The sequence below is a fragment of the Paenibacillus thiaminolyticus genome, from assembly GCF_007066085.1.
Classification (GTDB): Bacteria; Bacillota; Bacilli; order Paenibacillales; family Paenibacillaceae; genus Paenibacillus_B; species Paenibacillus_B thiaminolyticus.
In genome coordinates, this window is record NZ_CP041405.1 from 4,100,344 (window position 1) to 4,158,014 (window position 57,671).

Here is a 57,671-nt window from a genome sequence, read left to right on the forward strand (position 1 = left end):
AGGAGAATACTTTTCCCGGAGATGAACAATTTAAATCCTTCATGCATCAATAGGGAATTGATGCGCCGCAGCTTGAACCATGCCGCATGCAATCTTCCCCGCCAGCGATTCCAAGGAAGCCGCGACCCGATGCCGGCATCGGACACATAAAGCCACGCGCAGAGTAGGGGCAGCAGCATCATCACAGCCCCACCGAGCCAATACGTCAATGTCGTCTTCTTTACCGGGTAACCGAACACATTCAGGTTCCGATAATCCGCAAGAAGCTGGAAGGAATCGTAGAATGCAACCACGTTCATATATTTGAACATATTCAGGTAAGAATTCGGATGGATCACGGAATAGCATAGAAAGCTGATGCCTAACAATGCCGCTGTCGCCAGGTAGACTCCTCCGGCCCGGCGAAATAATAAGAACAAGGCGGCAAGCATCCAGGCAAATAACAGGTTCGCAGCTACCTTCAGTAACAGATAGAGGACAAGGAACTGCCCCACTGGTAACGCCTCGACTGCTCCCTGAAATGACGGCATGGATTGAATATAACGGTGAAGGTCCCCAAAGCCATAGAGATGTTCGCTTATCACCAAAATCGATCCCTGGTATAAGAGGGTCAGCAGTACGGTCAGCAGGCTCAGCACAACCCATTTCGCTCGCCACAGGTCAAGCAGACCGTTGCGCGTCGAACGGATGAGGCGGGTCAGCCCTTCTTCCTTCTCAACCTGGAACAAAATGATGCATAGCAGGAACAAGAGCGCGGCAAGGCACATATCCGTGGACTGCAGCCGCGTGCCTGAGGTGAGCCCCTCTTCCAGTCCCAACTGCAGCGGCAAGCCGCGGAGCGGATCGAAGTCATGCACCGTTTTCCCAATATTACGGTAGGAGTAAGTTCCCTCCCGATAGAAGATGGAGACCGACAGCATCTCTTCTGCTCGAGTGCCCATTTCTTCCATCGTCCGCAGATACTGGTCCATATGCTCGTATTGCTTTTTGATTCGTTCGATGAGATATAATTCTCGGCCAATCAGCTCCGGGTTGCCTGCATAAGGGCTTTGCCTATACTGCTTATACTCCTGAGGATGGGCCTGCTTGGCTTCATGGATGGCTTGCCCCCAGATCTCTTCGGCAATGGTTCCTTCTTGGGCAAATGTGCTGTATAAAGCCAATAAATCCGCTTGTCTGGCGGCTACTGCCAGCCCCTCATCGGTTGGCAAGCTTCGATATTGTTGCTCCAGGCGTTCATACTCATCTCTGTGCTGAATCAGAGCTATTTGCTCGCGGAACTGGGTATTATAGTAGAACAGTCCATTGCCGATCAGTAGCAGGACGGCCAGAAGGGCAAAGACTCGTCTATGCCATACCTTCAACAGCTCATATCCGATTAATGTCATGAGGAACTCCTTGCATCAATGGCATTCTCAAGGTTTAACGGAGCTTTGTCTCCAACAAAGGTTTTAACTTAGCTTGTCCTGACTCAATCTCTCGTTTGTCCAAATACAAGATGGAACTCTTATCTGACAGCTCGTTATAGGCAAACATATAGCGATCGTCACCTGGGACCATTTCAATATGTTTGGAAAAAGGAGATAGATCAACTTGATGAATCAGAGCGTTATCTTTGAAAATGGATAGCTGAACCGGGACGTCTGGAGCATACTCATGGACATAGCCGCCTATCGGCTGAATATATGTATATAACGAGTCTCTGTAAATATAAGAAATAATAGGTGGGTGATCTACCTTTACTTCTTCGATATGATTCCCTTCCAGGTCGGACGAGTATTTCTTGTGCGTCCGCTTGTCCAACGGATCGCCATAGAAATAAGAGAAGTAAAGCCTATTATTAGCGATGTTGCGTAAGCTGGATAACCCGCCATCTCCGCGATCCCACAATGTTGTCACTTGGCCGCTTTGAAGATCGTATCGTTGGGTTTCATAGCCTTTCTCGTTAAATACGAGCCAGTATAATTGCGTTCCATATGGAATGATATCGGTTATCTCATTCACTTGATCAGATGCGTGATAAATCAATTCGGGATCTTGCTTCAAATTATCAAGGCTCGCTTTGAAGACGTTCACTTCCAGGTCACTCTCTCTGTTCCCGTCTGTAGTCGAATAATAGAGATAGCCTCGATGAATGGCCAGCGATCTCGGTGCGGCTTCAAATGTTTTGATGACTTTTCGATTTTTTCCGTCCGGATCTAGCCTGACGAGCGTCCAAGTATTATCGAACCTCGAGCGTTTGCTTTCTCGATCCAAGTAGCTTTCTAATACATACAGATGTGTATCATAATATTGTAAAAACTGAGGCGGATTGGATGATGAAAATGGAACGAACGCGAAGCAGTTTTCTGTAGTCGGAATATCCATGCATTGATTGTCAGGACGATTATCCAGAAGAATGGGCTTTGTGCTCTCTTTGTCCATATAATAAATAAGTTGTTGATGAAGGAAGTAATATCCCTTATCTGATCGGGTTATCTTCAAACCATACCCTTGTTTATGGTACATAAAGGGATAGTCCCAATCCAAGTGATATTCATTGTCGTCTGGAAACGTCTTACTGGAACACCCTGATGCAAGGATCAGGCATAGTAGCAGGGTAAAGGAAATGTATTTCTTCATCACGGTATCCTTTCTCTAGATATTGCAGTTATGAGACGATAAAGAGATAATGCCTTGGGGAAAGTGATCCGTTCCCCTCCCCCAAGGCTAAATCGTTAATGTAGAATATTACTAGTAGTTAACCGACGTAGTATCTTCCCATGTAGCAGAACCTACTTCCGCCTTATGCTCTGCAGATGCGGATACTGACAATGCAGGCACGTATTGTGCTTTGGCGGTAGCCGAGACTCCGGGCTGTTTCTCATAAGCCGAAGCTGTTGAAGAGCGAGTCACGGTTGCATCTCCATGCTTGTAGTAGTAAGTTACTTTAACATGAGAGTAGCAATTGCTGCCTCCACATGAAGTTTGTCCTGAGGCGCTGTCGCTGTAAATTGTTACCCTGCCAGAAGTATCATTATTTCCGGCTTTACCAGTCGTATAGGACTTGGCATAAACCCCGCTAGCAAATAACATCGACGCTGCCAGCACAGTAGTTACAAGAGTTAAACACTTTCTGCGGTTAAGCTTCAAGAGAATCACTCCTAATCAGTTATTAGGTGATTTGCAAGTGATTTTCCCATGGTGTTCCTACCAGTATTCGGCCGAATTAGTAGTACTAATACCACCCGATACATATATTACCACATGATTGGTTTATATGTAATATATAAATTTAAGCGCTTTTCCTAGACCTCCTAAGTCACCTGGTGCCGCTGGAACACACGCCGGGTTACCCAGACAAGAACTCCAGTGACGGCGATGACGCAGCTTACCGTAGCCACGGGATAGAGGACAGGGAAATGGAATATATTGGCCGTTTCGAATTCAGTAAATAACCTTGTAACTCGGATGAATTGGCTGTAGCTGAATGTGGTCAGCCACTCGATAATGGCAAATCGAATGTTGAACACATCATACAGCACGTAAGGGACGCCGAGTATTCCGCCCGCAATGAATAGCGTCAGGAACGATGATTTACACAAGGAAGACACGAACATGACCGCAAGCGCGAATGCAATGCATCCGATGATATGCACTACGAACTGAATGACGTAGTACTGTCCGGCCGTCCATGAATATGGCGAGCTCCGGAACGAGTGAGAGTCCATATATCTGCTTATGCTATAGAGCGGAGTGTCGGCTCCATCCAGATTACCGAACAGCAGCGCAATCACACCGAGATTGAATAGTTGGAAGGCGGCGCTGCATATGAACGCATAGAGAATAGCGGCACAGCATTTGGCGGAGATGAGCTGCCCCTTCCCGTACCGGCTGCTTAAGAGAAGGCTGTCCATTCCGGTTGCATATTCCTCGGAGTATAGCGGAGCCAGGCCGATAAGAATCATCACCCCCATGAAGGCAACGCCGAATTGATCCATGATATAGAATATATTGGCCCAAGGCTTGTTGTAATAGACTTGTCCTGTAGGAGGCCCCTTGTGCGTCAGGAGCTGTTCGTGCAGAGCATGCTGCTTGTATTCGTAACTGCCGGGAGCGCTAAGACGAAGCTTGTCCCGAATCTCCGCAAGCTGCTTCGTATAATGCTCTTGTAACGTGGGCACATCCCAAATATCCTGCAGCAAGCCGTTGTCAACGAGAGGCAATCTTCTGTCTTCATGTTCTCTAAAAATCAGCTCTACCTTGGCTATATCTTGTTCCGTTATGACCCGTTCATACGGTTTATATTTGTGGGAGGCGTCTTTGTAATAATCAATATCGTACACGATAAAAAGGCCATAGACGAGCAGCAGGAGCAGGCTGACGACAAGCACGCTTTTACGCGAAAAAATTTTGATTAATTCATACTTCAACAAATGTCTCATGCTTCAAACTCCTCGTTAAAATAGTGCAAATACAAATCTTCCAGCCCCGGCGATTCCGGCTGCGCCGAGGAGAAAGGCTGGTCCTTTGCCAGAATTCGCACCTCAATACCGTCCGGCTGGCGAAGGAGGTTCCCGATTTTGTAGCGCAGCTTCAACTGAGGCAGCTGGCTCTCATCGATCTTCGCCTTCCAGACCCTGCCTGTGAGTTGTCCCAGCAGCGAAGCGAGCCGATCCTGTTTCAGCAGCTGCCCTTCCTTCATGAGCAGAACTTCCTTGGCGGCATATTCGATATCCGACACGATATGGGTCGACAAAATGACGATGCGGTCTCCCGACAGCTCGGACAAAATATTACGGAAGCGAATCCGCTCCTTCGGATCGAGTCCGGCGGTAGGCTCGTCCAGAATTAGCACCTTCGGGTCATTCAGCAGCGCCTGAGCGATGCCGAGCCGCTGCCGCATTCCGCCGGAGAAGGATTTGATCTTTCGCTTGGCCTGATCCGCCAAGCCGACCAACTGCAGCATCTCATCGACCTTGCCGACGTCATAACCTCGATCCATTCCTTTCAACGAAGCGATATACATCAGAAATTTCCGGGCCGTAAACTCCTTGTAGTATCCGCATTGCTGCGGCAGATAGCCCAGTATGTCGCGATAGGCTTCTCCCAGCGTACGAATATCGTGATTGTTCAAGCGAATGCTCCCAGAGGTCGGGCGCAGGATATCGGCGAGCATGCGAAGCAGCGTTGTCTTGCCCGCTCCATTGGGGCCCAGTAATCCGTATACGCCAGGGCTCAGTTCTGCCGTAAAATGCCGCACCGCCTGCTTGTCCTTGTATTGCTTCGATATGTTGTCAATCGTTAGCTCCATAATTCAGACTTCCCTCCACGATAAATGAATGGCGCCGGACAAGGTGCATGCCCTCCCGAATGAGGAGCAGGAGCGCTCCGGCATTGATGATAACGGTGATGCCGATGTTGATTCCCATCAAGTACGGCATGACATTCGAATTCGTCAGCACGATCATGCCCAGCGCCATCCAGACAGCGGTCAGAACCATGATGGCAGATGTGCCGCGGATGCGCATGGCGATCCATAGGGAAATGGAGGCGACGATGATGAACGGCGTGAACCAGCTCCATGTCAGACTCCACAACGAAAAGTCATCCCGTACCAAATAAAGCAGGCCGGACAAGCATGTGTTCCATACTAGGCTGTGCAGCAAAATGAACAGCAACCGCGACAGCATAATCTCTTGAACGGATATTTTGCAGGCCAGCTCGACTTCGAGCACTCCCTGCTCTCGGCCCTTGAATACTTCTATCAATCCGATAATAAACGGAAGCGGCGCTAATAGGATGACTGCAGCATAGGAAGACTGAGCAGCCGCAATCGTGAACCACAGCCCTGCTCCGAATAGAATAAGGCAGCCGAGCCAGTACAAGCGGCTGAACATTGCGATGTCTGCTCCCGCCCGGCGCATCAATTCGCCCCATCGCCGCTTCGCAGGCGGTACTGCTGCCGGTTTTACGGGGACATGTTTTCTTAATGCTTCGATTGTCCGCTCTACCTCATTGTCGGTCGGGAGCTCTACCCGATAGGGCTTCAGCAGGTTGCGGATAGCTTCGTAATCGGCGTCATGCAGCTGTTCCGTTGGCTTACCCTTGCTTCCTGTGGTCACTGCCCTCACCTCCGGCCAGCAGTATTTGTTTGAGCTTGGATATTCCCGCTTTGATACGATATTTGATCGTAGACTCGCTCGTGTCCGTCATCACCGCAATCTCTCGAATCTTCATATCATGATAGAAGTTCAGTATAATCGCGTCCCGCTGCTTCTCCGGCAAGGAGAGTACGGCCTGCTTCGCTTGCTCCTGCTGATAGTGGCAATGGAACAGATCCCATACATTGCTGTTCTCATCCGGCATGTCCACTTCCAATTCCGTATGCGCATGCCGATGCCGGTACTGCTTGCTGCGGTAATAGTCATAGCAGTGATTGACGGCGATTTTCAACAGCCAATGCCGGAACCTCCCCTTGTCACGGTAGTTGCCGAGCGATTGCATCATCTTGATAAATACTTCCTGGGTCAGATCGTAAGCGGTATGCCGATTCCCGATTTTTCGATACAGATAGGAGTAGACGTCCGAATAATGGCGCTTCACAAGCACTTCCATCGCAGCTTGACTCCCGCCTCGAATCTCTTCAATTAATTCCTCATCGGTAAGCACGGTGCTCACCCCCTCCTCTAACTGTAACGAAAAAAGTCGAAAAAAAGACGAAGGGCTTGCGATTATTTTTGTAAATGAGTTGAAAAACGAAAGAATGGACCGGGCTCCATTTAAACATCGCCCGGCACCTGAAACACAAGCAGAGGCATACGCCTGGCATGCCTCTCTCTCAATCTATGACACTCTAGCCACATGTCCAAAGTGGATAAGTCGGAGCGCTGCACTCGAATGGCGTATTGCAGAATCGGAGAGGTTAAGGCGCGGAGCTCCCCATCCTTGGCCTCTGGTTCGATGCCGCGCGGATGATCGTTCTCAAGGTACCGGGGATGGCACATGATCTCGGTTGTTCCCTCGTGCAAATGATGAATATGGTGCAGGAGCCGGGTCAGGCCGTCATCGGCATCATAAGTAGCCATGATGAGACGATCGGTACGCAAGGGCCGCCTGATCGGGTCGTTGGACCAAGGATGCAGCCGCATCGGGATGTTCCTCTGCTGGGCGAATGACTTCATAACGGCATATACTTGGGGAACTTCAAGATGTGTATGATGATGGGAATCCAGGTGGGTAGGCATAATTCCGGCGGTGACCAGCTTGTTGAACTGATGATTCAGCTCAACTTCAATCTCCGCCTCTCTCCAGACATGTCGCTGTCCCGAGAAGCTGCCGTCCCCTCCCGCAAGGGATGGAACGCACTCAGGGGGAGCGATGGCGGTTCCGCAGGTTAAGTTGAAATGCAGGCCCACCCCTAAGGACGGAGTACGCAGCGCCCACCCGACAGCCTGCTGGAATGCCGGCATATTTGCCATGAGTGAGCTGCTGGTCACGGTTCCGAAGGAATGGGCTTCCATAATTCCTGTGTTGACAGGCTCGGAGTATCCTTAATCATCGGCATTCATAACCAGATATTTAGCCAAGCTTGGCTCCCCTTCATACACGAGATGAACATGTCTTGTTGTACGTGGGGGCTCATCTAAGAGTGCGCAGCTCACGCTACGAATCCATGACTGCGAAGAACTGTTGGCTCATGTGCCGATATTGGCCTTCCCTGTCAGGGCGTTTCCTCCATGGCTACAGCGTATGCTTTCGCTCCAAGCGGCGAAGAAGCTTTCTCGTGATTAGGTACGAGACGACAACAGAGATCACCAAGGAAAGCGAGGATCTAGACTGAGGTGCCTCGATTGAGCCAAGGATCGGGGTAATGAACGCTTGGGTAAGGATGAGAACGACGATAAAGCTGAGAGTGGCATGCACAATCTTTTTCGACCGGTTCACGGTTATACCTCCTGCTATTTGAGTGAGATGTTTCTTGAAATGAACGATAATCATAATTATCGGAAAATATGAGAAAATGGTGAAGAGCAGGGAGGCGGGCAGGAAAATTATCGAACAAAAAACCGCCATTTCTCAAAAACGAGGAAATGGCGGCTCCAAGGATAACCGTGTCCAAGATTAACGGACTTTCGTGACCGGATAAGGGTGCGGAAGCTCGATGCCCGCGCGTTCGACGATCGCCCGAGCCGTGTCCTGCACGCGATCGAGAATCGCGTCCTCATCCAGGGTGACAATGCGGCGATCCTTCATAATCCATTGTCCGTTGCACATCGACGATTCGACGTTGCTGGAATGCATCGCGTAGACGAGGGTCGATACGGGATCATGCACCGGCAGCACGCCTGCGCTGCGCGGATTAATGATGATAAGGTCGGCCTTTTTGCCTGCCTCCAGCGATCCGATCTCATCATCCCACCCGAGACAGCGCGCTCCGTTGACCGTCGCCATCTCCAGCACCTGCACGGCCGGCAGCTTCGTCGGGGTCAGTGTGCGGCCTTTGTGAATAAGCGCGGTGAGGAGCATTTCATCGATCATGTCCATCCGGTTGTTGCATGGGGCGCCGTCCGTAGCGATGGATACGGTAATGCCGCGTTCCAGCATCTCCGGAATTCGGGCGAATCCGAGCACGCGCATTGCGGCCGCCGGGTTGTGCGATACCTTCACATCGTGCAGACGGAACAGATCGATCTCCCGATCCGTCATCCATACGGTGTGAACCGCCAGCATATTCGGGCCGAGCACGCCGAGATGAGCCAGATGCTCTACCGTCGTTCGGCCGCGCTGCTCCTCCACGAAGCGGATCTCCTCCGGAATCTCCGCCACGTGCATATGGATGCCCACACCATGGCGATCGGCCAATTCCTTCGTGCGCACAATCAGCTCGTCCGAGCAGTTGAAGATCGTGCGCAGGCCGAACCAGACGCGCAGGCGCCCGTCTGCCTTGCCGTGCCAGCGCTCGAACAGTTCTTCCTGCACGGCGAGCGAGTGCTCCGTCGACTCCTGCCATGGCTCCGGCAGCCCTTCCGGCATATCCATCGTCGCGCGGCAGAGCACGGCCCGAACGCCTGCCTCCTGCACCGCACGGGCGATGCCGTTCACTTCCTTGCCGCCCGCCTCCGCGAACGTGGTCACGCCCGAGCGGATGAGCTCCAGGCTGCAAGCCAGCGCGGACAGATACGCTTCTTCCTCGGTCATGCAGCTCTCATAAGGGAAGACGCGCTTGTACAGCCAGGTGAGCAGATCGACGTCGTCGGCAATGCCGCGGCCGAGCTGCTGCATCGTATGCACATGCGTATTGATAAGCCCCGGCATGACCGTCTTCCCGTTCAGCTCTACCACTTCCGCATCCGCCCGCACCTCGGACGGATCGACTGCGCCTATCGCCTTGATGCGATCGTTCTCAATCAGCACATCGCCGTTCTGGAAGACGCGGCGCTCTCCATCCATCGTCAATATCCAGCCGTTCTTCAACCATACTTGTCTCACCGGATAATCCCTCTCTTCGCTTCTGCAGATGTTTATCGTCATTGTCGAGCAATTCACTTCATTCCTTGTTTACGATACCAGTCTAACCGACTCGATGTCAATTAAATCACGAACATTGAATAAATTTAACAGAGTTAACGTTCGCTTTTTTGGAAATCAGAAGCGGTGCACAGCTTGTCGCATTTTTACAATCCTTGCTCAACGGAAGAAGCTATAATCGAAGCAATATCGCGGCACGATATGAAGAGGGAGCCTTCTCCCTGAGAGCAGAGGAGTGAGTGAATTGGAAGATTTGAAATACGAGTTCTATATTGGCGCCCCTGTCGACACGGTCTGGAATACATTAATGTCACCGGAAGGGACGCGCCAAATCTTTTTTGGCAGCGAACTTCGGTCTACGTTCCAGGTCGGGGATACGTACGAATACGTAGGACCGGGTAATGATGGCGATGAGACGGTCCACGTGTATGGCACCGTGCTGCAGTATGAGCCGAACAAGGTGTTCAGCGGAACGGAGCATCCGGGCCCGTCCTATAACAGCAACCACGCCGAACTGGAGACGAGAATCACCTTCACGCTGGAGACGGTTGGCCAGTGCACGAAGCTTACGCTTGTTAACGATCAATGGCCGGAGAACCATCCTTCCTATCAGAATGCCAAAGCCCATTGGTGGATGATTCTATCCAACGTCAAGACGTTGGCCGAGACGGGCAGAACGCTGGATCTCGGGTGGTAGTCACTGATACTGCATATAACATAAGAAAGAGCCTTACACCAGAAAAGAGCACCTGCATATCGCGGTGCTCTTTGGCATGGTTACAGTCCTCATGATAAATAGAGACAAGAGAGGAGTCTGTGCCACAACGAGATGATTTGTCTCCTGCTTTTCCGCCGTTCTTCATCTGGCTCCGTTCCTGGATTCAGGGAGAAGCAGGGCGAGCAGGCGCAGCGCTCCTCTAAGCCTGACCGGTCTCCGCGTCTTCCGCACGTAACGGTAATCGGTCAGTTCCACCCCTGCATCACGCCTCGCATAGGCAAAATCATCGTCCAACATCAGCCGGTACTCCCATACTCGCTTTTCCCAAGAAGGAATCCGCGCTGCCATGGAACTGTCTTCCACTGCCGGGTGAATATACGTCTCGACGATGCCTTCCGGCAGATCGTACAGCTTGCCGATCAGCATCCGCTTGAAGCTGTCATAGGTCTCCCCCGCCTCGACATGATACGGGTGCGAGAGCAGGTAATCGGGCAGAGCGACGCCAAGCGCATCGGCGAGCGCCACCACCTTCCGCAAGGTCTGTGGCGCCCCAGCGATTGAGGCAAGGAGCTGATCCCGCTCATCGATGCGCCGGAACAGCCGGAAGGGCAAGCCCCAACGGGAGCAGCGCCACAGCACATAAGGCAGGAAGCTTCTGCCCGTGGCCATTCCGTACAGGCTGCCCATATGATTGTCGACGTGGGAGATGTCAATGCCGGCCACGCGGACGGCCCTGTATTGGGCATTCAGCTCTCTCTTCACGTCCCGGGTGTTTGCATGGCGTTCGAACGCTTCGACGGTGGCGTGCAGATAGCCAGACCCATCATGCAGGGACGGCCCTCCGGTCAGACCGCTCCAGCGGTATCCGTCGAACTCGCTGGTCAGCGTGAGGTGCAGGCCGACGTTCCGTTGGCCGGTTCGCCTGGACCATTCCGCCGCTTCCGCGAAGGCGGGAGCAGGGGGCATTATCGTCGCGGAGGACACAGTGCGCTCTTCCAGCAGATGCATGATGGCCTGATTGGCTGCCGTGCTCTGTCCGAAGTCGTCGCAATTGAGGATGAGTCGGGTGCGAATATGGCGCTGAGTCATGATGAATGGCTCCTTCTTCAAGAATGGGGGTGATCATTCTGCTTCACGGCTAGGGATAAGAGAAAGGCGACGGCCAGAAGGGAGAACGGGACGATGCTGATCAATACCCGGAACGTCCCTTCCGGGTTCGGTCCCGGGTTGTCTCCGCTCACATAGCCGAAGAACAGGCCGACGACCCAGAACGAGAGGGCCGAGATGAGACCGCTGGAGCGGGTGATGAAGCCGCCGACTGCCGTATAGACGCCTTCGCGGCGCTGTCCCGTCTTCGCGTAATCCCGATCGATGATCTGGCTGCTCAGCACCGGCGGCGTGACGAGGAAGCCGGCCAAGCCGAATCCGACAATGATGCCGGCGGCGATACCGCTGGCCAGGCCGCTGCCGAACCAGAGCGGAATGACGGACAGCCCGTAGACGGCCAGTGCAAGCCGCCAGCCGCGGACGCCGCCCAGCCGGTTGACGATCCAGTACCAGACCGCGACGAGCGGGATGACGGAGACGAAGACGGATGCCAGCAGCAGGGATACCTGCGATTCGGGAATCGCCAACACATATTTTGCGTAGAAGGGGATCATGGAGCTGACGAGGCCATTTACGGTCTGGGCGAACGAGTTGGCGATGTTGAACATCCAGAATTCGCGATTCTTCAGCGTCTCGCGGAACGCTTCCTTCAACGGGAGCGGCGGCTCCTGCTGAATATTCATATTTTCCTTGACGGAACCCATGCACAGCAGCATGAATACGGCGAAGAGAAGGGCGTAGACCAGGGACATATAGCCGAAGCCCATCACGGCGAACAGAATCGGAGTCAGGGCGGAGCCGATTAGGATAGCGACGATCTGGAAGCCTTGCTGGATTGCGGAGGCCTTCGCCCGAAGGCGTTGCCCGCGGAACAGCTCCGGGAACAGCGCCCCATAGTTGACCCAGATGACGGTCGAGACCGCTTCGAAGAGGAGAAGCGCGACGAGGAACCAGAGGAACAGGCTGTTCTGGTGCTGCGCCAAACCTTGCGGCACGGCGAAGATCATGCAGAACGTCATCATGAACAGCGGGATCGAAGCCCAGATCCACGGCTTGCGCCGCCCGAAGCGCGTTCTGGTGCGATCGGACCAATGGCCGAACAGCGGCTGGTTGACGGCATCCCAGATTAAATAGATCGTGCGGGCCAGCGTAGCCAGCCCAACGCCGAGCCCCAGCTTCTCGACGTAATAGTAGCTGTAGAAGGCGCTGAAGGCTTGTGTCGGCACCATCATCGCGAACATGCCAAGCGCGTAGGACAGCGGGGAATTGAGCCACGTTCCGCGCATCAGAGGCTCCTCCGTTCTTGGGAACTGTCTGCCGTCTTATGGAACGTTCGCAGAAGCGCTCTCATACGGCGTTGAATGAATCCGCTACTTACGTATGTATGCAGCCGGAGCGCGAATTAGAATGAGATTAAGCCTGCCGGGCGGCAGCCGCCGGTCCGCACTTTCGCGGGCCGGCCTGCGAGCTCTTTCCCCGCTGTCACTGCTGCTGCAGCTTCGCAAATAACTGATCCACTTTGTCTTTATCCGGTACGAACTCCTGCGTCAACTTTCTGAGATCCTGTTCGTTCTCGAATTGATCCAGCTCTTTGCCGTACCAGCTCTGCAATTGTTCTCTGGTGATGAGGTAGCTCTGGCCCTCGAGCTCCAGGTGGACCTGGTCGACATTCTGTACCAAGGCGAACAAAAAGGTAGCGTTGAAAATGACGGTCTCTCGAATCTCACTTTCACTCATCGGAGAAGCTGCCTCATTGTACTGCACCGTGATACGGTAAGGCTTCTCGGCCGTGTTCAGCGAGAACTGCTTCAACCGGTCGCTCTGCGGCAGCATCCCCAGAATGCTGCCGATGGCGCTGTTATCGCCGACATAAGAATTTTTGTACTGGAAAATGTCTTTGTCTCCAGCGCCTGCGCTACGGCTGTTCGAGTCGCACCCCGCGAGCGTCAACAACAGGACAAATAAAAAAATAAAAGGTCTGCTCACTTTCATCGATGATCCTCCCTGTTCAGTCTGCCCTCGATTTCGAAGGATGGCGTCATTCGAATTCCTTGTTCGTCTTCAGCAAAGTCAGAATATCTTTGGACGTGTAGCCTTTGGCGATGATTAGCACAATAATTCGATTAATTATAAATAATACTATCATTAGAAAAAATAGTAAAGAAAATGAATATAACAAAAGCCGCTCCTTAACGAACAGCAGACAAATGATCGCGGTGTATGCCGCGATTCCTGCGGCAACTTGGCCAAAAATACGATTTATGTTGCCCGCGTATATATGTTGAATCATCCGATCCTCATATCCGAACTGTTTTAAGATGCCCATGTCTTTCTGCTGCACCTTTAAAAAGGAATGAAACGACAGCAGCACGTGCGAAGCGGTAATGATGAGAATAAGACTGGCCAGCGAGACGGACAACACAAGCGTATTGTTCATGGATTGGCTGAAATCGTCGAAAGCTTTGAACGTATAGTTGGTATTGTATCCCTTGTCATTCACGAGTTCGGCAATCTTCTCGACCTGCGACAAATCATCCACATAGATGTACATCTTCCTCAGCGCTTGAATGCCGAAGGGATTGTCCTCGTCGTATTGCGCGACGAATTCATCCCACGAGACGGAATACGCCGCCTCAATCATATCCTTGTACGTTGCGCTGCCGACATACACGCTGTCCAGTTGTTCGTCATTATATAGGGAGAAGGGGTTGTTCTCGGCCACGCCGGTGTGGTGCGTTACGGTAAAATCCGCGAAGCGGCTGCTGCTAAGGCCGTCTTCATGAATCTCAATTACGGGAATCCGCAAGGTGGCGGCGGGCCCGATATCGGTCTTGCCGCAGGTCACCGCCCGTTCCAGGCTGCAGTCCCCCAACAAGGCGGCGGCGTCCTCGTCCAGGCCGTAAATAAAGTGCGTGTCCCCCTTGCTGTCCTGAATCCCGAAATTAAACTGATATTCTTTGAACATGCGATACTTCGTCCCGGACGCCAGCGAAGAAATGTGATCGCGCAAAATAGGTTCATCGGCAAATTGCAAAGGCACAGCGTGCATGGCGTTCCCTCTGGCCGAAGTAATCTCGATCGTATGCGTATTATGGTTCGCAATAAAATCTTTTTCTACTTGCAAGTACTGGTTAATGAAAAATACGGACGCCGTTGATATTAACACGAGCGAGACGACAAAGAGTAAAATCGATATTTTCAGGTGCGAGCTGGATTTCTTCCGGATTAGACTAGAGATGTTTGCCGCTTTTTGTTTATCGTTTTTCATCATGCAATCTCCCATGCTCCAACGTAAGATTGATGCTGGCATCGATGAGCCGGTTGTTTTCATGACTGACGATGATGACTAATTTCCGATGAAACGCAGACACGATCGCTTCATAAATCGTTTTTTTATTGTGCAGATCCAGCTTGGAAGTCGGTTCATCCATCAAAATAATATCGGGATCGGAGATGAGGATGGAAGCCAGCTGCACTCGTTGTTTTTCTCCCCCCGAGAGCATCGATATTTTCCGGTCCGCCAGATCGAGGATATTGAACTGGGCCAACGTGCCCTCGGCAAGTGGAAGGAAGCCTGCGTCATCGCGGTTGCGCGCCCTATACTTAATATACATGTTCTCTCTTGCCGTCAGATTCGAGAAAAGCATTTCATCCTGAAACAGATATTCGATTCTTGTATTCGGCTGCATTTCCAGCCTGCCGGTATCCGCTTCAATATATCCCGCGATAATATTCAACAGGGTCGTCTTGCCGGAACCGCTCTCCCCTCTGATGATATAGATACGGCCAGCATGGAATTCGAAATCGATGCCGTCGAGCAGCACTTTATCGCCGAACTGCTTGGCTATGTTGATCAATCGAAGACTGCTCATCGGTCCCCCCCAGGCTTCAATGGGATGCGATCGATATGCCCTTGGCAGTAGACCGTAATCTGATGGTCCTCGATCGAAAAATCAATGATGTTGGTTGCGGTCCCAATGACTTGCTTCGTTGCTGTATCGATGGCGTCGAGAGCGAGGTTGGCATCGCTGTCGGGATAGATTTGAATCAGGATACCGCTCCCGGAATCGAAATAATTGAGGGGTTGCTTAACAAAACGTTCCTCATCGTTGTAAATATATTGGTGATCCGACACCAGGAGGCGGCCATTCAAGGCATATACTTCGCTTGCTTCCAGATTCTCCTGGACGAGCTGCGGCTTGCTTGACAAGTCAGTGACATCTAATGCATATAGGGAGTAAGCATTAATGGCTTCCTCATAGGTAGTGTAGAACAGATGCTGGCCGATGAGGACGCCCGAAGAAACGAGCCCTGTTACATTTGAAAAGTCGGACAGCGTATTGTCCGAGTTCAACTGCGCGATCGAGCGTTTCGATTCCATACCATTAGTGTCATAATAGCTCCGAATGAATAGATGCTTCCCGCCGTCCGTCGCCAGAGGGAACACGGCTTCGTTTTTCTCGTCTCCGAGGCGATGGAGCTCTGTAATCTCCTTCGGGTCGACCGACAGAATGACGAAGCCGTTCGTGAGGCTGTTGCCGGCGGTAAAGTAGCGGTTATGTGCCTCATTGAACTCATACTGGATGAAATTGACGATATTGGACTGCTGTTCAACGGTTTTGGCATCTACATTATAGGATAATAATTTCTGGGAATAACGGTTATACAGGTAGATGCAATTCTCCGTTGAACCGCACTCCGGCAGCGCGACCCTGGGCGGAGCGTCTGCTATCGTGCCGGGGCTGCCTTTGCCGCAGCCCGTGGCCAAGGAACAAAGAATGAACAGGAATGCGAGTGCGAACTTTTTCATTTCTCCCCCTCATCGGAATGGTTGTCGTCTATATTGAAAAATAAAGAATCGACAGATGCGTCTGCCGATTCTTTATTTAATTGTATCCGCTCTTTAATTATACGCCGGCGCTGATCTCGTACGTTTTCGGATCGCTAGAGAGCTTCACCTGTGCCTTGTTGGTCGTTACAATCGTTCCGCTCCGGTAATCTTTCTTCGGTCCGATGACGATGTTCGAGCGCCAATCCGAGGATTTGGAGCCGTTGGAGTTCTCCCAATATTTTTCCTTCGTAGATACCGACTGCCATGACGAGCCGCCGCCGGCGTTGGCTCCGTCAGCAGATACGCCCATGCTGATGGAGGCGGAACTTCTTAGTGACGCGGTGCTCTTCCAAGAGGCTCTTACTCTTTGCACTGTTTTGGAGCCGCTATAGACCGCTGATACTTGCCAATCCCATTGATACGTGTTGCCGGAGGATGTCGGCGACGTACTTCTCCATACATTCGACGTTAATTTGCCTTGACCTCCCGGAATCGTTAACGGTTTGGATTGGGAATCAGCGAAGGACACCCCGGAAAATAAGGACAAGCTAAGAACAGGTACGGACAATAGTGCCAATAATGATTTGTTTACTATCTTCTTAGTCACCAATGAGACCTCCATGAATAAAGTGATATATTTGAAAGCTGGCCAGCTAATCAAATCATACCGAAGCATGGATCGAACCTAAGCAATGATGAGATGGAATCGCTGCTGGAGTTAGGCAAGAGAGCATAAGTATCGGTTTATGCCGCACACGGAGTATGTCAGAATCGGAGCGTATGGAAGCTAAGACGCTTCCCTTATGTAATGTTTAAACTAGCGTCCATAATAACTTTTCTATGTATGCTGCGGCAGGACTGCATTCCGATGCAATGGCTTGCGGAATAAGAGTCCATTAAAGGGTAATAATGGAATAAATGCACACTACTAACACTAGCATCAAACTCTACTTTTGTAAAGATTTATTTTGATAGCATGATATAATACACGCATAATCATTCTGCCCGAGGTGAAGCGCATGACCGTAGAAGACATCATGAAGAAGCTGGAAGCGATGGGCTCGGAGCAGACGAAAAAAACGTTCCTCCGGCATGGGGCCCAGGAGCCGCTGTTCGGCGTCAAGGTGGGGGACCTGAAGAAGCTGGTCAAGGATGTGAAGAAGGATCAGGCGCTCGCCCGAGCGTTGTACGAGACGGGCAACAGCGATGCGATGTACCTGGCCGGACTGACGGTGAACCCGAAGACGATGGACAGGGAGACGCTGAAGGCTTGGGCGAAGCGGGCCAATTGGTATTTACTTGCAGAGTATACGGTAGCAGGCGTGGCGGCAGAAAGCCCGCATGCCCTTGCATTGGCCCGGGAATGGATGAAGTCGGATGACGAGATGATCGCCACTTGCGGCTGGAGCACGTATGCGAACTATATCTCGATTACGCAGGATGAAGACTTGGATCTGGAAGAGATCCGCCAGCTTCTGCAGCAGATCGCGGGCATGATTCATAGCGAGAAGAATCGGGTGCGCTATACGATGAACATGTTCGTGATCGTCATCGGCTCCTATGTCCGGCCTCTGCACGAGGAGGCAGTCCAGGTGGCCGAGGCGATCGGGAAGGTGCAGGTTCATATGGGGCAGACCGCATGCAAGGTGCCGGATGCCGTACCTTATATCGAGAAGACAGTTGCCGCTGGCAAGCTGGGGACCCGGAAGAAGACTTGTATTTGTTAAGGAGTGGACAGGATGGAAGCGACCGCACAGCAGGTGGCGGAATGGATGGTATCCGAGATTCAGGCGAAGGGAGTCGTCCATCAGAGCGATGTGATTGCGTATGTGCGCGCTCATTTCGGCGAAGCGTTCGTATTCGTGAATGAGAGGGGCAATGCGTCGCTGGACAAGGAAGTGAAGAAGGCATTCCGGAAGCTGCACCGCGGCCGGATTGCCTGGGATCGGGACGGCTTCTGCTGGGGGTGGACATAATCATGGCACAGGCAAAATATTACGTCGTATGGGCCGGTCATCGTCCAGGCGTCTATTCAAGCTGGGCGGAATGCAAGGCGCAAACGGATAACTATAAAGATGCCAAATACAAATCATTTCCTTCCAAGGCCGCGGCGGAGCAGGCCTATCGGGACGGCTGGCAGAAGCATTGGGGCAAGAAGAAGGACGGGACAGGCTCGCCAGCCCGGGGAGGCGCGGCTTCCAGCGCCCCGTCGGCCGAGGTGGATTACGACAGCATCTCTGTCGATGTCGGCACAAGAGGCAATCCGGGGCCGGTAGAGTACCGCGGCGTGTCAACCCGGACGGGCGAGGTGTTGTTTGCCGTCGGTCCGGTTCCGAACGGTACCAACAATCTGGGAGAGTTCCTGGCTATCGTCCACTCGCTCGCGTATTTGAAGCGGAAGGGAAGTAACCAGACGGTGTACAGCGACTCTCGAACCGCCATGAAATGGGTCCGGGAGAAGAAGGTGGCCACCACCCTGGAGCGCAATGAGTCGACGAAGGAGATCTGGAATCTCGTGGATCGGGCGCTTGGCTGGCTCCAGACGAACACCTATGACAATAAGGTGCTGAAATGGGACACGAAGGCATGGGGCGAGATCAAAGCGGATTACGGCCGGAAATAGGGAGAGCCAGCCATGGCGGCAGAGTCAGACGGGGAGGAGAAATCAAGGTCGTTGAGCTGTTCCGGGAATGGCGGGCCCACCCGCCGGAATGGGCGAAGGAGCTGTATATCGCGCCTGAAGCCTATGCGCGGGCAGCGGGCTGGGAGCTGACGGCAAGCGGGCAGCGGCGGAATTTGTACGATATGGACTGCTACCCGGTAGGAACGGGGATGCCATTCGGGGAGGAAGGCGAAGGAGCCTCCATTCTAGGAAAAGGGGAGCAGCAGTGCGGCTGGTGCGGAAGCGAGTTGACCGTATTGTTCGATCTGCATCTGACGCACCCGCAGTTGAAGGGTTACGGCCTTCCATGGAACAGGCTGCGGATCGCCACCTGCATCAGTTGCACCTGCTACGGTTATATCTATACCGATGTCGATGCCGAAGGGCAGGTTCATTGGAGTCCATGGAACCGAGAGCCAGATTATTGGGTCAAGCCGGAAGAAGAGAGCGCCTTCAGGGAGGCCGCTCATTTGTTCCGCCTGTCCGCTTCGAAGCGAAGCGCCTTCCATGCGGCGAGCTGGATGCTGGAGGCGGCCTCCTCCCAGCTCGGGGGACATCCGACCTGGGTCCAGGATGCTGACTATCCCGCCTGTCCGGGCTGTTCTGCCACGATGAAGTTCGTTGGGCAGCTGGATTGGGAAGACGTGGAGGAATACGGGGAAGGAATCTATTACGCCTTCATCTGTCCGGATTGCCGGATCGCCGCCACGAATTACCAGCAGACCTAAGAAGCGGCGCCCTCCTGAGTGGGCAGGCACCGCCCGCCCAATACAGTCATATGCTACCCCATAAGCGATGGTGGGGGGATTAGGGTTGGCTGAGAGTGAACGGAAGGAGCATCTGGCATGGCATGAGACGATGGAAATGCATGAGCTGATTGCGTTCCAGGCAAACCATCTGATGGCGTTCAAAATGATGATAGACGACGTCAAGGATGCGAAGCTGCGCGTATTATATGAGGATGCGATCTACGCAATGGAGATCAACTTGAAAGATCTGCTCGGCTACTATCCGATGGCCCCTGCATTTGTTCGTCATATGGGAGACAGCACGGATATGACCAGATTCTACGCCGGGCATCTCCTTGGCTTCTGCAAGACGTCGGTTCGGAGCTATGCGATTGGCATTACCGAGACCTCGACCCCGTCGCTGCGCCTGACGCTGAAGAAGCAGCTCAATGCCGCAATCGACCTGCATGCGAGGGTGTTCCATTACATGCTGGATCGCGGTTATTATCCTTCGTACGATCTGCCAAAGCTGCTGGAGAACGATATGAAAAATGCCAACAAAGCATTGTCGATGTGAATGTTGCAGGTGGCCTCAAGGCTCTTTTTCTGTTTTTCCGGGAAAAGGGTCTTTCATTATGTAGCGGGGCTTGCTTAGAAACACTACCGTTGCTTGAGCTGGAATAGGCCTGTCCATCCACAAATCTTTACTGGTGTTTTGTGACCATTGTTGCTCAAGATTCCGCGAAGAGATATTATTATAAATATGATTGTGGACATTCAATGTGGAAAGTGAGCGAGTACAGATGGGGCGTAAATGGAATAACATTAAGGAAAAGAAAGCATCCAAGGATACTAACACGAGTCGTATATATGCCCGATTCGGAAGAGAGATTTATGTGGCTGCGAAGCAGGGGGAGCCGAATCCCGACTCGAACCAAGCCTTGAAGTTTGTAATTGAGCGCGCCAAAACATACAATGTGCCGAAAGCAATCATTGATCGTGCGGTTGAGAAGGCCAAGGGCGGTTCGGATGAAAATTATGACGAGCTTCGCTACGAGGGCTTCGGTCCGAATGGGACTATGGTGATTGTCGACGCGTTGACCAACAACGTGAACCGGACAGCGTCCGAGGTGCGTGCCGCATTCAACAAAAACGGCGGCAGCCTTGGTGTCAGCGGATCGGTCAATTATATGTTCGATCAGACGGCCGTCATCGGCCTGGAAGGCAAGACCGCCGAGGAAGTGCTGGAGATTCTGATGAATGCGGATCTGGATGTCCGCGATATCCTCGAAGAGGACGAGGCGGTCATCATCTATGCAGCGCCCGATCAGTTCCATGCGGTCCAGAATGCGATGCGTGAAGCGGGCACTTCGGAATTCACTGTGGCCGAGCTGACGATGCTGCCGCAAAGCTATGTCGCCCTCCCGGAAGACGTGCAGGCGCAATTTGATAAAATGATTGATGCCTTGGAAGATTTGGACGATGTGCAGCAGGTGTATCACAACGTCGATCAATAGAGGCTTGCCGCGGAAGGCACGCTGAATGAGATGCACTCCCTAGAAGAGACAAGCCCCCCTCCCGGGTATGGGTCATGTCTGAAGTGCACCCCTTTGAAATGACATCGGAACCCCCTAGGTTATCCGATGAAATCCAGGGGGTGCATTTTTATTTGATTATATACTCCTACTCATGAACCAGATTGGCATTTTGCTTGTCCTTGACCAATTCCAGAGCCTTCCCGGGGGGATGCTGACGTGAAAGCTGATATTGCTCATCGCGGCGCCTCCTTCATGTTACAGGCGTATATCTGTTCATACAATGAAGCGGTAATCGATGTTTCATCCCAACATATTGAAATGGAGAAACGAGGGCACAAAATGTCCAATGGAGTGAGTTGGAATGAATGTTGGCTTAACACAATCGGGTGTGCGACAGACCCTAGATTCTCAAAGCTCAAATTGCCGAAAACTGCAAAAATGCAGCTTTCCCTAATGCCATTTACTTCGTGACAGGAATTCCTGCAGAACCCAGGCTGTTGGAAAACCCCTGGAGGGGTGATTACCTAATCGAAACTTGGCATTCAGAGCGTCATCGCCTTCTGGAGACATCATAATATCCTGGGGTTTTAACGTGTGGAGGGAATTACTGCTATTTTACAGGAATTTCGGCTCAATGAGTCCACATTTCGAAGAATTGCTGCACAGCTACATCATTTTAGGCCCTTTTGAGCTAAGTCGAAGAGAAACGGGTGAAATTGCTGCAGTTTTACAGGATTCCCTTTCTGGTGAAGTCGTCCCTACCGAATTGCTGTATTTGAGCAGGATTTTGCCTACTGAATCAACGTGTCTTGAGAAACCGTGCAGTTTTGAGGACTTCGCCTATCGGATAGACATTTCATTGTGCAGTTTTCAGGCACTTCGATCAGATAAAATTTTTCTACTGAGAGACAAGTCCTGATGAAGTGCCCAAAAATCCTTGGACTTTCCTAACAGCCTGAAAACGGCATGAATTTCAGCAATTTGAAAGAGGTAGAAAGCAGAATCGGCAAGAATAATGTACTTTTGCAGGAATTGAATAAAATATCGGCACAAGGAGCGCAAATTGCTGCAGTGACGCAGGATTTCACTTGGTTATCCATCTGACTTCATTACATTATCCGTCTGATTCAGAACATCATCCATCTGATTCACAACATTATCCATCTTCCGCCGCTTCCCCCGGCACTTATTCTGCTGCTTTTCCTACAGCTTTCCCTGCCGCAGTCTTCCTGTCGGTATCTTCTAGGTTATCCCGTCTTTCGCTGCATCTTCTGCACGACCAATGGGGACAGCATCCACAACCAATGAGCGAGCGCCCACAACCAATGGGACAGCCTCGTTCCCTTGAAGCGAGTATACCAAAACAGGCAGAGACGGATGTCTCTGCCTGTTCACGTGAAATATCGCGGCTTACGAGAACCGCTTCGCCAGATCTTCGAACCGGAGCTGCGACGTGTTCTCCAGCACCAGGTCGGCGTGCGGGAAGGCGGCCGGGCTTCCGATGGCCACTGCGAACATGCCCGCGGCCTTGATGGCGTCCACGCCTGCGACCGCATCCTCGACCCCGATGCAGTACTTCGGATCGGCGTTCAGCGCGGCGGCGCCGGTCAGGAAGATTTCCGGATCCGGCTTGTTGTTCTTCAACTTCGCGGCATCCACGATGACGTCGAACTGATCCGCGATGCCGAGGCGGCCGATGACCGCCTGGGCGTTTTTGCTGGCGGAGGCGATCCCCATCTTCACGCCATGCCGCTTAATGTCAGCGATGAAGTCCGCGATGCCGGGCAGCAGGTCGGCAGGCGTCACCTTATCGATCAGCTCCTGGTACAGCTTGTTTTTCCGATCTGCGAGCTGCTCCATCTCTTCGTCCGTATAGGACGGCGGGGTTGACGCTTGGCTGAGCAGGAGCTTCAGGGAATCCATGCGCGAGACGCCTTTGAGATTCTCGTTGAATTCGCGGCTGAACGGGATTCCCAGCTCTTCGGCAATCGCGTTCCAGGCCAAATAATGATACTCGGCCGTATCCGTAATGACGCCATCCAGATCGAACAGGACAGCCTGCAGCGAACTTGTCTGATTCATCGTTATCGCTCCTCCCATAGGTTCCGGTTTCTTCTTCGTTGTCCTACTTACTTATTTACTTATTTACTTGGCGCCAAGCGGGCGATGAACCTCCCCGGTCTTGTCCAGGCTTACCGAATCGCCGTACAAGGCGATGTCCAGCTTGTCGCCTTCCAGCAGCTCAAGCGTGACGCCATCGCCGGCGACGCGCACGGCGATCAGGCTTCCGCGGAACGTAAGGCGGAAGGCGTATTGCTCCCATGCCGCCGGCAGGACCGGCGCGAGCGACAGCCCGCTCTCCTTCAAGCGCATTCCGGCGAAGCCGTAGACGATCGACATCCATGTGCCGCCCATGTTGGCGAGGTGCAAGCCGTCCTTCGTATTGCCGTGCGTATTGTCCAGATCGAGGCGCGCCGTCTCGATGAAGTAGTCGTATGCCTTGTCCACATCGCCGATCTTGGCGGCCATAATGCTGAAGATGCAGGAGGACAAGGAAGAGTCATGCGTTGTGATCCGTTCATAATAATCGTAAGACTGGCGGATAGTGTCGAGATCCTGCTCATCCTCAAGCAGGAAATGCGCCAGCACCGTGTCCGCCTGCTTGCAGACTTGATAGCGGTATATGGTCAGCGGATGATAATGAAGCAGAAGCGGGTACTTGTTCTTCGGCGTATTCTCGAAGTCCCAGACCGCCTTGCGCAAGAACGTATCATCCTGCGGGTTGATGCCCAGTTCTTCATCATACGGAAGCAGCATCGCCTCCGCAGCCTTATCCCATGCCTCGATTTCCTCGGAAGTGACGCCGAGGCGATCGCACAGCGCCTTCAGCCCCGCCGCATCGTAAGATTGCAGGATAGCGCAGCTCTTGGCCGCCCATTTCAGGTTATGCTTAGCCATCACGTTCGTATAGTAGTTGTTGTTGACCAGACAGGTGTACTCGTCCGGACCGGTGACCTCGTCAATATGGAAGGCCCCTTGATGGTAATGCCCGATCTCCGCCCAGAGGCGGGCCGTCTCGATAAGCACCTCGGCTCCGTAGGACAGCAGGAACTCGTTGTCCAGCTCGGCCAGATAATATTGGATGTAGCTATAAGCGATATCGGCGCTGATATGGTACTGCGCGGTGCCTGCCGGGAAGAAGGAGGAGCATTCCGTCCCTGCGATCGTGCGCCACGGGAACAGCGCGCCCCGGCGATGCCCCATCTCCCGCGCTCTCGCTCTCGCCTGATCCAGAATCGAATAGCGGTACAGCAGCAGCTGCTTCGCAATCTGCGGCTGGTTCATGAGGAAGATCGGGAACATATAGATCTCCGTATCCCAGAAATAATGGCCTTCGTAGCCTTCCCCGCTCAAGCCTTTGGCCGAGATGTTGCTGTGCCGGTCCCGACCGGCCGATTGAAGCAGCTGGTACAGATTGAAGCGGATGCCTTCCTGCAGCTTGTCATCCTTCTCGATGACGATGTCTGCCGACTTCCAGAAATTCTCCATATAATGCGCTTGCTCCGCAAGCAGATCGTCGAACGACATCGCCGCGAGCTGTTCATGAAGCGCAATGCCTTGCTTCACCAGACCGTCGCCGTGGCGCAACGTGTCGGTATAGATGCTGTATTTCGTGAAGCTCACCGGACCGGATACATCGGCCGTTGCTGTATAGACAACCTGCCCGGATGCGGCTTCCCAAGCTTCCTTCGCCTCGCCGTCGAAGCGGTGGCAGGCCACGCAGGCCGCCTGCAGCGATGACGCCATCGTCTCGTCCACGACATAGCCGTACGAGCCCTCGGTTCCGAAGTCCGCCACGGTCAGACGCTTGGCATGGCCTGCGCCGACGCGGGGATCATTCGGGTTGGTGTAGTTGGTCACATTGCCGTTGACCGTCGAGACAATCTTGATTCCGCCCGTGAAGTTGACCGGTTCGATCAAGATGTTGATAGCGAACAGCTCCCTGCGGATGAACGACACCAAGCGGCGGAAGGTCAGCTTCAGCTCCTTGCCCGATGGCGAGGTCCAGCGCACCGTGCGTTCAGAATATCCCTTGTCCAGATGAAGGCGGCGTTCGAAGGCCGTCACTTGGCCTTGATCGAGGCGGAACGGTTCTTCCTCGTCGCCGGCATAAATCTGGATACTCTGAGCGTCGATAAGATTGACCAGCTTCTGCTGCGTATCCGGGAAGGCGAAGAGCTTCTCCCCGTAAGGAATATCGATAACATCGTGAAAAGCGTTCAAATAGGTGCCGCGAATCGTCGGCATGGCTTCCCCGTAGCCTTCTTCGAAGTTGCCCCGCACGCCCAAGTAACCGTTGCCAAGAGCAAAGATACTTTCCATATTGAGCAGTGCGTCCGATGTCAAATCACGGTTGGAAATTGTCCAGGTCATGGTTGCGCAGCCTCCCTTGTGCGATTATGGTTTGAATTTTAGTTCGTAAAAGGATAAGATTATACTAAAATATTCAGATTATTATCAATATTTTTAGGTGAATGGAGAGAGATGCATGAACAAGTCGTATCATGCCGGGGACCGGCCGAGTTTCTTGTCGTCCCGCATGCAATACTTGCAGGATAATTATGTTCATCCTCCGTTCGATTATGAACAAGAATTGCTGGAGGCGATCCGGTTCGGCGACGAGACCAAGGCGCTCGATATGCTGAACCGCATCAACAAGCTGGAAGGTGCCGTGCTGGCTTCCTATCCGCTGCGCTCCAGGAAGAATGCCCTGATTGCTTCCTGCACACTGTTCACCCGGGCGATTATCAAGGGCGGCGTCGATGCGGAGACCGCCTTCCAACTGAGCGATACGCTGATTTTGGAGATCGAGCGGATGAGTGACGTAGATCGGCTTAACCTGTTCGAGTACGAGATGTTAATGCAGTTCATCGCTACGATCCGGCGGGAGAAGGAAGTGCTGCCCTATTCGCATATTGTCAATTTATCGGTGCATTATATTCGGGAGCATATTTTCCAAGATCTTGCCTTAAAAGGGATCGCGGCTCATATTGGCGTGCACCCGAGCTATTTGTCAGATCGCTTCAAGCGCGAGACCGGCATCTCCATTACCTCGTTCATTCACGCGAAGAAGGTGGAGGAGTCGAAGCATCTGCTCATTTATACGAATCAGTCCATTTCCGAAATCGCTTTCCTGTTCAAGTTCTGCAGCCAAAGTTATTATACACAGATCTTCAAAAAATTTACGGGCATGACGCCGAGACAGTTCCGCGAGGATAATTCCGGCAAGTAAACCTGAAAAAAGTAGGAATCAGCTATGAATAGACTGAAGCAGAAAATATTGCATTGGAGCCTCGAAAAGAAATTAATCGCGGCATTTTCCTGTTTTATTATCGTTCCGCTCTTGTTGATCGGCGGCATTGTGTCCTGGGTATATGTGGATAATAACCGGAATACGATGCTGGATGCCGCAATCGAGAACAACCGGCAGATTATGAACAATATCGACACGTCGCTGCAGCCGCTGCTGCGCCTGTCCATGTTCCCGCTCCAGGAATCGACCATACACCAGATTATGCGCAAGGAATACAGCAAGAAGCCGTATCCGATGCTGGAACGGGGGCGTGACTTCGACACGGTGAACGGGTTGATCCTGAACGGGATCATGCTGTACTCCGATCTGATCGATTCGGTCATCATTTATCATGAAAATGATCATGCCATTATCGGCCGCAGCAACAGCCAGTATTTGAACGTCTCCTACCTGGATAAGGAATTCATTCACGAACCGTTCGTCCGGAGAATTAAGGAGGAGCACGGAGGTTATGTTCCTATCGGGATCCATCAGGAGCGGCTGCTGTCGCCTCATGGGGAGCCGGTCGTGTCGATCGGGAGAGCCATTCTTGATCCATATACCAAAAAAGATCTGGGATTCATCCTGCTGAACATATCCGTTGACAAGCTGAAGACGCTGTGGAGAGATTCCGCCATTACGGAGAACACGAATTTTTATTTGATTGACGAGGACAACCGCATCATATACAGCAAGGATCGGAACGGGATCGGCCAGCCCGCTTCCAAAATTCTGGGGGAACAGTTCCGGGAGCTGTCGGGAGAGACGGTGACTCATGAGAAGAAGGATACTTATCTCATATCTTCCTCTTCCAAGCTGTCAAACTGGAAGGCGGTTACTGTCATTCCGAAGCATGAGCTGTTCTCCATCGTCTATCTGATGGTCGGGATTATGGCGGTCAGCCTTATCCTGCTGCTGGTGCTGTCCATCCTGATCTCGGCCCAGATTGCGACCATGATCATGAAGCCGCTGTCGGACTTGAACAGCAAGATGAAGCTGGTCTCCCAGGGCCAGCTCAATGTGGAATTCGATAAGCAGTATGGCGAGATCGGCATTATCAGCAATACGGTGGATAATATGCTGAAGGAGATAAGGGGCTTGATAGGGCGGATCTACCGCGAGGAAGAAGAGAAGCGGGATCTGGAAATGATCGCCCTTCAATCCCAGATCCGGCCGCATTTTATTTACAATACGCTGAACGTGATTAAGTGGATGGCCAAGATCCAGGGCGCCACCGGAATCGAAGAAGCGCTGCATGCGTTCTCGTCCGTTATCAAATTCACCGTAAAAACGAGCGGCAACTATGTCACGATTGCCGATGAGGTGGAATTTATCAAGAATTATACCAATATTCTCGATTACCGTTATATGAACAAATTCGAGGTGACCTATGATATCGATCCCGGCGTCCTCTCGTATAAAACGTTGAAATTTCTGCTGCAGCCGTTGGTTGAGAACGCGGTGTTCCACGGATTTACCGGAATCGACTACAAAGGCAGCCTGATTATTTCGATACATGAAGATAAGGAACAAAATGAGCTGGTGATGCAAGTATCCGATAACGGGCGCGGCTTTCCGGAAGAAGGACAGGAGCCGCGGCATGAGGATGGGCCGCGCGATCCGTTCAACTCCATCGGCATTGCTAATGTGCGAAGCCGCATTGAGCTTCATTTCGGAACGGAGTACGGCTTATGGATCACAGGCCGGGAGCAGGGCGGAACCGTCGCGACAATCCGGGTTCCGGTTATCAACGAAGAAACGGCAGGGTGATATCGATGCGATTGCTAATTGTAGATGACGAGCCGCTTGTCAGAATCGGGATTAAATCGGCGATCGATTGGGATAAGCAGGGCGTGGACATTGTCGGGGAAGCGGGGGATGGCGAAGAAGCGCTTGAGATGATGAGAACGCATGCGCCGGATGTCGTCCTTCTGGACATCAAAATGCCGAAGATAGACGGCCTTGAAGTGCTGAAAGCGATGAAGGAGAGACATATTCCGGCCAAGGTCATTATTTTGAGCAGCTTCGATGATATTTCCTATGTGAAGCAGGCGCTGAAGCTAGGGGCGGTCGATTATTTCCACAAGCCGGATATTAACGAGCGCGAGCTCGTCACCATGCTGACGGCCATCAAGGAGCAGAACGCCGCGAATGGTACGGAAGCGGCCGTCCCCGCAGCCGGGAGCTCCAGCCGCCAGGCAGACCAGGCCTTGCTTGACGCGCTCCATGGCCATTCGCACAATATGTCGGCGACGGGGCTGCAGGAAGGAAATCTGTACGTGGTGCTGTTCGCCGTGAAGGACTATGACAAGGTCATTCGAAGGTATACCGCAGACACGGAGTCGGTGCTCCCCAATACGATTCGGAACATCGTCTCCGAACTGCTCTCCAAGGAGAAGGAGATCGAATATGTGCAGCTGGATCAGCGGCGCAGCGCCGTCTTCATCAGCAACAGCGAGCTGAAAAGCTTGCTGGCCTCATTGACCCGGGTCAATGAGAAGGTTCAAATGATCGGAGCCGCTCTCAAGCGGTTCGTCAATATTGAGCTGGTGTTCGGCATCAGCGACTGGTTCGCCGATTTCAACGGGATAGCGAACGGCTACGCCCAAGCGGAGGAGGCGCTCTCGCGCAGCTTCTATCATTCGAATGCTTCGATCTTCTATTATCAGCATCTGAAGCGGCCGAGCGAGGATGCCGTGGAGCGGGCCGACGCGTATGTCTCGGAGATGAAGGCGGCGCTGAGAGAAGAGGCGGATCAGACCTTCATGAGCCTGTTGACCCGCTGGGAGGGACATCTCCGTCGGGAGGAATGCCTGGACAAGAAGGAAGTGCGTAAAATCTATGAAGGCCTGCTGTTCATGATGGGGGAAGACGGCAATGAGCTCGACTCCCCGGACGGCGACGGCAGTGCCGCTGAGTTGGAGAACTTCGAACAACTGTCGGCTTATTACCGGACGATCTTCATGAAGCGCGCGCAGGACAGGGAGCGGGAGGACAAAGGCTACAGTCAATTGACGCGGAATATCATTCAGTATACACATGAGCATTATCAAGAGCGGTTATCCTTGAAGATGTTGGGCGAGCTGTTCCATGTCAGCCCGAATTATGTCAGCAGGCTGTTCAAGCAGGAGGTAGGAAGAGGTCTGTTCGACTATATCAATGAGCTTCGAATCGAGAAGGCCAAAGCCCTGCTCAAGGACTACCGTTATAAAATTTATGATATTGCGGAAATGGTAGGCTTTAATAATCAAGCCCATTTCTCCATTGTGTTTCAAAAATATACGGGCCTGTCCCCAATGCAATATCGCAAAGAAAAAGTGTGATTATAGAAAAAAAAGCACAAAAATTTATAAAAATGATTTTTTCGGTGCAGTATACAAAAAAGAAAAGGGCCGAGTTGGCCGATATTTTGAAATTAATCATTATTTGATTAATTTTTTTTGTATCCATTTCATCTTATGCTGAAGTAGCAAGGGAAAGTCCAACATACTACATGGGGGGTACCGTACATGCGCAAGATGAAGAGAAAGATCTCGGCGACGTTGATTCTTTGTCTGGCCCTGCTTGTCGGCTTGACGGCCTGCGGAGGCGGCAAAGCGGACAACACTGCGGATCAAGGAAAAGGCAACGAGGCTGCCGGCGAAAAAGTAACCGTTAACATGGGGTTCTGGGGCACCGCGCAGGACTTGAAGGTCTATCAGGATGCAGCCGCGACTATTTCCGAGCAATATCCTGACATTGAACTGAAGATTAAGCAATACCCAAGCAGTGAGCAGTTCTGGAATACGCTTCCTGGCGAGATCGCCGCAGGAGTGGCTCCGGATTTTATCAAAATTTCCAATGAAGGCGCTTTTGAGTATATCAATAAAGGATTGTTCACTCCGTTGGACGAGATGATCAGCTCGACGCAGGTTGACATGACTCGCTTCCCGGAAGCTTCGATGAAGATCTGGAACGTAGACGGCAAGCAATATGGCGTGCCGAACAGCGACATGCCGGCAATGTTCCTGATTAATGAGGCGATGTGGAAAAATGCGGGCCTCGGCGATTACCCGACAACCTGGGACGAGGTAAAAGCGGCGGCGAAGAAGCTGAATACCGATAAAGTGAACGGTATTATCATCAATCTGGACGCATTCCATATCACCAACTATGTGAAAAGCTTCGGCGGCGGCTGGGGAAATGGCAAAACGATCAACTCCCCAGAGAACGTAAAAGCGCTGGAAACGATTATCGAGATGTACAATGACGGTCTGGCCGTAACGCCGAAGGCGCTTGGCTTCGGCTGGGACGGCGAAGTGTTCAGCAATGAGCTGGGCGCGATGAGCACGGGCGGATACTGGTACAAAGGCTTCCTGAAGGATGCGAATCCGGATCTGAAATATGCCGCGATTCCGGTTCCGAAGGGCACGGCCAACGGCAGCACGATGAGCTCCGACGCTTACGTGGTGCTGAAGGATGCCAAAAACAAGGAAGCAGCGCTTAAAGCCGCTTACTACATGACGAATGACAAGACGCAGACCGAGTTCATGGAGCTGGGTTACAACCCGGCCGTTCCGGAGCTGTCGAAGCAATACTTCGAGAAGAATCCAGAGTTCAAGCCAGTACAGCCTGCGCTGGAATACAGCACGGACTATGGATATCCGACAGATACGAAGCGGTTCACCGACGAACTGGTCAAGCAGTTGGAAGAACGAATTCTTGGCGGTTCCGGGAAAACGGCACAGCAAATTTTGGACGATATTCAGAAGCAATTCCAATAAGGTGAGTCGGCCGTCTTGATTGCTGCTCCTTTCTCCCTCCCCGGGAGGGGGAGCAGTACCTTTTTATCTGTACGTGACAACGACACAGGTTGTCGTTCACACAGGCCGCTTACACTTTCAGTACCAGGAGGAAAACAATGTCCAAACATGGCAGCAACAACGCGGAAGTAAGGGGGGCGAAAATTAGGCAATCCTGGTTCCGTTCCCTGGCGGATTCCGATATGACACTGGGCTGGATGTTTTCACTACCTTTTCTAATTTTATGGGCATGGTGGTTTTTATATCCGTTTATCCAGTCCTTCGTGAGAAGCTTTCAGGATGCGAACTTTGCCAATCTCGATCAGGCCAAGTTCATCGGACTGGACAACTATATTACGATTCTTCAAGACAAGGAATTTTTCCGGGCGGTGCTTCATTCCCTGCAAATCGTGGTCTTGTCTGTTCCGATTCAGACGCTGCTTGGCTTGCTGCTGGCGCTGGTCGTGAATCAGAACCTGAAGGGGAAGGGAATCTTCCGAACGGTCTTTTTCCTCCCCTATATTACGTCCCAGATTGCGATTACGACGGTATTCATGATGCTCTTCAAGAAGGGGACGTTCCTGACGGACTTCTTCGGCATGCTGGGCTTCGGCAATGTCACCTGGTTCGCGGACACGAGCTATGCCTTGCTGTTCGTCTGCATCCTGTTTATTTTCCAGCAGGCGGGTTTCACGATGATTGTGTATTTATCCGGGCTGCAGGAGATTCCGAAGGATCTGTATGAGGCGGGCGAGATCGACGGCGCTTCGAAATGGCATAAATTCCGTTATATTACGGTGCCTTCGCTGCGGCCGATTACGTTCTTCATCGTCTCGGTCTCCACGATTACCGGCTTCCAGATTTACGACCAGATCGCGGCCATCTCCCGATACGGCGCGCTCGGTTCGCCGGCCGGCGCCACGAGCACGGTCGTGACGTATTTCTACCAGCACGGGATCCGTTATATGAACATCGGTTACGGAAGCGCGGCCGTCGTGCTGTTCTTCTTCATCATTATGTTCATTACGTTCCTGCAAAAAAAACTATTGGACGAGAAGGGGTGAGCGCATGAAGACTCGAAGCAGAACCGGGAGGCTTTTCCTGTACCTCGGCGCGATCCTGATTGGGCTCTTGTTTGCCCTTCCTTTTCTCTACACGATCTATACGTCGCTCGTTCCGATGCGATACGTCAACAAGTTGGTGTCGCCTGGAATGTGGACGCTCGACAACTATAAAATGTTCTTCACCAATGAAGCGTATGATGTGCCAAGATGGTTCCTCAACACGCTCATTATGACGGGGATTGTCGTGATAGGGAATCTGATCATTAACCCGATGGCGGGATTCGCGCTCGCCAAGCTCGATTTCCGGGGCAAAAGCGTTATCTACTGGATTGTCGTCGCGACGATGATGGTTCCTTACCATATGATTTTGATTCCGGTATACGTCAATGTGGCCCAGCTCGGCTGGCTGAACACATTCTGGGCATTGACGGTGCCTTTCTTGTACCAAGGCCTGTATATCTTTATGCTGCGCCAATTCTTCATCTCGGTGCCGAACGAATTCATCGAGGCGGCCCGGATTGACGGCTTGACGAAGATGGGCGCCTTCTGGCGGATTGTGTACCCGCTGGCCCGTTCTTCGCTGATTACGATGTCGATTCTTGCTTTTGCCGGAACATGGAACAGCTACCTGATTCCGAGCACGCTGGCCAATACGCCGGAGAGATATGTGCTCGTCGTCGGTCTGAACAGCGTGAAGGATATGTTCTTCGAGAATACGCCGCTTATTATGGCGGGGGTCGTTCTCTCTACGCTGCCGATTATCATCTTCTTTTTCGTGTTCCAGCGCCAATATATTGAAGGCATTTCCAATGCCGGCGTCAAAGGCTGATGGATGGAGGGAAATGGTATGGAGAAGAGCGAGAAGAGCGGGTTGGAGCAATGGAGAAGCCGGGCGGAAGAGCTGCTTGGCACAATGACGCTGGCCGAGAAGATCGGCCAGACCGTGCAGTACGGCCGCTGTGAGGAGCGGGAGCGGGAACTGATCGCGGAGGGGAAGGTCGGTTCGCTGCTGAACGTGCACGGCGCGGATAAAGTGAATGAGCTGCAGCGAATCGCGGTAGAGCGGAGCCGGCTGGGCATTCCGCTGTTGATCGGCGATGATGTCATACACGGCTTCCGCACCATCTTCCCGATTCCGCTCGCCGAAGCGGCGAGCTGGGATCTGGACGCAATGGAGAAGAATGCCTGCATCGCGGCGATCGAGGCGGCGGCGGAAGGAATCCGCTGGACGTTCGCTCCGATGGCGGACCTTACGCGCGAGCCCCGCTGGGGGAGAATCGCAGAGAGCACGGGAGAGGACGTCTACCTGTCGTCCCTGGCCGCGGCCGCGAAGGTTAGAGGCTTCCAGAGCCTGAATGCGGAAGGCTTCCCGACGGTTGCCGCCTGCGTCAAGCATTTCGCCGGATACGGCTGGGTGGAAGGCGGACGCGACTACGATACGACCGACATGTCGGAGCGGACGCTGCGGGAGACCGTGCTGCCGCCTTACCTCGGCGGCATTCAGGCCGGCGCCTTGACCGTCATGAGCGCCTTCAGCGAGCTGAACGGGGTGCCCGCTACGGGCAGTTCCTACTTGTTGCGGGATATTTTGCGGGAGGAATGGGGCTTCACCGGCATGGTGGTCAGCGACTGGGAATCGATCGAAGAATTGATCTATCACGGCTATGCGGAGGATCGCCGCGATTCCGCCCGCAGAGGGCTGCTTGCCGGGGTCGATATGGACATGCATTCCGGCGTCTACCTGGAGCATCTGGAATCGCTCGTGGAGGAGAGCCCTGAGCTGATGAAGCTGCTGGATGAGGCGGTGCTGCGCATTCTGATGGTGAAGTTCCAGCTCGGCTTGTTCGAACGGCCGTATGTCGATGCCGGAGAGCCGCCAGCGGCTGGCATTCCGGCGGAACACGCGGAGCAGGCGAGAGACAGCGCGCGCAAGTCAATCGTGCTGCTGCAGAACGACAGCGGCATCCTGCCGCTCGATGATGAACGGCACCGAAAGATCGCCTTGATTGGCCCGTTGGCGGATGACCGCCACAACTCGATGGGCTGCTGGGCCTGGAAAGGCCGGGACGAGGATGTTGTAACGGTATGGGATGCGTTCCAATCCGAGATTGGGCCTCATGCCGAGGTGTGCTATGAGCCGGGCAGCGGCATCAACGAGGCGATCCCGGGCGGCATCGATCGCGCCGTCGAGCTGGCCAAGCAATGCGATGTCGCCGTCGTTACGGTGGGCGAGAGCGAGGCGATGACGGGCGAGCATTACAATGTCGCCTCGATTACGCTTCCGGCTTGCCAGGAGCGTCTGATCCGGGAGCTGAAGGAGAAGACCGCTACGCCGGTCATCGTCGTCTTGATGAACGGGCGGCCATTGGCGACCGAGTGGGTGCACCGCCATGCCGATGCGGTGGTGGAGGCTTGGCACTTGGGGACGATGACCGGCTCTGCGCTCGCCGATGTTCTGACGGGCCGTCATAACCCGAGCGGCCGCTTGCCGGTCACGATCCCGCGTTCTACCGGACAAATTCCGATTTATTATAACCGTAAAAATACGGGCCGCCCGCATTTGTATGAGGATTATATCGATTGCGACGATTCGCCGCTGTATCCGTTCGGGTACGGCCTCAGTTATACAACGTTCCATTATGACGATCTGCAATTGGAACGAAGTGCGATTCACCGGGATGAGTCGGTCTCCGTCTCTGTCCGGGTGTCGAATGCGGGACCGCGCGCCGGGGAAGAGACGGTGCAGCTGTATATCCGCGATCTGGTCGGAAGTACGACGCGTCCCGTCAAGGAATTGAAGGGCTTCCGCAAAGTCTTCCTGCAGCCGGGAGAGAGCCGGACGGTGAGCTTCGAGCTGACGCCGGCAGAGCTGGGGCTGCTGGATGAGCAGTTCCGGTTCAAGGTGGAGCCGGGCAAGTTCCATATCTGGATCGGGCCTCATTCCGAGGAAGGCTTGCAGGGTGAATTGACGGTAACGTAGAGGATCGTCACGAACCAACGAGATAGAAGGACCTGCCGTTCACGCAGAAACTATGAATAGATGGGAGATCGATGATGGACTATCGCGTAATCAAAGAAGGCGAGCTGTTTTTCCTGACAGGTCTGGATGGAGATATCGTCGCTGGCGACGATCAGGGTCATGGATTGTATATGAAGGACACGCGTTATCTAAGCCGTATGGAAGTGTGGATTGACGGCGAGAAGCCGACACTGCTCTCTTCCGTTGGCGACAAGAGTTACTTGGCTTCCTTCCGATTGATGAAGGACAAGAAGGATGAAGGAGCCATTGAAGTGCTGCGGGAGCGGTTTATTTATGACGGCATTTTATATGAGCGCTGCACGTTAACGAACTATTTTACGCATCCGGTCGAGTTTGAATTTTCGACCATCTTCGATGCGGATTTCCAGGACATGTTCCTGGTCCGGAAGTATCGCACCGGCGAAGTGGGCAAGCAGGAGGAGACGCGGGCGGGCGACCGGGAGTTGGCCCTGTCGTATCTCGGGGCCGACAATATTAGAAGAGGGACGCGCATCGCGTGGGATGCGGAAGGAACGGCGGATGCGAGCGGCACGGTGCGCTTCCCGCTGTCGTTGGACACACGCCAGAAGAAGGAGATTACGTTCTTCATCACTCCGACGTCGGATCATCATCCGGCAGCTGCACCATTGACGTATGAAGAAGGGCTGCGGAAGCTCGAGGCATCTTATGTCCAATGGTACGAGAACAGCTCGAAGGTAAGCACGGATTCGGAACGATTCAACGGGCTGTTCCAGCGGGGGCTTCAAGATCTGCGCATGCTGACGACCGATGTCGGTTATGGCGATACGACGGTGGCGGGACTGCCGTGGTTCGCCGTCCCGTTCGGAAGAGACAGTCTGATCACGGCGCTGTTCATGCTGCCTGTCAATCCCGACATTGTCAAGGGCACGCTTAGAACGCTTGCGGCGTATCAGGGAGAAAAGGTCGATCCGTGGAGAGACGAGCAGCCGGGCAAGATTATGCATGAGATTCGGTTCGGGGAATTGGTGACCACGAAGCAATCGCCGTTCTCGCCATATTACGGCACGGTGGATGCGACGCCGCTGTTCCTGGCCGTGCTCGGCGAGTACTACCGTTGGACGGGAGATCTCGCTCTCGTCGAGGAATTGAAGCCGAATGTCATCCGCGCGCTGGACTATATCGATTCCGCCCTGGAAGCGGGCTCCGGATTCGTCGCTTACCGTCAGGAGGCGGAGAAGGGATTCCCGAATCAAGGATGGAAGGACTCGGCGAACTCTATCGTGCACCGCTCCGGCGAATATGCGGAAGCTCCGATCGCATTGTCCGAGGTGCAAGGCTACGTCTATCAGGCCAAGAAATCGCTTGCTCCGATTGTGGCTGTCATGGGCGAAGCCGAGTGGGGGCAGCGATTGGAGGAGGAAGCGGAGCAGCTGCGCGCGCGCTTCGAGTCTTCCTTCTGGATGGAAGACGAGCAATGCTATGCGATTGCGCTCGACAAGGATCAACGCCAGGTCCACAGCGTCACCTCCAATCCGGGCCATCTGCTGATGACCGGCTTGCCGGAGGCTTCCAGGGCGAAGGGACTGTCCCAGCGCTTGATGAAGGACGATATGTTCAACGGATACGGTATCCGTACGATGAGCACGGATGCGGCAGGCTACTATCCGATGAGCTATCATAACGGCAGCGTCTGGCCGCATGACAATGCGATGATTCTGCTCGGATTGGGCAAGCTCGGCTTCAAGCAAGAGGCGGGACGAGTCATATCGGGCCTGATCGAGGCTTCTTCCTTCTTCGAATATCAGCGGCTGCCTGAATTGTTCTGCGGCTATGGATCCGAGACCGGCCATCCGGTCCCTTATCCGACGACATGCTCTCCGCAGGCCTGGTCCGCGGGAACGTCGATCGTCTTCCTGCAGGCCATGCTCGGATTGTACCCGGATGCCGCGAAGCGGGAGATCGCGCTCTCGCCGTTCCTTCCGGAAGGAATGGATCAATTGAAGGCCGAGCGCATCGCCATCGGTTCGGGTCATCTGTCGGTAAGCGTCACCCGCCGCGAGGGCGAGTCGTTCACCGTTGAGGTTTTGGAGAATACAACGGGATTTGAATTGATTCCATAAGGCAATATTGTGCACCCCTTAGAATCGCATGGGCCTCTTGTCGGGCCTTTGCGAAGGCATTCTAAGGGGTGCCTGCTTATGGCTTAATGTGCCGGAACACTAACGTTTAAAATAATTCAACCTCATTGCCTCGCGCACCTCCAGCATCGTTTCCTTCGCGGCGAGACGCGCCTTTTCCGTACCTGCGATCATGATCTCGTCGATTCGTCCGGGATGCTTTAGATAGTCTGTTCTGCGCTCTCTCATTGGTTCGAGCAGATTGTTAATGCTTTGGGCTATTTTTTGTTTGCATTCGGCGCAACCGATTTGTCCCTTGGAGCAGCTATCATAGATCTCGTCGGCTCCTTCCTTGCGGAATGCTTGATGATAACTATATATTGGACATACCTCGGGATGGCCGGGGTCGTTTTTATGGATGCGGGCCGGATCGGTTTTCGCCCGTTTCATTTTTTCCTTAACCTCTCCAGCCGTCGAATCGAGCGGCAGCGCATTGCCGAGGCTTTTGCTCATCTTATGATTGCCGTCCAGCCCGACGAGGCGAGGCACGTCGCCTACCAACGCTCGCGGTTCCGGCAAGACCGGCCGGTATAACTGGTTGAACCGGCGCACGATTTTCCTCGTCTGTTCCATCACAGGCAACTGATCTTCCCCGACAGGGACGAGCGTCGCCTTGCAAAAAGTAATATCCGCCGTCTGACTGACCGGATAGCCGAGGAAACCATAGTACATCTCTTGGTAGCCCCGATCCTTGGCTTCGGATTTGATCGTCGGATTGTGGCGCAGCGAATTGACGGTGACGAACATCGAAAAATAGGCGGTTAGCTCCGCGATCTCCGGGATAAGGGATTGCACGAAAATGGTCGCTTTTTCCGGATCGATTCCGGCCGCCAAGTAATCGAGTGCCACGTTGCGCAAATGGCCCTGCAGCAGTTCGGGGTGCTCGAAGTGAGTCGTCAGCGCCTGCACATCCGCCAGGATGAGGTAGGTGTCGAATTGATGCTGCAGCTCGACCCGATTTTTGAGGCTGCCGGCGTAATGGCCAAGGTGAAGCTTGCCGGTTACCCGATCTCCCGTTAATATACGCTCTTGCATAGAGATTCCTCCTTATGATCTGCCATACTTCTGCTTCACTGGAGAACCACCAGCCGTCATCCATGACCATCACCCCCTGTGCAAAATAAACAAAAAAACCCCGTCAGCAAAGGACGAGGTTATCGTGGTACCACCTTCATTAATCGCCGCAGCGATTCACTCTTGCGTACGGAAGGAACATCTTCCTTCGATACGCCTCTCATGATAACGGAGAGAGAATCCCGGCCACGCCTACTCCCAGGTTCAGCGAAGCGACTCAGAAGCCCATTCGGCATCAGGCGAGGATCGGTTCACAGCAGCCACCGACTCTCTGGACCTCGATCTCTGATACGTACTTGCTCTTCTTCCATGTCGTTAATTTGGATACATATGTTGGACATGATTTTACACCGGTATGATGCCGGAGTCAATCCGGGGCACATTCTGTTCCGCGTAAGCAGGATAAATCAATCGGTTGGAGAATATATCAACACTGGATAATAAAGGATGTTCCCGATGGCAATTAGGTTAGAGCGATTAGATGTTTTTTTCAGAGGAGGCGTGATCCATGAATATTGTGGCCCTTGTTGGCAGTAACCGCAAAGAGTCTTATAATTCGAAGCTGGCTGCCTATATGCAAAAAAGGTATCAGGAGCGAATCGATATCGAGATCGTCAGCATCAAGGAGCTCCCCTTCTACAATCAAGATATTGAAAACAATCCGCCGGCCGAGGTAAAGGAATTCGTTAAAAAGGTGGGCATGGCAGATGCCGTCCTATGGGTGACGCCGGAGTATAACTACTCCATTCCGAGCGTATTGAAAAATGCGATTGACTGGCTGTCCCGCGGGGAGAAGGTGTTGGTGGGCAAGCCATCCTGGATCGTCGGCGCTTCGATGGGCACATTGGGAACCGTGCGGGCCCAGGAACATTTGCGCGATATTTTGTTCTCGCCGGGCGTGTCTTCTCCTCTTCTTCCCGGGAATGAAGTGTATGTCGGCACCGTTCATGAGAAAATTGACGATAGCGGGACATTGATCCATGAGCCGACCATCGCGTTTCTCGATTCGGTCGTTGCTAATTTCGTAGCATGGTACAATAAGCATTATGCCAAGTAGAACCAGCAAATGGAAATGAATTCGGGTGCAGCGCTCCGGTTTGTGGCCGGGGCGTTGTTCATTTCAAATATGGCCGTACGCAAGGCACTCAGCGAGCAGGGCAAGGGATCGCTTATGTTCGGGGTGCTTTTTCGTGATGAGGGCGTATCCAATATTAGGGTTAGATGATAAACTTAAGGGGGTTGAGCTTGCCAGTGTAAAATAGATATAAGGAGTCTCTTATGGAAACGTATTATTACACCCGTCCATTGCTTAAGATGTCAACAGCTCTGATATCAATCGAAGATGATGGCGGCAATGCAGTCGGCTCTTTTCGCCGAATATTTACGACGCGGACAAATAAAGCAGTAAGCTGGGTGGTTGATAACTGGCAATTGAGCCTTGAAGGACGAGATATCCACTCGGAGCGGCATATAAAAATTATGGACAGCAGCCCATGGCTTGGGCGCATGAAATGGACGATAATGACGATGCATGAAGGCTGTGAGAGCTTGTCTTGCTTAAAGGATCGGACAAAGATTGCAACACATCCCCGGTTGATATGGACAAATGAAGGGCGTGAGTATGTCATCTCCAAAGATCCGCTGAACAGGACGACAACCATAACAGATTCCGATAGCCATGCTGTTGTGGGAGAGATTGCGAAGGTTCCGGGAGGCAAGCTGAATCAACGGGAACTCGTACTCTTCGAGGATGCATTATGTCCGATCGCACTGCCTTGTATAGACCATATCATGAGGATGATATATTGAGCAGCAAGGAGGGACTCGATGCAATCATGGCCGATATCTGCATCGCAAATTGTACGAGTAAAGAGAAGTGATATGGTGGACAACATGACGTCGAGAGAAAAAATCGCCGCCAAAGCGGTCATGCTTAGAAATATGTATGAAAAAGGCCTGTTGGGCGGAGAAGTGATGCCCGAAGATGCGAATCCAGGCTTGCCCAAAGGTTCGGCTTTGAATTATTTGTACTTCACCTTGCCTATGGCCTTGAATTATCAACGCAACTCCTACACGCTGTGGAAGTCGGCCCTCCAATCTTATATGGATGAGGCGACGGCGGGAATCTATGCCCCCCATTATGTTGCTTCCATCGATGAAGATACACTGAGAGAGATGCTGGTCAAATATAAAGTAGCGCTTCAGCCTGTAAAGCAATGCGCGGCTTGGATGACATTATGCCGCATCTTCGTTCGCCATTTTGAAGGCGATATACGCAACTTGTTCATCAGGTGCAACTGGAGTATCTCGAACATTCTCGAATATATCCAAAAGACCCACAAGAAAGAGTTCCCCTATTTAAGCGGTCCGAAAATAAGCAATTATTGGTTATATGTGATCGCAAATTATACCGACGCTTCATTTTCTGATTTGGATGCTCTCTCGATCGCACCAGACACTCATGTCATCCAAGCGACCGTCCGTTTGCAAATGATTGAGGAAAGTGAAACGAAGAAGAATAACATACAGGAGATAGTGAATCAGGCGTGGAAGGAGGCGCTGTCCGGGACAGAGCTGTCGCTTATCGATCTTCATACGCCGCTATGGTTGTGGAGCCGCAACGGTTTTCGGGAACTGGTGGAGTGTTAATGCGCCCTATAACGAGCTCGTAGCAAAATCCTGCGATAATCAGGCTGTTGGAAAACCCCTGTTTTTTGCGAAGGGGTGGAAATGTCCATTTACATAATTAAAACTTGGCACTCAAAATTGTTTCTACTGAGAGACGAGCTCACTATATAAAAATGAAGTGGCGAAAATTCTCATGGACTTCTCAACGGCCTGATTTTACGGGATCCAAGAGACCGCGTCGGATCCGGGGGCATTATCGTCTTCAGGAAGCATCATTGCCTTCTGGAGGCATCGTTGCCTCCTGGGGCTTGAACGTGTGGAGGGAATTGCTGCTATTTTACAGGAATTTCGGCTCAATGACCCACATCCCGAGGAATTGCTGCAAATCTACATCATTTTAGGCCCTTTTGCTTCAAGTCGAAGCGAAACGGGTCAAATTCCTGCAGTTTTGCAGGATTCCCTTTCTGGTCAAGTCGTCCATATCGAATTGCTGTATTTGCGCAGGATTTCGCTTGCTGTACAGGTGTAGAAATCGTGCAGTTTTGCAGATTTCTCTTACCGAATAGGCGTGTCTGGAGAAATCGTGCAGTTTTGCGGATTTCGCCTAGCAGATAGACGTGTCTAGGGAAATGGTGCAGTTTTCAGGCCGTTGGAAACCTCCTGTTTTTTACGAAGGGGTGGAGATTGTCCATTTTCCTACTCAAAACTTGGAGCCATAGCGTTTTAAATCGATTTTTTCTACGGAGAGACGAGATCCACCACATAAAAAATAAAGTGCTGAAAATTCCCCCGCACTTTCTCAACAGCCTGATGTTTGCAGGATTTTTTTATTGGAGAGGTGGGACCGGCAACAAAACTGCAATTTTGCAGGTTTTAGGGGAGTTCGCTCAAGGTTAAGAAGGAATTTTTTTTGACTATAAATTTGACTTTAATCAAGAATGTTTACCGTATACAAAAGTTTTTCGATACGATACAATGAGGTGGAGTGGAAACCGGGTCTGACGGCAAATGGTGTCGTTGGAGATGTATCAAATTGAATCGGAGGGAGGATGAGAGATGACGATTGCGCAGGAAGCCCGTCTTCTGAAGCAGCCCGTGCGCAGAGACATCCTGACAATGCTGAAGCAGCAGGGGCCCATTGGCATTCAACCGCTGGCGGCTCAACTGAAGCTGACGTGCATCGCGGTGCGCAGGCATTTGTACGATCTGCAGAAAGGCGGGTATGTCCGCATTCAATTGACCCGCCCCAGCATCGGCAGGCCAGCCTATCTATATAGCTTGTCGGAGAAGGCAAGCGCGTTGTTCGTGAACAAATATGACGCGCTTGCGCTGGACTTGATTGAAGAGATGCAGGCCATGGCAGGCGATACGTTCGTGGAGCGGTTATTCGAGCGGCGGAAGCGGAAGCTGATGCATCGATATACGAGCTTGCTGAAGGGACAGAAGCTGGAGCAGCGGGTACAGGCGCTGGCTGATATTCAGGACCAGGAAGGCTATATGGCCAGGTGGGGACACAACTCTTGTGAATCGTTCTGGCTGGAAGAGGCCCATTGTCCGATTGCGCAGGTGGCTGCCAAGCATTCCCCGGCTTGCCAGTGCGAGCTGGCTTTGTTCGCAGAGCTGCTGCAAGCCGATGTGGAGCGGACGGAATGTATGGCCGAAGGCGGGCGCAAATGCATGTTCCGCATTACCGGGAAACCAACAGTCCCTGCCAGCCAGGAAGGCAAGGATGAAGAAGAGAGAATTCAGACGGGGGCGTCCGGTTCGAGGTGAAGAAGGATATGCAGAGCGGCAGAGAAGATGATTACATGGAAGGAGCCCAGTTCGCCAATCTGGGCGATACGAATGGCATCAAGGTGACTGAACCTTATATTGTCGAGTTCGTCCGGGCTCTGATGAACTTGAATAGGGGTTGGCAGAACAAAGTGAAGGCCGGCACCACCAAGCTGCAAATGGCCGTCCAGATCGGATCGAGCCTGAACGAAGAGCAGCAGGAACGGTTGATGGAGTTCTTGCAGGAGGTGCCGGTGCCGGAGAAGGATATGGGCAAGGTACTGCACGCGTTCGCATTGGATATGCCGGAATGGGCGGTCCGGCAACTGCTCCGAATCTACAGGCTGGCGGACCGCATGAAGGCGACCCTGATCATGTATAACGATCTGATGGAGCAATTGGAGCAGATGATGAGGGAATTCGAATTCGAGTTCTGGGAAGGCGGTCTCCCGCGCGAGGAGGAGCGGCTGGAGGCGATGCTGGAGCATATGCGCCATACGCTGTCCGAGCTGGCCGATCAGGCTCCACGCCGGGAGAAGTCGTATAACCGTTCTTATGGCGACAGCTCCTCGAACTCATGGGAGCATCGCCAGGCGGGGGCCATGTCTTATCATGTGCTTATCGGGGCTCCTGAAGAAGCGGATGACAAGCAGGTGCGGAAGCAGTCGAAAAAGCTGCTGAAGCTGCTCCATCCCGATCATGGAGGCAGCGCCTATCTGTTCGATTGGGTGAAGAAAGCATATGATGCTTATAGCGCCAATAGCGGGCCGGACAAAAAAGGGGAGCGGAGTGCGGAGAGGCGGCAATGAGGCTGTCTCTCCATTTTTTCATGCAGGGCGAGAACCGGGAATCCGTTTGAATATTTTTACATAATCTACTACAATATTTGGCAAGACGAAGGGAAGGCAGCAGGTTCTATCCTTGGAATAAATAAGGTGTCTATCGAAGCGATATGTAAAGGCGACGTATCGTGGTGAGTATGCGGGAAGCCAGGGAACGGGCATTTTTCAGTCGTTTTTTACAATCGGGATCCGGTGAAAGTGTCGCTTGCTCTGTTATTCACTCTGAGTATCGTCGCGGTCATTCTTGTTTTATATCAAAAGCAACGAAGAAGCGTTAGGAAATAAGGCGAAGCATCGCAATAAAGAGGGCTGAACGATGAACATTTATTTCGGCATCAAATATGTTGATGATTTTTCCAACCGGCATGTCATTGAATCAATCCTCTCCGTGCTGGAGCAACAACTTGGGCATCAAGCGAGCTGTATTGTCCGGGATGTGGAGGAATGGGGGCGTCGATCCTTTTCGCCTGCGGAGTTGATGCAGAAGACATTCGAAATCATGGACTCGGGATAGGATCGACTTGGAGATGAAACTGGCGGCAGTCCTGAAACGGAGGTGCGTATGCAGAAGCGAATAGTCATTTTGGCGGCTGCTGTCCTCCTTGCAGGTTGGGGCATGTTCTATGTTTATGACCATTACTTCAATGAAGCAGGAATACTGGACAGGGTAATGCTTCAATCAGGGTATGTCCTGATAGAGAAGGAAAAGCCCGTGTCCGTGGCGTTGGAGGTAATGCCGGAGTGGATTCCGGCGCAAGAAGAAGCGGAAAGCAGCAAGCTGCGTATGGAACTGGCGAAGAGGAACGAGACCACGTTTGTGACACATTCCGAATCATCGACGCCGAAGAGAAGACCGTTGCCTATGGTCAGCATGGTTACGGGCCCGGAGCAAGCTTCGGATTCGCCATCGCCGCCGACAAATACGATCAAATTAAGGATGGGTTTACTGTCGAGTACCAAGGCTTAATTCGGTATGAGTATGTGAAGATGTAAATCACTGTCTATTGGAAGTGGATGGCTCCTAAGCCGGATCGGCCATTCGACGCAGGGCTTGTTCCTGTATGCCATCCCGTTAAGCTTGCTGTTGGCGGTGTTGTTCCACTACTTTATCAAAGATCCTTTGGCGCGTCATCTGCCGTCCGTATGGAATCTGGACCGGAAAGCGCAGGGGCTTGTGCGGCCCTGGAAGATGTCAGGCATACGTGGCTGGACCGTGTTTTTGATCTCGGTCATTATCGGGTTCTACGCTCATGTGTTATTGGACGGCTTTACGCACGAGACGGGAATATTTGTGAGCCTTTATCCGTTGCTAGAACAAAATATGATGGGCACACCAGTGTACAAGCTCCTTCAGTATGGGCTCTCTATCATAGGTCTGCTAGTGGAGGGGTTATTTCTTGTTCTGCTGCTCAGCAAGGCCCGGTGCGGCTCCGGCTTTGTTCGAGTCAAGCGAAGCGCAAAGGCTCAATACTGGGCGATCGCATGCTGTACGGCAATCGCGGTCGCCGGAATCAAGCTCTTCTCCGCATCAAGTACGAACTACATCGGGATCATTGTCGTCGCCCCGATCTCGGGCTTCTTCCTGGGACTTGTTGCAGCCGGCGCATTGAGCAGGATGAAGGTGATTTCATAGAAAGTGAGGTTGTTCGAAAATCGAAGAGCACCTGGAGCAGAAATGATCTTGACATGAGCCCCTGCGATCGAAGGGAGATTCTCCAATCGGCCGCAGGGGCTTGATGCATTCGGGACGAGCTTGTTAGTTGTATGCTACTCAGAGCCGATAGAAGAGAGTAGACGAACTGCGAGGAAAAATGTAATAAAATACTAGCGGATGATCAACATGCCGTGTAGAGTAAAAACATGACCGGGAAAGGGACAAGTCAGATTTACGGGATCAATTTGGATGAGCAGGAGTACTGCAGTCTGGCGGAATTGCTCGCTGCCGTGCGGAAGGAGCCGCAATGGACGGAACTCGGCAGGATGAAGAAGCTTGCCCTCCCCGTATTCCCCATATTCTCTACCATGGGACCTACAAGAGCGTCCTTGAGAACCTCCTGGCGGAAGGCGTGAAATTCTATCTTGCCCCGAATCAGATCTAGCTATCTGATTACATTCCGGCGCAATATTTGTCTTTATTCAAGAATTAACAAAGAGGAGGATAACCGGCGTGGAAATCATGAACAAACTGCCGAATATGGAGCCGATAGTCGTACGGCATGAAGAACTGAAGCTGATTGGAATTCCGTGCATCAGCCTGCAAGATATGAGCAGCAAATACCGTCATGCCAAGGAAAGTCTGCTGTCCTCGACGAAGCATTTCCCCCAAGTGGTGAATCCGCAAATGCATTATGGAATCTGGCCGAATGCCGATTCTCAGGCGGATCCGGACCGCCACGCGTACATTCTCTGCGTTGAAGTCAGCGGCTTCGAAGGGATTCCGGAATGGTATGTGCGGGTCACGATGCCTCCGCAGCAGTGCGTTGTCGTTGCCAATGACCAGGGAGATTTCGATGCCGCCAGCTCTAGGGTGGACGCTTATGTCACGGATCACCAGTTCGACTTGAGCGCGGCAGGCAGGGACTATATCATTTGCGAGAGATACAGCTATGACGGCGAAGGCTTCGCCCGGTATTCCTTGCCGATTATTTCGAATTAGGGCAGGATGGAGGCCGGGCAATCCGTATGCGTGAAAGGATAAAATGATAGTCTTAAAGAAAGGGAACACTTGTGCGTATTTTTATTTTGCAGTACAATGAGTATACAAAAATATCAAGTTACCGCAGTTCTGTTGAAACAGGAGAAGACCCACCCTAAGCCAAGCGCCGGAAGGTGGGTTTTGTGTTAGCGCGGTAGAAGAGCAGGAGGCCAACATGCTGCATCATGTCGAGTTTAATGTATCGGATTTGGAACGGTCCATCGCCTTTTGGGGATGGCTGCTGAAGGAACTGGGGTATGAGGAATTCCAGAGATGGCCGGAAGGCATTAGCTGGAAGCAGGGAGAGACCTATCTCGTCTTCGTACAGACGGAAGCCCGATTTCTTGATCTTCCCTACCATCGCAAGCGCGCCGGCCTGAACCATATCGCTTTCCACGCGGAATCGAAGGCGCGCGTTGATGAACTGCGCATCAAGCTGGAGGAAAGAGATATTCCTATGCTATATACGGACAGATATCCGTATGCCGGGGGAAGCGATCATTACGCCGTGTTTTTCGAGGATCCAGACCGGATGAAGGTGGAGATCGTTGCTCGCCGATAGCATGGTACATAGACCCGGTTGTCAATCATCTCAGGGATGTGCAGAATGCGCATCCTTTTGTTCATGTGCGGATATTTGGCATTCAATGACCAATGGGAGGTTGCTATGGAAATGATTATAATCTTTCTGATTGTCATGCTTGTGGTTCTGCTTCGCATTGAAGTTCATACGAAGAAGACGACGGAGAATGTCGAGAAAATACTAACGAAGCTGGAGGAGAAACGATTTGAATGATATGTTTATATATCTTTAACCCTCTTGGATCGCTTCTGTGTTACGATGAAGCAGAACAACATACACAATTATCCAATAATATGTAAAACGGATGGCTGCATGCGTCGTCCCGCTGCTGCATAAGGGGAGGCGAATATGAATCCGGTCTATGCCGACTTAAAGGTTGAAGCGTCGTCAGGCGATTTGCGTGAAGATGTTTATCGTTTTTTGGTCGGGAACGGGTGTCCCCGGACAGCGGAGCACTGCATGAAGGTAGGAGAAGAAGCACGCCGTCTGGCGGTGCGATTCGGATTGGATTCGCAGGCGGCGGAATACGGCGGTTATCTGCATGATATTAGCGCGGTCTATCCCAACCATGTCAGAGTGCCCGTATCGCGTTCTCTCGGCATTGAAGTGCTGCCGGAAGAAGAGGCCTTCCCGATGATTGTTCATCAGAAGCTGTCCAGGCAGATGGCCCGGGATCTGTTCCACGTCTCCGAACAAGACATATTGGATGCCGTCGGCTGCCATACGACGCTCCGCAAGCAGGCCACGATGATAGACAAGGCGCTGTTCGTTGCCGATAAGATCGAATGGGATCAGGAAGGAGTTCCTCCCTATTTGAAGCAAGTGGAGGAAGCGCTTGAGATCTCTCTGGAACATGCTTCCTATGCATATGTCAACTACTTGTGGGAGCGGCGGGACACGTTGAAGGTGCTCCACCCTTGGCTGCGCGATGCTTATTATGATCTGGCGGTCTTAACGAGGGACGAGGCGATGCCCGGCCGCTAACAAAATTCCAATGAGCTGATTAATTCGGGAATTGGATGAGGTGACTGCATGGCAGAAGTCGATAGCGGTAGAGAATTGTTGATGTGACGGAGGTACGGCCAATGGAACAGCAAGTAATTAGTTTTCTGAATGAGAACTATCCGATCCAGATACATACGGCAGAGGCGGTAACCAATGAAATGTACCGCTGCACGGGCGATCAAGCAACGTATTACGCCCGCGTGACCAACTATAAACCGTATGAGGTGCAGCTTGAAGAAGTGTCCTGGACCAACGCGTTATACCGGGAGGGCGTCGGCGTCGCACAGGCAATCCCCTCCTGCCGCGGTCAGATCGTAGAGATCATGCCTCCCAAGAACATTATCGTTGTCGTATATAAGGCGGCTCCGGGCATTCACCTGCCCCGTGCGGAGTGGAATGCGGAGGTGCTGGCCGAATTGGGAAGGCAGATTGGCAGAATGCACCGGATTACGCAGCGCTATGAGGCGAATCATCCGCTTCGCTATCTCGGGGACTGGCATGATCAAGAAGAGTACAACTTCGCGAAGTACATCCCTGCAGAGGAGACGGCGATTCAGGCGATTGCGGCCAACGTGCTGGCGGTGGTGAAGAGCCTTCCCCGGGAACGGGCGACGTATGGGTTGCTTCATGGAGATCTGTGGCTCGAAAATACCCTTGTTGATCGCGGTTCCTCGCTCACGATGATCGATTTTCAAGATTGCGAGAAGCATTACTATATGTATGACCTGGCCGTCCCTCTCTATTCGGCCCTGGAATTCTCGTTCGCAGGAGCGGGGAACATCCGGGACTATGGGCGCTCCATTGCGAATGCTCTGATAGAAGGGTATCAGGAGGAGCACACGCTTCATCCGGAGATGCTGAAGCAGCTGCCCTTGTTCTTGAAATTGAAAGAAATCTTCGAGTACAGCCTCATGCATATGTATTGGGATCGGGAGCGCTTGAGCGAGGAGCAGATCCGCATCCTGAATCTGTACCGCCTGCGGATCGAGCATCACGTTCCGGTGCTTGAATGGGAATAAAATGAGAATCTGCGTGGACGGTACATAGGAGGCGAAGGATGAACCTGTATCTGCAGCAGCTCGGTGTCAAGGACGCGCCTTTGCTCGTATTTCTGCATGGAGGCGGCGTCAGCGGATGGATGTGGGAGAAGCAGTTGGAATACTTCAAAGGGCGTTACCATATTGTCATCCCTGATCTGCCTGGTCACGGGAAGAGCAAAGATATCCCATTCCATTCGATCTGTCAGACGGCTCAGAGCATCATTCAACTGATCGATGTGCACAGGGAAGGGCGGCAGGTTACGGTCGTCGGCTTCTCTCTCGGCGCGCAGATTGCCCTGGAAATGCAGGGCATGAGGGAAGATGTTGCAGACCATGCGGTCATCGTCAGCGGGCTCGCGAAGCCGATGAAGCTGGGGTATTCCCTGCTTGCACCTCTTCTCCGCATGTCGTATCCGCTCGTGAAGAACCGATCATTCGCCCAGCTGCAGGCACGGCAATTGCGGATCGGGCCGGAACAATTCGAACGATATTATCAGGAGTCGCTGCAGATGAAGCGGGATACATTTATGGCGATGATGCAAGAAAATATGTCTTATCGGTTACCGGAAGGATTTGCACGTAACCGGGCGCGCATCCTGGTTATGGCGGGAGAGAAGGAGAGGAAGGTGATGAAGGACTCCGCGGCCTTCATTGCCCGCAGTCATCCCGGTGCGGAAGGCTATCTTGTTCCTGCCGCGGGGCATGATCTCCCTTTGGGGGGCCTCCGAATCTTCCATCTTGCCCTGGAAGCTTGGATGAGCGGCGGCGAGCTTCCCCCGGGGATGAATCGGATACGTTAGGAACCGCCATCAAGGGGGGTTAACCAGCCGGGGGCGCGGATCGGCGGCTTCGAGCGTGCGCATGAACAGTCTGAATGATTGGGGGATGAACATGGGGGCGAATGAGGCGAATGATTCCCATTCCGGGGCTGATGCACTTCTGGCCCGCCGCCGGCATTGTGTCATCGCGCTAATCCTCTTATTCGTCGTGACGCTGATCGGCGTAGGGTTGGTCGATGTGTTCACCTTCCGGCTCCGATCGGGCGGAGGCATGTCCGGGAACGGGAATCCGGCACTGTTGATTCTGTTCCCCCTTGTCCCGCTGTATGCCGTCCTGCTGGCGATGCTCGGAACCGCTTCGCACGGGTTCTTCGCGCAAGGGCTCCAGCGGGGTGTCAAGCAAGTTATTATCTTGCTTGTGCTTATCCTTCTCGGCGTTGCCCTTGCTGTGATGGAGTGGCTGTATATCAAGCAATTCTTCGGCAATCTGGGCGGTCCCCCGGATAATCCCCGTTCGGCGATTTACCGTTGGGGATGGTGGAATCCATATACGAATACGGCTTACATTAATGTTTTTACGTATACGTTCGGAATCGACCTGGCGATGATTGCCGGATATGTGGCCGCATGGGTTGCCGATGCGCTTAGGAGGAAGAAGGAGTAGCCACGGAAGGCGTCTCGGTCGATTATACGGGCGACGCTGCCCTGAAGAAGCGGCTGGACGGGATCATTCGTTGGGCTCCGGGCGAGATGGCGGTCGCCTGGCGCATCGGCAAGCGGCCCCTCGTGCGATGCCAATCGTGATGAACGAGTTGGAAGGACAACCGGTATCGCGACGGAGACTTTTCACCTTCTGGGGACCAGTGCAAATTTGGGTGAAGTGGAAAATGCTATGGACTTTTCTCCGAAATGCGAGTACCATCAACTTCAACTTGGATTTGTTATCGAGCAGTCCCGTTCCCGCTGGTTGACCCGCTCGGAGATTGCCGGAGGCGTTATCGAGGCGATGATGCGGAAGCAGGCGGTCTATACTGTGGGGACGATGCATCCGCCCGAGCTCAGGCCAAGCACGTAACCTGGACAGAAAGGATGATCCGAATGCCGCATATCACAGGGGAGCGCATCATTTTAAGAGAGTATCGAATGGAAGATTTGCCGTATATGCGGGAGTGGGTTAATGACCCGGAGATTACGGATACGTTGAGCGATATCTTTACCTATCCGCAGACGCTTCATGACACGGAGTCCTTTCTGAAAATGATGATCGAGGGAAACAGCCGCAGCAAAGGCTTCATTATTGCCGACAAGGAGTCACTGGAATATATCGGGCAGATTGATCTGCATCGGCTCGATTGGAAAAACCGCTGCGCCGTCCTGGGCATCGTCATTGGCCGCAAGTCGCATCTTGGCAAAGGCTATGGCAAGGAAGCAATCGCCTTGATCAAACGCTTCGCCTTCGACACGCTGAATCTGAACCGGCTGGAGCTGGAAGTGTTCGAATTCAATGAGCGCGGTCATCGCTGCTATCTGGGCAGCGGCTTCAAGGAAGAAGGCCGGCTGCGCCAGAAGCTGTACCGCGAAGGCAAGTATTGGGACATTATTCAGATGAGCATTCTGCAGAGCGAGTATGTAAGCGAGGCTTGACCGATTGGATCAAAATTTAAAAAGGAAAACCATTTTGCTTCGCCGGCAATCTAACAGAGGGGATGGTTTTGCCTCTTGCGGAGGATAGAAGGATGAATGCCATACATCCGTCAGAGAAGGTGGTACATGCCATTGAGAAGTCGGAAATCGGTTATATGACCGATCGGATGAATGCGATCCGGGAACGTCCGGGCAATCCGGAAGGCGTGGAAGTGGCGCAGTTCGGGCATGCGGTCTGCTTCTACAGCAAGACGATGCCATGGCCTTCCTTCAATACGGTCAAAGGGCTGCGGAACAGCGATATCGAGTATATAGACGACATAATCCGCTTCTACCGGGAGCGGGGACGAAAACCCCAATTCGAATTGGTGCCCGGACTTGCCGATCAGCAGGTGCTCTGGTCGCTGGCAGAGCGGGGCTTGTATCAGTCGGGCAGCCATACGTCCTTGTATGCGCAACCTATCGCCGCCAAGCAGGAGCCTGGGCCGGAGGCGGTGCGAATTGAAGAGATCGGGGCATCGGACTTCGATACATATGCGATGATTCATTGCCGGGGTACAGGACTCCCGGATGATGGAATCCCGCATGTCGCGGCTAACAACCGGGTGCTGCACCAGCGTCCGGGCTGGTTCTTTTATATGGCCTGCTACGAGGATCGGCCGGCGGCGGTCGGCGTCATGCATGTGAAGGGAGATGTTGCTTCCTTCACATTCGCGGCCACGCTTCCCGAATATCGGCGCCGAGGCTTGCAGCTGAGTCTGCTGCGCTGCAGGCTTGCCGAGGCGGCACGCCGCCATTGCGGCCTGGCCGTGGGCCAGTGCGCCTTCCTGTCAGGCAGCCACCGGAATATGGAGCGGGCCAGCATGCGGATCGGGTATGTACGAACGACATGGACCGAGCTGTAAGGAGTGGAACGATAACGTGCAGGGACAAGGGGCAGGTGCCGCCATGAACAAAATTATCGATTATTATAACGGGTTTGACGAATGGGGCCGCCTGGACAGGGAGCCTCTTGAATTCATGGTGAACTGGCATCATATTCGCAAGCATCTGCCGCCTGGCGGGCATCTGTTGGATAACGGAGCGGGACCAGGCAAGTATGCCCTTGAATTAGCCGCAGCGGGCTATCAAGTCACCTTGACCGATCTTACCCCAAGACTGGTGGAGATTGCGCGGGTGAAGGTGGAAGAGCGGGGACTGGCCGGGCAATTCCAAGGGTTCTACCCAGCGGACGCAAGAGATCTGGGGATATTCGCCGACGAGCAATTCGACGCTTCACTGATGATGGGGCCGCTCTATCATTTGCAGGCGGAAGAGGAGCGGCATGCCGCCGTGCAAGAGCTGTTCCGCGTGACCAAGCGGGGCGGCATCGTCTTCGTCGCGGTGATGACCGTGGTCCGCCATCTGATGAACTCGCTCCTCCATCCGCAGCATTGGAAGCCGAATGACAGCATCGGCCAGATACGCCGCTTCATGGAGACGGGAATCTTCAATCATCAGGATGAGGGGCGGTTCACCGGCGCGTATTATTTCCGGGTGGAGGAGATTGCCCCGTTCATGGAAGCGCACGGCTTCGAGACGGTACAGCTCCTCGGTTCTTCAAGCATTGCCGGGGCGATGAATGAGCAGCAATTCGACTATTGGCGTTCGCGCGGGGAAGACGAATATCGCCAAGTGATGGAGCTGATCTACGAGATGGCTTCCTGTCCCCATGTGCTGGGCGTCTCTTCTCACCTGCTCTACATCGGCCGGAAAAAATAAGGGCAGGCGCCCGTCTGCAAAAATGGAGGAATCCCCGTGTTGGAGCAGCGTTTGCTTCATTATTTGCATGAACATGAGGAATTGATGGCTGACTTGCGGGTCGTCAGAGAGTTGGACCTGCCGCAATGCTATATAGCCGCAGGGTATATTCGCAATTATATCTGGGACCGGCTGCAAGGATTCGAATACCGGGCGCGGCATCAGGATATCGATGTCGTCTACTATGACCCGGAGGATCTGTCGGAGCAGCGGGATGTTGCGCTGGAGCAGGAGCTGATAAGGCGAACGGGCAACGAAAAATGGTCGGTCAAAAACCAGGCCCGAATGCATATCCGCAATGGCGTGGCGCCTTATGAGTCCACCTTCGATGCGTTGAGCCGATGGCCGGAGACCGCCACGGCGGTAGGCGCGCGCTTGAATGGAGAGGAGCGGATAGGACTGATTCATCCGCACGGCTTGGAGGATTTGTTCGAGATGGTCGTCAGGCGGAGCCCGGCATTTCCCGATCCCGCCTATTATATGGCGCGGGTGAACGCGAAGCAATGGCGGGAGCAATGGCCTCGGCTGACGATTATCGAAGCATAGAAAACAGGGCCGGATATGCAGGCCTTCATGCCTCTCTTGCATTCGGGCAATTGTTCAATATTTTGCCCAAAATGAAAATATTTTTAAAATGAAAGAAACATTTACCTCGATAACCGCGTTACACATATCAGAGGATTGAAATGACAACAAATGGAGGATGAACTTGTGAAAAGGATACTATCCGGGCTGATTGCATTTGCCTTGTTGTTTACATTTGCCATTCAAGCGCAAGTGCAGGCGGCCCCGCAAATCAGTGTGTATATCGATGGCGTCAGGCTAAATACGGATCAACCGCCAATGATGATTCGAGGGCGGACGATGCTTCCGCTGCGGGCCATCTTCGAGGCGTTGGATGCGAAGGTAGGGTGGAACCAGAGAGCACAGACGGTGACCGCGACCAAGGCGGGTACGACCGTTGTCCTCAAGATTGGTTCCAAGGTAGCTACGATTAACGATTCGAACGTGACTCTGGAGGTTCCTGCCCAGACGATCCGGGGAAGAACGATGGTTCCGGTGCGCTTCGTCAGCGAAGCGATGGGCGAGCAAGTGCTGTGGAACTCCAGAACGCAGACCGTAACGATTAATACAACGAATCGTGATCAGGATGATTATCCGAGCGACCAAGTCTCTCAGGCAACGAATGTAAATGCCAGAGTAACCGGCCAAGCGGGTAACGGCAGCGACCTGACCGTCAGCTTCAACCGGGCGTCCCAGGAATCGAATATCGATCATTATCGCGTTCTCGTCGTCAAGGCTTCGGATTCATCGTCCTTTACGCTGGCGCGGGCTCGTCTGGTATCGGACAATAATTACACGGTCGTCGATACGTATGGCCGCAATCCTTCTCTTTCGCTCAATTCCTCGACCCGCGACGTGAACGGAGATGTTATCCGTGCGAACCAGTCCTACGTCGTGTATGTGTTGAGTGTAGGCAAGCGCAGCCAGGATGTATTGTCCCGGCCTTCGCAGACCGTGACGCTGACAGGCGATTCAGCCTATGCGGTCACGAATGTGCAGGCGCGTGACGTTGCCGATTATGGCGATGGAAGAGATATGTCCGTGAGCTTCACAAGGGCTTCCGATGAGAGCAATATCGCCAACTATCGCGTCATGGTCGTGAAGTCGCAAGATGCGCATCGCTTCGATCTGAACGCCGCGAATGCCGTATCCAGCTCTAACTATACGACCGTATACAAATCCGGATCGACCTTGTCAACGACGCTCAGTTCGTCGTCCCGGGACACGTCCGGTGATAGAATTCGCAATGGCGTGCCTTATACGGTGTTCGTTTTGTCCGTAAGCAATAATGTGAATCGTCATTCCAATCAGCTCTCTGCGTCCACGACGACGATTACGCTGGGCACCACGGTCGGCGCGCCAGTCATTACGAGCGTGGCGGATGTGAGCAATTATAACGACGGCCGCGACCTGCAGGTATCGTTCACGAGATCTTCCGATGAGTCGAAGGTGAGCTACTACCGCATATTCGTCGTGCCGAACCGGGATTATACCCGCTTCGATCTGAACGAAGCGAACAAATTGTCGTCCAGCCGTTATTATCAAGTGTCGAAGACCGGATACAATATCACGACGACCTTGTCTTCGAGCCTGACGGATGTCAACGGCTCTTATATTCGAAATAATGAGACCTACCGGGTATTCGTCATGGCGGTCTCGAAAGACGGGTACAGCTCTAACAATGTGTTGAGCGGCGCATCTTCGTCGATTACGCTGTCTCATAATTCCATCGCCAACGCGGTCACGAATGTGCAAGTCAGCGATGTCAACGACTATAACGACGGCCGCGACATGCGGATCACGTTCAACAAGGCTTCTGACGAGTCGTTGATTGATCATTACCGCGTCATGGTCGTGAAGACATCCAATGCGGACCGGTTCAATGTATCGGATGCGAACAATGTATCGAGCTCGTACTACACGAAGGTGAACAAGACGGGGCGCGATCTTAGCTTGACGCTCTCCTCCAGCGCTAGAGATGTGGACGGTTCTTATATTCGGAACGGTGTGAGCTATCGCGTGTTTGTCCTGTCGGTAGGCAGAGGCACCTATTCCAACGCATTGTCTTACGCTTCCAGCACCATTACGCTGTCCAGCAATTCGGCCGTGTATGCGGCGACCAATGTTCAGGCCTCCGATATCAATGATTACGGCGATGGCCGTGACATGCGGGTAACGTTCTACCGCGCGGCGGATGAGTCGAATATCAGCCACTACCGCGTCATGGTCGTGAAGTCGTCCGATGCGGGGCGCTTCACGGTAGGGGATGCGAATAATGTATCCAGCTACAATTACACGTATGTGAGCCGCAATGGCAGCAACCAGAGCGTGACGCTCGCATCCGGTGCAAGAGATGTCGACGGGGCGCAGATTCGTAACGGAGTAAGCTACCGCGTATTCGTCCTGTCTGTCGGCTCAGGCAGTTATTCCAATACGTTGTCCAGTTCGTCGAACACCATCACGTTAAGCAACAACTCGACGGTGTATCCGGCTACCAACGTCACGGCAAGCGACGTCGGCGATTATAACGACGGCCGCGACATGCGGGTCAGCTTCAACCGGGCGGCGGATGAATCGAACATCTCCCAGTACCGGATAATGGTCGTGAAATCGGTCGATGCAAGCCGCTTCGACTTGTACCGTGCCAACAACGTATCCAGCTACAACTATACGTACATCAGCAAGACAGGCAGAGATATTGATCAGATTCTGTCCTCCTCGGCGCGGGACGTTGATGGAGCGGCGATTCGAAATGGCGTCAGCTACAAGGTATTTGTCTTGTCCGTCAGCAATAACAGTAATAACGCGAATATGTTGTCCGTTCCTTCCGCGGAAATCATGCTGACAAGCAACTCGTCGGTCTCTGCGGCGTCGAACGTAACGGCCAACGTAACAGGCAATAGCGGCACGACGCGCGATATTGAGGTGAGCTTCACCGCGCCGTCCAATGATTATGGCGTGCTGGAATATCGCGTGATGGCCGTGAAGTCGGATCAGAGCTTTGGTTTGGCGGATGCGAACAATACTTCATATTACACGTATGCCCCGAAGCAGAGCGGCACGATACGTCTGCCTTTGCCAGAAAACGCCCGTGATGTGAGAGGAGAGGCGATTACAAGCGGCAGCGCTTATCGGTTCTATGTCCTGACGGTAGCTGATAGCCGGGTTAGCTCGGCCAATGCGCTCTCTGATGCATCCCGCGATGTGGTCTTGTCGGCTCAATATGTATCTCCGGCGACGAACGTAACGGCGGAGATGATTGGAAGCGACATGCGGGTCTACTTCAGCAAGCCGGCGAATGAGAGAGGCGTTGCAAAATATGCCGTGATGGCGGTGCCTTCCCACAGAGCAGGCAGCTTTACGCTGGATGATGCTAATTGGACAGGAACAAACAGCTCTAAAGCCGTATCTCCTTCGGGAGAAGGCATGGTTACGCTGAACTCCTACGATAAAGACGCTTTTGGCAATCCTTTTGTCAATGGGGACACATACATTATCTACGTCCTCACTGTGTCGGACGGCCGTGTGGTAAATGTGCTGTCCACTCCGTCCCAGGGCGTCGTGGCACAGTTCTAAGCGTCCCAGGGTGCGGCGTAAGATAATCCTGTATGTAACAAAAGCAGACAGCAAGGGCTCCGGCAATAGGCCGGGGCCCTTTTTACCTTTCAACGGGGTAGCCATCGATTGTACAGAACCGTTCATTGCTTCATTGCCCTCGCGATGGGATAACAACGATAGAACATGGTCTTTGTAACACAGGGCCATGTTTTTTTG

At 52.9% G+C, this 57,671-nt stretch carries 56 protein-coding genes, 1 pseudogene and 1 other annotated feature (1 of these 58 running past the window's edge); of the genes and pseudogenes, 37 read left to right on the forward strand and 20 right to left on the reverse strand.

What is annotated here, in order from left to right:
- The 10 genes and pseudogenes from FLT43_RS18325 to FLT43_RS18370 form a co-directional block, all read right to left on the reverse strand.
- Nucleotides 1–1,388, reverse strand: partial view of a hypothetical protein gene (locus tag FLT43_RS18325; RefSeq protein WP_087441501.1) — the 5' portion only. It extends 1,021 nt beyond the left edge of the window; only the first 1,388 of its 2,409 coding nucleotides appear in the window; the start codon lies at nt 1,386–1,388; its stop codon lies beyond the left edge, outside the window.
- Nucleotides 1,389–1,422: 34 nt separating this feature from the next.
- The gene (locus FLT43_RS18330; RefSeq protein WP_087441502.1) at nt 1,423–2,622 is read right to left on the reverse strand and encodes a hypothetical protein; all 1,200 of its coding nucleotides are present in this window, start codon (nt 2,620–2,622) and stop codon (nt 1,423–1,425) included.
- 111 nt (nt 2,623–2,733) lie between these two features.
- On the reverse strand, nt 2,734–3,132 hold the full coding sequence (locus FLT43_RS18335) for a hypothetical protein (protein ID WP_127510935.1): 399 nt from the start codon (nt 3,130–3,132) through the stop codon (nt 2,734–2,736).
- 164 nt (nt 3,133–3,296) lie between these two features.
- Nucleotides 3,297–4,424, reverse strand: coding sequence for an ABC transporter permease (locus FLT43_RS18340; RefSeq protein ID WP_087441503.1), 1,128 nt, complete (start codon nt 4,422–4,424; stop codon nt 3,297–3,299).
- Nucleotides 4,421–5,293 carry an ABC transporter ATP-binding protein gene (locus FLT43_RS18345; RefSeq protein WP_087441504.1) on the reverse strand — a complete coding sequence of 291 codons (873 nt, stop codon included), beginning with the start codon at nt 5,291–5,293 and terminating at the stop codon, nt 4,421–4,423. Before FLT43_RS18345 ends, FLT43_RS18340 begins: the two co-directional genes overlap by 4 nt.
- On the reverse strand, nt 5,277–6,104 hold the full coding sequence (locus FLT43_RS18350; RefSeq protein WP_087441505.1) for a hypothetical protein: 828 nt from the start codon (nt 6,102–6,104) through the stop codon (nt 5,277–5,279). Before FLT43_RS18350 ends, FLT43_RS18345 begins: the two co-directional genes overlap by 17 nt.
- Entirely contained in the window at nt 6,082–6,660 is a 579-nt protein-coding gene (locus FLT43_RS18355; protein ID WP_244194107.1) for an RNA polymerase sigma factor, read from the reverse strand. Before FLT43_RS18355 ends, FLT43_RS18350 begins: the two co-directional genes overlap by 23 nt.
- 101 nt (nt 6,661–6,761) lie before the next feature.
- Nucleotides 6,762–7,520 (reverse strand): annotated as a pseudogene (locus FLT43_RS18360) (ChbG/HpnK family deacetylase); the annotation flags it as partial.
- A 202-nt stretch (nt 7,521–7,722) separates the two neighbouring features.
- Nucleotides 7,723–7,926, reverse strand: coding sequence for a hypothetical protein (locus FLT43_RS18365; protein WP_127510934.1), 204 nt, complete (start codon nt 7,924–7,926; stop codon nt 7,723–7,725).
- 177 nt (nt 7,927–8,103) lie between these two features.
- Complete coding sequence (locus FLT43_RS18370) at nt 8,104–9,471, reverse strand: amidohydrolase (RefSeq protein ID WP_087441536.1); 1,368 nt, start codon at nt 9,469–9,471, stop codon at nt 8,104–8,106.
- Between the two features lie 283 nt (nt 9,472–9,754).
- Between FLT43_RS18370 and FLT43_RS18375 the strand changes: the two genes are divergently transcribed.
- Nucleotides 9,755–10,207, forward strand: a complete 453-nt coding sequence (locus tag FLT43_RS18375) for an SRPBCC family protein (protein WP_087441509.1) — start codon at nt 9,755–9,757, stop codon at nt 10,205–10,207.
- A 162-nt stretch (nt 10,208–10,369) separates the two neighbouring features.
- Here the strand turns inward: FLT43_RS18375 and FLT43_RS18380 are convergent, their stop codons facing one another.
- The 7 genes from FLT43_RS18380 to FLT43_RS18410 form a co-directional block, all read right to left on the reverse strand.
- The gene (locus tag FLT43_RS18380) at nt 10,370–11,317 is read right to left on the reverse strand and encodes a polysaccharide deacetylase family protein (protein ID WP_087441510.1); all 948 of its coding nucleotides are present in this window, start codon (nt 11,315–11,317) and stop codon (nt 10,370–10,372) included.
- 17 nt (nt 11,318–11,334) lie between these two features.
- Nucleotides 11,335–12,621 carry an MFS transporter gene (locus FLT43_RS18385; protein ID WP_087441511.1) on the reverse strand — a complete coding sequence of 429 codons (1,287 nt, stop codon included), beginning with the start codon at nt 12,619–12,621 and terminating at the stop codon, nt 11,335–11,337.
- Between the two features lie 196 nt (nt 12,622–12,817).
- A complete protein-coding gene (locus FLT43_RS18390) occupies nt 12,818–13,327 on the reverse strand; it encodes a DUF4825 domain-containing protein (RefSeq protein ID WP_087441512.1) in 510 nt (169 codons plus the stop codon).
- A gap of 46 nt (nt 13,328–13,373) precedes the next feature.
- A complete protein-coding gene (locus tag FLT43_RS18395; protein ID WP_244194108.1) occupies nt 13,374–14,606 on the reverse strand; it encodes a hypothetical protein in 1,233 nt (410 codons plus the stop codon).
- Nucleotides 14,590–15,207 carry an ABC transporter ATP-binding protein gene (locus tag FLT43_RS18400; protein ID WP_087441514.1) on the reverse strand — a complete coding sequence of 206 codons (618 nt, stop codon included), beginning with the start codon at nt 15,205–15,207 and terminating at the stop codon, nt 14,590–14,592. Before FLT43_RS18400 ends, FLT43_RS18395 begins: the two co-directional genes overlap by 17 nt.
- Nucleotides 15,204–16,145: a hypothetical protein gene (locus FLT43_RS18405; protein WP_087441515.1), complete on the reverse strand. Its 942-nt coding sequence runs from the start codon at nt 16,143–16,145 to the stop codon at nt 15,204–15,206. Before FLT43_RS18405 ends, FLT43_RS18400 begins: the two co-directional genes overlap by 4 nt.
- 97 nt (nt 16,146–16,242) lie before the next feature.
- Nucleotides 16,243–16,773, reverse strand: coding sequence for a hypothetical protein (locus tag FLT43_RS18410; RefSeq protein ID WP_244194109.1), 531 nt, complete (start codon nt 16,771–16,773; stop codon nt 16,243–16,245).
- 412 nt (nt 16,774–17,185) lie between these two features.
- Between FLT43_RS18410 and FLT43_RS18415 the strand changes: the two genes are divergently transcribed.
- The 6 genes from FLT43_RS18415 to FLT43_RS18440 all read left to right on the forward strand — a co-directional run bounded on the left by FLT43_RS18415 (nt 17,186) and on the right by FLT43_RS18440 (nt 21,073).
- A complete protein-coding gene (locus tag FLT43_RS18415) occupies nt 17,186–17,893 on the forward strand; it encodes a DNA alkylation repair protein (RefSeq protein WP_087441516.1) in 708 nt (235 codons plus the stop codon).
- A gap of 12 nt (nt 17,894–17,905) precedes the next feature.
- On the forward strand, nt 17,906–18,142 hold the full coding sequence (locus tag FLT43_RS18420) for a DUF6953 family protein (protein ID WP_006678597.1): 237 nt from the start codon (nt 17,906–17,908) through the stop codon (nt 18,140–18,142).
- Between the two features lie 2 nt (nt 18,143–18,144).
- Entirely contained in the window at nt 18,145–18,789 is a 645-nt protein-coding gene (gene rnhA / locus FLT43_RS18425; protein WP_087441517.1) for a ribonuclease H, read from the forward strand.
- Nucleotides 18,753–19,556, forward strand: a complete 804-nt coding sequence (locus FLT43_RS18430) for a hypothetical protein (protein ID WP_174818190.1) — start codon at nt 18,753–18,755, stop codon at nt 19,554–19,556. The genes rnhA and FLT43_RS18430 overlap by 37 nt, the downstream gene beginning before the upstream one ends.
- A gap of 67 nt (nt 19,557–19,623) precedes the next feature.
- The gene (locus FLT43_RS18435) at nt 19,624–20,133 is read left to right on the forward strand and encodes a spore coat protein (protein ID WP_127510933.1); all 510 of its coding nucleotides are present in this window, start codon (nt 19,624–19,626) and stop codon (nt 20,131–20,133) included.
- Nucleotides 20,134–20,359: 226 nt separating this feature from the next.
- Nucleotides 20,360–21,073 (forward strand): YebC/PmpR family DNA-binding transcriptional regulator, encoded by a 714-nt coding sequence (locus FLT43_RS18440; RefSeq protein ID WP_087441519.1) that lies wholly within the window; start codon nt 20,360–20,362, stop codon nt 21,071–21,073.
- Nucleotides 21,074–22,504: 1,431 nt separating this feature from the next.
- Here the strand turns inward: FLT43_RS18440 and pgmB are convergent.
- Entirely contained in the window at nt 22,505–23,176 is a 672-nt protein-coding gene (gene pgmB, locus FLT43_RS18445; RefSeq protein WP_087441520.1) for a beta-phosphoglucomutase, read from the reverse strand.
- Nucleotides 23,177–23,239: 63 nt separating this feature from the next.
- The gene (locus tag FLT43_RS18450) at nt 23,240–25,528 is read right to left on the reverse strand and encodes a glycoside hydrolase family 65 protein (RefSeq protein ID WP_087441521.1); all 2,289 of its coding nucleotides are present in this window, start codon (nt 25,526–25,528) and stop codon (nt 23,240–23,242) included.
- Between the two features lie 115 nt (nt 25,529–25,643).
- Between FLT43_RS18450 and FLT43_RS18455 the strand changes: the two genes are divergently transcribed.
- From FLT43_RS18455 to FLT43_RS18490, 8 genes are all read left to right on the forward strand, one after another.
- Nucleotides 25,644–26,387, forward strand: a complete 744-nt coding sequence (locus tag FLT43_RS18455; protein WP_087441522.1) for a helix-turn-helix domain-containing protein — start codon at nt 25,644–25,646, stop codon at nt 26,385–26,387.
- A 24-nt stretch (nt 26,388–26,411) separates the two neighbouring features.
- On the forward strand, nt 26,412–28,217 hold the full coding sequence (locus tag FLT43_RS18460; RefSeq protein ID WP_087441523.1) for a sensor histidine kinase: 1,806 nt from the start codon (nt 26,412–26,414) through the stop codon (nt 28,215–28,217).
- A gap of 5 nt (nt 28,218–28,222) precedes the next feature.
- The gene (locus FLT43_RS18465; RefSeq protein ID WP_087441524.1) at nt 28,223–29,770 is read left to right on the forward strand and encodes a response regulator; all 1,548 of its coding nucleotides are present in this window, start codon (nt 28,223–28,225) and stop codon (nt 29,768–29,770) included.
- Between the two features lie 186 nt (nt 29,771–29,956).
- A complete protein-coding gene (locus FLT43_RS18470; protein ID WP_087441525.1) occupies nt 29,957–31,210 on the forward strand; it encodes an ABC transporter substrate-binding protein in 1,254 nt (417 codons plus the stop codon).
- 137 nt (nt 31,211–31,347) lie between these two features.
- Nucleotides 31,348–32,292: a carbohydrate ABC transporter permease gene (locus FLT43_RS18475; protein ID WP_087441526.1), complete on the forward strand. Its 945-nt coding sequence runs from the start codon at nt 31,348–31,350 to the stop codon at nt 32,290–32,292.
- A 4-nt stretch (nt 32,293–32,296) separates the two neighbouring features.
- Nucleotides 32,297–33,121 carry a carbohydrate ABC transporter permease gene (locus tag FLT43_RS18480; RefSeq protein WP_115057752.1) on the forward strand — a complete coding sequence of 275 codons (825 nt, stop codon included), beginning with the start codon at nt 32,297–32,299 and terminating at the stop codon, nt 33,119–33,121.
- Between the two features lie 18 nt (nt 33,122–33,139).
- On the forward strand, nt 33,140–35,272 hold the full coding sequence (bglX, locus tag FLT43_RS18485) for a beta-glucosidase BglX (RefSeq protein ID WP_087441528.1): 2,133 nt from the start codon (nt 33,140–33,142) through the stop codon (nt 35,270–35,272).
- A 74-nt stretch (nt 35,273–35,346) separates the two neighbouring features.
- Complete coding sequence (locus FLT43_RS18490) at nt 35,347–37,413, forward strand: amylo-alpha-1,6-glucosidase (RefSeq protein WP_087441529.1); 2,067 nt, start codon at nt 35,347–35,349, stop codon at nt 37,411–37,413.
- 99 nt (nt 37,414–37,512) lie between these two features.
- On the opposite strand, the gene trpS is transcribed toward FLT43_RS18490, so the two are convergent.
- On the reverse strand, nt 37,513–38,505 hold the full coding sequence (gene trpS / locus FLT43_RS18495; protein ID WP_087441530.1) for a tryptophan--tRNA ligase: 993 nt from the start codon (nt 38,503–38,505) through the stop codon (nt 37,513–37,515).
- Between the two features lie 106 nt (nt 38,506–38,611).
- Nucleotides 38,612–38,863: a binding site (T-box leader), on the reverse strand.
- A 189-nt stretch (nt 38,864–39,052) separates the two neighbouring features.
- Here trpS and FLT43_RS18500 point away from each other — a divergent pair.
- From FLT43_RS18500 to FLT43_RS18600, 22 genes are all read left to right on the forward strand, one after another.
- Nucleotides 39,053–39,601 carry an NADPH-dependent FMN reductase gene (locus tag FLT43_RS18500; RefSeq protein WP_087441531.1) on the forward strand — a complete coding sequence of 183 codons (549 nt, stop codon included), beginning with the start codon at nt 39,053–39,055 and terminating at the stop codon, nt 39,599–39,601.
- Between the two features lie 221 nt (nt 39,602–39,822).
- Complete coding sequence (locus FLT43_RS18505; RefSeq protein WP_087441532.1) at nt 39,823–40,353, forward strand: tubby C-terminal domain-like protein; 531 nt, start codon at nt 39,823–39,825, stop codon at nt 40,351–40,353.
- 18 nt (nt 40,354–40,371) lie between these two features.
- Nucleotides 40,372–41,193 carry a hypothetical protein gene (locus FLT43_RS18510; RefSeq protein WP_143797157.1) on the forward strand — a complete coding sequence of 274 codons (822 nt, stop codon included), beginning with the start codon at nt 40,372–40,374 and terminating at the stop codon, nt 41,191–41,193.
- 295 nt (nt 41,194–41,488) lie between these two features.
- Entirely contained in the window at nt 41,489–41,701 is a 213-nt protein-coding gene (locus tag FLT43_RS18515) for a hypothetical protein (RefSeq protein WP_143797158.1), read from the forward strand.
- A 527-nt stretch (nt 41,702–42,228) separates the two neighbouring features.
- The gene (locus FLT43_RS18520) at nt 42,229–42,945 is read left to right on the forward strand and encodes a helix-turn-helix transcriptional regulator (RefSeq protein WP_087444182.1); all 717 of its coding nucleotides are present in this window, start codon (nt 42,229–42,231) and stop codon (nt 42,943–42,945) included.
- 8 nt (nt 42,946–42,953) lie between these two features.
- On the forward strand, nt 42,954–43,754 hold the full coding sequence (locus FLT43_RS18525; RefSeq protein ID WP_087444181.1) for a molecular chaperone DnaJ: 801 nt from the start codon (nt 42,954–42,956) through the stop codon (nt 43,752–43,754).
- Between the two features lie 349 nt (nt 43,755–44,103).
- Nucleotides 44,104–44,301, forward strand: a complete 198-nt coding sequence (locus tag FLT43_RS18530) for a ubiquitin family protein (protein WP_087444180.1) — start codon at nt 44,104–44,106, stop codon at nt 44,299–44,301.
- Between the two features lie 48 nt (nt 44,302–44,349).
- The gene (locus FLT43_RS18535; protein ID WP_087444179.1) at nt 44,350–44,754 is read left to right on the forward strand and encodes a hypothetical protein; all 405 of its coding nucleotides are present in this window, start codon (nt 44,350–44,352) and stop codon (nt 44,752–44,754) included.
- Between the two features lie 63 nt (nt 44,755–44,817).
- Nucleotides 44,818–45,420: a DUF4184 family protein gene (locus FLT43_RS18540; RefSeq protein WP_255321641.1), complete on the forward strand. Its 603-nt coding sequence runs from the start codon at nt 44,818–44,820 to the stop codon at nt 45,418–45,420.
- Between the two features lie 543 nt (nt 45,421–45,963).
- Entirely contained in the window at nt 45,964–46,443 is a 480-nt protein-coding gene (locus tag FLT43_RS18545) for an effector binding domain-containing protein (protein ID WP_244194328.1), read from the forward strand.
- 214 nt (nt 46,444–46,657) lie between these two features.
- Nucleotides 46,658–47,044: a VOC family protein gene (locus tag FLT43_RS18550; protein WP_087444176.1), complete on the forward strand. Its 387-nt coding sequence runs from the start codon at nt 46,658–46,660 to the stop codon at nt 47,042–47,044.
- 105 nt (nt 47,045–47,149) lie between these two features.
- Entirely contained in the window at nt 47,150–47,278 is a 129-nt protein-coding gene (locus tag FLT43_RS30545; protein ID WP_255321639.1) for a hypothetical protein, read from the forward strand.
- A 135-nt stretch (nt 47,279–47,413) separates the two neighbouring features.
- On the forward strand, nt 47,414–48,049 hold the full coding sequence (locus FLT43_RS18555; protein WP_087444174.1) for an HD domain-containing protein: 636 nt from the start codon (nt 47,414–47,416) through the stop codon (nt 48,047–48,049).
- 101 nt (nt 48,050–48,150) lie between these two features.
- The gene (locus tag FLT43_RS18560) at nt 48,151–49,089 is read left to right on the forward strand and encodes a phosphotransferase enzyme family protein (RefSeq protein ID WP_087444173.1); all 939 of its coding nucleotides are present in this window, start codon (nt 48,151–48,153) and stop codon (nt 49,087–49,089) included.
- A 38-nt stretch (nt 49,090–49,127) separates the two neighbouring features.
- Nucleotides 49,128–49,910, forward strand: a complete 783-nt coding sequence (locus tag FLT43_RS18565; protein ID WP_087444172.1) for an alpha/beta fold hydrolase — start codon at nt 49,128–49,130, stop codon at nt 49,908–49,910.
- Between the two features lie 55 nt (nt 49,911–49,965).
- Nucleotides 49,966–50,553 carry a hypothetical protein gene (locus FLT43_RS18570; RefSeq protein WP_127510974.1) on the forward strand — a complete coding sequence of 196 codons (588 nt, stop codon included), beginning with the start codon at nt 49,966–49,968 and terminating at the stop codon, nt 50,551–50,553.
- Between the two features lie 228 nt (nt 50,554–50,781).
- Nucleotides 50,782–50,964: a Rossmann-fold NAD(P)-binding domain-containing protein gene (locus tag FLT43_RS18575; protein ID WP_087444170.1), complete on the forward strand. Its 183-nt coding sequence runs from the start codon at nt 50,782–50,784 to the stop codon at nt 50,962–50,964.
- Between the two features lie 23 nt (nt 50,965–50,987).
- Nucleotides 50,988–51,533: a GNAT family N-acetyltransferase gene (locus FLT43_RS18580; protein WP_087444169.1), complete on the forward strand. Its 546-nt coding sequence runs from the start codon at nt 50,988–50,990 to the stop codon at nt 51,531–51,533.
- Nucleotides 51,534–51,625: 92 nt separating this feature from the next.
- Complete coding sequence (locus tag FLT43_RS18585) at nt 51,626–52,438, forward strand: GNAT family N-acetyltransferase (protein ID WP_087444168.1); 813 nt, start codon at nt 51,626–51,628, stop codon at nt 52,436–52,438.
- A 43-nt stretch (nt 52,439–52,481) separates the two neighbouring features.
- Nucleotides 52,482–53,294: a class I SAM-dependent methyltransferase gene (locus tag FLT43_RS18590; protein WP_087444167.1), complete on the forward strand. Its 813-nt coding sequence runs from the start codon at nt 52,482–52,484 to the stop codon at nt 53,292–53,294.
- A gap of 36 nt (nt 53,295–53,330) precedes the next feature.
- Entirely contained in the window at nt 53,331–53,879 is a 549-nt protein-coding gene (locus FLT43_RS18595; RefSeq protein ID WP_087444166.1) for a nucleotidyltransferase family protein, read from the forward strand.
- A 165-nt stretch (nt 53,880–54,044) separates the two neighbouring features.
- Nucleotides 54,045–57,473 carry a copper amine oxidase N-terminal domain-containing protein gene (locus FLT43_RS18600; RefSeq protein ID WP_244194326.1) on the forward strand — a complete coding sequence of 1,143 codons (3,429 nt, stop codon included), beginning with the start codon at nt 54,045–54,047 and terminating at the stop codon, nt 57,471–57,473.
- The last annotated feature ends 198 nt before the right edge of the window (nt 57,474–57,671 follow it).

Bases quoted from the DNA above. Each gene is read 5' to 3' on its own strand.
- FLT43_RS18330 (WP_087441502.1), bottom strand. From the start codon at position 2,622: ATGAAGAAATACATTTCCTTTACCCTGCTACTATGCCTGATCCTTGCA.
- FLT43_RS18340 (WP_087441503.1), bottom strand. From the start codon at position 4,424: ATGAGACATTTGTTGAAGTATGAATTAATCAAAATTTTTTCGCGTAAA.
- FLT43_RS18345 (WP_087441504.1), bottom strand. From the start codon at position 5,293: ATGGAGCTAACGATTGACAACATATCGAAGCAATACAAGGACAAGCAG.
- FLT43_RS18380 (WP_087441510.1), bottom strand. From the start codon at position 11,317: ATGACTCAGCGCCATATTCGCACCCGACTCATCCTCAATTGCGACGAC.
- FLT43_RS18385 (WP_087441511.1), bottom strand. From the start codon at position 12,621: ATGCGCGGAACGTGGCTCAATTCCCCGCTGTCCTACGCGCTTGGCATG.
- FLT43_RS18390 (WP_087441512.1), bottom strand. From the start codon at position 13,327: ATGAAAGTGAGCAGACCTTTTATTTTTTTATTTGTCCTGTTGTTGACG.
- FLT43_RS18395 (WP_244194108.1), bottom strand. From the start codon at position 14,606: ATGATGAAAAACGATAAACAAAAAGCGGCAAACATCTCTAGTCTAATC.
- FLT43_RS18400 (WP_087441514.1), bottom strand. From the start codon at position 15,207: ATGAGCAGTCTTCGATTGATCAACATAGCCAAGCAGTTCGGCGATAAA.
- FLT43_RS18405 (WP_087441515.1), bottom strand. From the start codon at position 16,145: ATGAAAAAGTTCGCACTCGCATTCCTGTTCATTCTTTGTTCCTTGGCC.
- FLT43_RS18415 (WP_087441516.1), top strand. From the start codon at position 17,186: ATGACCGTAGAAGACATCATGAAGAAGCTGGAAGCGATGGGCTCGGAG.
- FLT43_RS18420 (WP_006678597.1), top strand. From the start codon at position 17,906: ATGGAAGCGACCGCACAGCAGGTGGCGGAATGGATGGTATCCGAGATT.
- rnhA (WP_087441517.1), top strand. From the start codon at position 18,145: ATGGCACAGGCAAAATATTACGTCGTATGGGCCGGTCATCGTCCAGGC.
- FLT43_RS18430 (WP_174818190.1), top strand. From the start codon at position 18,753: ATGGGGCGAGATCAAAGCGGATTACGGCCGGAAATAGGGAGAGCCAGC.
- FLT43_RS18435 (WP_127510933.1), top strand. From the start codon at position 19,624: ATGGTGGGGGGATTAGGGTTGGCTGAGAGTGAACGGAAGGAGCATCTG.
- FLT43_RS18440 (WP_087441519.1), top strand. From the start codon at position 20,360: ATGGGGCGTAAATGGAATAACATTAAGGAAAAGAAAGCATCCAAGGAT.
- pgmB (WP_087441520.1), bottom strand. From the start codon at position 23,176: ATGAATCAGACAAGTTCGCTGCAGGCTGTCCTGTTCGATCTGGATGGC.
- FLT43_RS18450 (WP_087441521.1), bottom strand. From the start codon at position 25,528: ATGACCTGGACAATTTCCAACCGTGATTTGACATCGGACGCACTGCTC.
- FLT43_RS18455 (WP_087441522.1), top strand. From the start codon at position 25,644: ATGAACAAGTCGTATCATGCCGGGGACCGGCCGAGTTTCTTGTCGTCC.
- FLT43_RS18460 (WP_087441523.1), top strand. From the start codon at position 26,412: ATGAATAGACTGAAGCAGAAAATATTGCATTGGAGCCTCGAAAAGAAA.
- FLT43_RS18465 (WP_087441524.1), top strand. From the start codon at position 28,223: ATGCGATTGCTAATTGTAGATGACGAGCCGCTTGTCAGAATCGGGATT.
- FLT43_RS18470 (WP_087441525.1), top strand. From the start codon at position 29,957: ATGCGCAAGATGAAGAGAAAGATCTCGGCGACGTTGATTCTTTGTCTG.
- FLT43_RS18475 (WP_087441526.1), top strand. From the start codon at position 31,348: ATGTCCAAACATGGCAGCAACAACGCGGAAGTAAGGGGGGCGAAAATT.
- FLT43_RS18480 (WP_115057752.1), top strand. From the start codon at position 32,297: ATGAAGACTCGAAGCAGAACCGGGAGGCTTTTCCTGTACCTCGGCGCG.
- bglX (WP_087441528.1), top strand. From the start codon at position 33,140: ATGGAGAAGAGCGAGAAGAGCGGGTTGGAGCAATGGAGAAGCCGGGCG.
- FLT43_RS18490 (WP_087441529.1), top strand. From the start codon at position 35,347: ATGGACTATCGCGTAATCAAAGAAGGCGAGCTGTTTTTCCTGACAGGT.
- trpS (WP_087441530.1), bottom strand. From the start codon at position 38,505: ATGCAAGAGCGTATATTAACGGGAGATCGGGTAACCGGCAAGCTTCAC.
- FLT43_RS18500 (WP_087441531.1), top strand. From the start codon at position 39,053: ATGAATATTGTGGCCCTTGTTGGCAGTAACCGCAAAGAGTCTTATAAT.
- FLT43_RS18505 (WP_087441532.1), top strand. From the start codon at position 39,823: ATGGAAACGTATTATTACACCCGTCCATTGCTTAAGATGTCAACAGCT.
- FLT43_RS18510 (WP_143797157.1), top strand. From the start codon at position 40,372: ATGCAATCATGGCCGATATCTGCATCGCAAATTGTACGAGTAAAGAGA.
- FLT43_RS18520 (WP_087444182.1), top strand. From the start codon at position 42,229: ATGACGATTGCGCAGGAAGCCCGTCTTCTGAAGCAGCCCGTGCGCAGA.
- FLT43_RS18525 (WP_087444181.1), top strand. From the start codon at position 42,954: ATGCAGAGCGGCAGAGAAGATGATTACATGGAAGGAGCCCAGTTCGCC.
- FLT43_RS18530 (WP_087444180.1), top strand. From the start codon at position 44,104: ATGAACATTTATTTCGGCATCAAATATGTTGATGATTTTTCCAACCGG.
- FLT43_RS18535 (WP_087444179.1), top strand. From the start codon at position 44,350: ATGCAGAAGCGAATAGTCATTTTGGCGGCTGCTGTCCTCCTTGCAGGT.
- FLT43_RS18545 (WP_244194328.1), top strand. From the start codon at position 45,964: ATGAACAAACTGCCGAATATGGAGCCGATAGTCGTACGGCATGAAGAA.
- FLT43_RS18550 (WP_087444176.1), top strand. From the start codon at position 46,658: ATGCTGCATCATGTCGAGTTTAATGTATCGGATTTGGAACGGTCCATC.
- FLT43_RS30545 (WP_255321639.1), top strand. From the start codon at position 47,150: ATGGAAATGATTATAATCTTTCTGATTGTCATGCTTGTGGTTCTGCTT.
- FLT43_RS18555 (WP_087444174.1), top strand. From the start codon at position 47,414: ATGAATCCGGTCTATGCCGACTTAAAGGTTGAAGCGTCGTCAGGCGAT.
- FLT43_RS18560 (WP_087444173.1), top strand. From the start codon at position 48,151: ATGGAACAGCAAGTAATTAGTTTTCTGAATGAGAACTATCCGATCCAG.
- FLT43_RS18565 (WP_087444172.1), top strand. From the start codon at position 49,128: ATGAACCTGTATCTGCAGCAGCTCGGTGTCAAGGACGCGCCTTTGCTC.
- FLT43_RS18575 (WP_087444170.1), top strand. From the start codon at position 50,782: ATGGACTTTTCTCCGAAATGCGAGTACCATCAACTTCAACTTGGATTT.
- FLT43_RS18580 (WP_087444169.1), top strand. From the start codon at position 50,988: ATGCCGCATATCACAGGGGAGCGCATCATTTTAAGAGAGTATCGAATG.
- FLT43_RS18585 (WP_087444168.1), top strand. From the start codon at position 51,626: ATGAATGCCATACATCCGTCAGAGAAGGTGGTACATGCCATTGAGAAG.
- FLT43_RS18590 (WP_087444167.1), top strand. From the start codon at position 52,482: ATGAACAAAATTATCGATTATTATAACGGGTTTGACGAATGGGGCCGC.